This is a genomic window from Chryseobacterium mulctrae, assembly GCF_006175945.1.
GTDB classification, from domain to species: Bacteria; Bacteroidota; Bacteroidia; order Flavobacteriales; family Weeksellaceae; genus Chryseobacterium; species Chryseobacterium mulctrae.
This window is the reverse complement of record NZ_VAJL01000001.1, coordinates 3,042,672-3,100,342: the sequence shown is the minus strand read 5'-3', so window position 1 is coordinate 3,100,342 and position 57,671 is coordinate 3,042,672. Positions and strand designations below refer to the sequence as shown.

Annotated in this window: 51 protein-coding genes, 1 tRNA gene and 1 pseudogene (1 of these 53 only partly in view); 33 read left to right on the top strand and 20 right to left on the bottom strand. The window is 32.7% G+C overall.

From position 1 onward, the window contains the following. The 4 genes from FDY99_RS14265 to FDY99_RS14250 all read left to right on the top strand — a co-directional run. Positions 1-162, top strand: the 3' portion of a protein-coding gene (locus FDY99_RS14265) for a NifU family protein (protein ID WP_139422380.1). It extends 717 nt beyond the left edge of the window; 162 of the gene's 879 nt are visible here — the last part of the coding sequence; its start codon lies off the left edge, out of view; its stop codon occupies positions 160-162. A gap of 70 nt (positions 163-232) precedes the next feature. Then, positions 233-1,255 carry a ferrochelatase gene (gene hemH, locus FDY99_RS14260; protein WP_074230098.1) on the top strand — a complete coding sequence of 341 codons (1,023 nt, stop codon included), beginning with the start codon at positions 233-235 and terminating at the stop codon, positions 1,253-1,255. Positions 1,256-1,468: 213 nt separating this feature from the next. Continuing rightward, a complete protein-coding gene (locus tag FDY99_RS14255) occupies positions 1,469-1,699 on the top strand; it encodes a hypothetical protein (RefSeq protein ID WP_139422376.1) in 231 nt (76 codons plus the stop codon). Next, positions 1,699-1,965, top strand: a complete 267-nt coding sequence (locus tag FDY99_RS14250) for a hypothetical protein (RefSeq protein ID WP_139422375.1) — start codon at positions 1,699-1,701, stop codon at positions 1,963-1,965. Before FDY99_RS14255 ends, FDY99_RS14250 begins: the two co-directional genes overlap by 1 nt. A 171-nt stretch (positions 1,966-2,136) precedes the next feature. Here FDY99_RS14250 and FDY99_RS14245 read toward each other — a convergent pair whose 3' ends face one another. Further along, entirely contained in the window at positions 2,137-3,348 is a 1,212-nt protein-coding gene (locus FDY99_RS14245; protein ID WP_139422373.1) for a type IX secretion system plug protein, read from the bottom strand. A gap of 61 nt (positions 3,349-3,409) precedes the next feature. Here FDY99_RS14245 and FDY99_RS14240 point away from each other — a divergent pair, with 61 nt between their 5' ends. From FDY99_RS14240 to FDY99_RS14230, 3 genes are all read left to right on the top strand, one after another. Next, positions 3,410-4,048 carry an MBL fold metallo-hydrolase gene (locus FDY99_RS14240; protein ID WP_139422371.1) on the top strand — a complete coding sequence of 213 codons (639 nt, stop codon included), beginning with the start codon at positions 3,410-3,412 and terminating at the stop codon, positions 4,046-4,048. 1 nt (position 4,049) lies between these two features. Next, positions 4,050-4,496: a hypothetical protein gene (locus tag FDY99_RS14235; protein ID WP_139422369.1), complete on the top strand. Its 447-nt coding sequence runs from the start codon at positions 4,050-4,052 to the stop codon at positions 4,494-4,496. A 79-nt stretch (positions 4,497-4,575) separates the two neighbouring features. Next, complete coding sequence (locus FDY99_RS14230) at positions 4,576-4,884, top strand: hypothetical protein (protein WP_139422367.1); 309 nt, start codon at positions 4,576-4,578, stop codon at positions 4,882-4,884. An 89-nt stretch (positions 4,885-4,973) separates the two neighbouring features. Here the strand turns inward: FDY99_RS14230 and FDY99_RS14225 are convergent, their stop codons facing one another. The 3 genes from FDY99_RS14225 to FDY99_RS14215 all read right to left on the bottom strand — a co-directional run bounded on the left by FDY99_RS14225 (position 4,974) and on the right by FDY99_RS14215 (position 10,312). Then, a complete protein-coding gene (locus FDY99_RS14225; RefSeq protein ID WP_139422365.1) occupies positions 4,974-7,412 on the bottom strand; it encodes a TonB-dependent receptor in 2,439 nt (812 codons plus the stop codon). Positions 7,413-7,601: 189 nt separating this feature from the next. Then, positions 7,602-9,080, bottom strand: a complete 1,479-nt coding sequence (locus FDY99_RS14220) for a trehalase family glycosidase (RefSeq protein WP_139422363.1) — start codon at positions 9,078-9,080, stop codon at positions 7,602-7,604. Between the two features lie 2 nt (positions 9,081-9,082). Then, the gene (locus FDY99_RS14215) at positions 9,083-10,312 is read right to left on the bottom strand and encodes an MFS transporter (protein WP_139422361.1); all 1,230 of its coding nucleotides are present in this window, start codon (positions 10,310-10,312) and stop codon (positions 9,083-9,085) included. Between the two features lie 122 nt (positions 10,313-10,434). Between FDY99_RS14215 and FDY99_RS14210 the strand changes: the two genes are divergently transcribed. Then, on the top strand, positions 10,435-11,337 hold the full coding sequence (locus tag FDY99_RS14210; RefSeq protein WP_139422359.1) for an AraC family transcriptional regulator: 903 nt from the start codon (positions 10,435-10,437) through the stop codon (positions 11,335-11,337). Between the two features lie 1,286 nt (positions 11,338-12,623). On the opposite strand, the gene FDY99_RS14205 is transcribed toward FDY99_RS14210, so the two are convergent. Further along, positions 12,624-13,178 carry a thioredoxin family protein gene (locus tag FDY99_RS14205; protein WP_074230108.1) on the bottom strand — a complete coding sequence of 185 codons (555 nt, stop codon included), beginning with the start codon at positions 13,176-13,178 and terminating at the stop codon, positions 12,624-12,626. 299 nt (positions 13,179-13,477) lie between these two features. Between FDY99_RS14205 and FDY99_RS14200 the strand changes: the two genes are divergently transcribed. The 4 genes from FDY99_RS14200 (at position 13,478) to FDY99_RS14185 (ending at position 20,713) form a co-directional block, all read left to right on the top strand. Then, positions 13,478-14,074 carry a TetR/AcrR family transcriptional regulator gene (locus tag FDY99_RS14200; RefSeq protein ID WP_074230109.1) on the top strand — a complete coding sequence of 199 codons (597 nt, stop codon included), beginning with the start codon at positions 13,478-13,480 and terminating at the stop codon, positions 14,072-14,074. Between the two features lie 346 nt (positions 14,075-14,420). Then, complete coding sequence (locus tag FDY99_RS14195) at positions 14,421-15,581, top strand: efflux RND transporter periplasmic adaptor subunit (RefSeq protein WP_139422358.1); 1,161 nt, start codon at positions 14,421-14,423, stop codon at positions 15,579-15,581. Positions 15,582-15,831: 250 nt separating this feature from the next. After that, the gene (locus tag FDY99_RS14190; RefSeq protein ID WP_139422356.1) at positions 15,832-19,014 is read left to right on the top strand and encodes an efflux RND transporter permease subunit; all 3,183 of its coding nucleotides are present in this window, start codon (positions 15,832-15,834) and stop codon (positions 19,012-19,014) included. 286 nt (positions 19,015-19,300) lie between these two features. After that, positions 19,301-20,713, top strand: coding sequence for an efflux transporter outer membrane subunit (locus FDY99_RS14185; protein WP_139422354.1), 1,413 nt, complete (start codon positions 19,301-19,303; stop codon positions 20,711-20,713). Between the two features lie 467 nt (positions 20,714-21,180). On the opposite strand, the gene miaA is transcribed toward FDY99_RS14185, so the two are convergent. Continuing rightward, on the bottom strand, positions 21,181-22,101 hold the full coding sequence (gene miaA / locus FDY99_RS14180) for a tRNA (adenosine(37)-N6)-dimethylallyltransferase MiaA (protein ID WP_139422352.1): 921 nt from the start codon (positions 22,099-22,101) through the stop codon (positions 21,181-21,183). A gap of 192 nt (positions 22,102-22,293) precedes the next feature. On the opposite strand from miaA, the gene FDY99_RS14175 reads away from it, so the two are divergent. From FDY99_RS14175 to FDY99_RS14160, 4 genes are all read left to right on the top strand, one after another. Next, complete coding sequence (locus FDY99_RS14175; protein WP_074230114.1) at positions 22,294-23,151, top strand: YicC family protein; 858 nt, start codon at positions 22,294-22,296, stop codon at positions 23,149-23,151. A 74-nt stretch (positions 23,152-23,225) separates the two neighbouring features. After that, on the top strand, positions 23,226-23,798 hold the full coding sequence (gene gmk / locus FDY99_RS14170; protein ID WP_139422350.1) for a guanylate kinase: 573 nt from the start codon (positions 23,226-23,228) through the stop codon (positions 23,796-23,798). A gap of 99 nt (positions 23,799-23,897) precedes the next feature. Beyond that, positions 23,898-24,917 carry a quinolinate synthase NadA gene (gene nadA / locus FDY99_RS14165; protein ID WP_074230116.1) on the top strand — a complete coding sequence of 340 codons (1,020 nt, stop codon included), beginning with the start codon at positions 23,898-23,900 and terminating at the stop codon, positions 24,915-24,917. 89 nt (positions 24,918-25,006) lie between these two features. Next, positions 25,007-25,885, top strand: coding sequence for an IS982 family transposase (locus tag FDY99_RS14160; protein WP_063969482.1), 879 nt, complete (start codon positions 25,007-25,009; stop codon positions 25,883-25,885). A gap of 56 nt (positions 25,886-25,941) precedes the next feature. Here the strand turns inward: FDY99_RS14160 and FDY99_RS14155 are convergent, their stop codons facing one another. Beyond that, entirely contained in the window at positions 25,942-26,133 is a 192-nt protein-coding gene (locus FDY99_RS14155; RefSeq protein WP_139422348.1) for a bacteriocin-like protein, read from the bottom strand. A gap of 54 nt (positions 26,134-26,187) precedes the next feature. On the opposite strand from FDY99_RS14155, the gene folB reads away from it, so the two are divergent. The 5 genes and pseudogenes from folB (at position 26,188) to FDY99_RS14130 (ending at position 28,613) form a co-directional block, all read left to right on the top strand. Next, entirely contained in the window at positions 26,188-26,574 is a 387-nt protein-coding gene (gene folB, locus FDY99_RS14150; RefSeq protein ID WP_139423825.1) for a dihydroneopterin aldolase, read from the top strand. Between the two features lie 26 nt (positions 26,575-26,600). After that, the gene (locus FDY99_RS14145; protein ID WP_139422346.1) at positions 26,601-27,962 is read left to right on the top strand and encodes a DUF4403 family protein; all 1,362 of its coding nucleotides are present in this window, start codon (positions 26,601-26,603) and stop codon (positions 27,960-27,962) included. A gap of 21 nt (positions 27,963-27,983) precedes the next feature. After that, a complete protein-coding gene (locus tag FDY99_RS14140; RefSeq protein WP_139422344.1) occupies positions 27,984-28,232 on the top strand; it encodes a hypothetical protein in 249 nt (82 codons plus the stop codon). Between the two features lie 18 nt (positions 28,233-28,250). Beyond that, positions 28,251-28,493: pseudogene (locus tag FDY99_RS14135) on the top strand (RDD family protein); the annotation flags it as partial. 49 nt (positions 28,494-28,542) lie between these two features. Then, positions 28,543-28,613: transfer RNA gene (locus FDY99_RS14130), tRNA-Cys, on the top strand. Positions 28,614-28,764: 151 nt separating this feature from the next. Here the strand turns inward: FDY99_RS14130 and FDY99_RS14125 are convergent. The 7 genes from FDY99_RS14125 to FDY99_RS14095 all read right to left on the bottom strand — a co-directional run bounded on the left by FDY99_RS14125 (position 28,765) and on the right by FDY99_RS14095 (position 34,113). Next, positions 28,765-29,337 (bottom strand): hypothetical protein, encoded by a 573-nt coding sequence (locus FDY99_RS14125; protein WP_139422340.1) that lies wholly within the window; start codon positions 29,335-29,337, stop codon positions 28,765-28,767. 49 nt (positions 29,338-29,386) lie between these two features. Next, positions 29,387-30,682 carry a hypothetical protein gene (locus FDY99_RS14120; RefSeq protein WP_139422338.1) on the bottom strand — a complete coding sequence of 432 codons (1,296 nt, stop codon included), beginning with the start codon at positions 30,680-30,682 and terminating at the stop codon, positions 29,387-29,389. A gap of 120 nt (positions 30,683-30,802) precedes the next feature. Further along, positions 30,803-31,243, bottom strand: coding sequence for a hypothetical protein (locus FDY99_RS14115; protein WP_139422336.1), 441 nt, complete (start codon positions 31,241-31,243; stop codon positions 30,803-30,805). Positions 31,244-31,245: 2 nt separating this feature from the next. Further along, positions 31,246-31,530 (bottom strand): helix-turn-helix domain-containing protein, encoded by a 285-nt coding sequence (locus FDY99_RS14110; RefSeq protein WP_139422334.1) that lies wholly within the window; start codon positions 31,528-31,530, stop codon positions 31,246-31,248. A gap of 108 nt (positions 31,531-31,638) precedes the next feature. Further along, a complete protein-coding gene (locus FDY99_RS14105; protein WP_139422332.1) occupies positions 31,639-32,328 on the bottom strand; it encodes a hypothetical protein in 690 nt (229 codons plus the stop codon). Positions 32,329-32,330: 2 nt separating this feature from the next. Continuing rightward, entirely contained in the window at positions 32,331-32,804 is a 474-nt protein-coding gene (locus FDY99_RS14100) for a hypothetical protein (protein ID WP_139422330.1), read from the bottom strand. A 4-nt stretch (positions 32,805-32,808) separates the two neighbouring features. Continuing rightward, positions 32,809-34,113: a tyrosine-type recombinase/integrase gene (locus tag FDY99_RS14095; protein WP_139422328.1), complete on the bottom strand. Its 1,305-nt coding sequence runs from the start codon at positions 34,111-34,113 to the stop codon at positions 32,809-32,811. A gap of 261 nt (positions 34,114-34,374) precedes the next feature. Between FDY99_RS14095 and FDY99_RS14090 the strand changes: the two genes are divergently transcribed. The 11 genes from FDY99_RS14090 (at position 34,375) to FDY99_RS14040 (ending at position 46,220) form a co-directional block, all read left to right on the top strand. Further along, positions 34,375-34,947: a Crp/Fnr family transcriptional regulator gene (locus FDY99_RS14090; protein WP_139422326.1), complete on the top strand. Its 573-nt coding sequence runs from the start codon at positions 34,375-34,377 to the stop codon at positions 34,945-34,947. A gap of 74 nt (positions 34,948-35,021) precedes the next feature. Next, the gene (locus FDY99_RS14085; protein WP_139422325.1) at positions 35,022-35,828 is read left to right on the top strand and encodes an alpha/beta hydrolase; all 807 of its coding nucleotides are present in this window, start codon (positions 35,022-35,024) and stop codon (positions 35,826-35,828) included. Next, positions 35,828-36,706 carry a DMT family transporter gene (locus FDY99_RS14080; protein ID WP_139422323.1) on the top strand — a complete coding sequence of 293 codons (879 nt, stop codon included), beginning with the start codon at positions 35,828-35,830 and terminating at the stop codon, positions 36,704-36,706. Before FDY99_RS14085 ends, FDY99_RS14080 begins: the two co-directional genes overlap by 1 nt. 119 nt (positions 36,707-36,825) lie before the next feature. Further along, the gene (locus FDY99_RS14075; protein ID WP_139422321.1) at positions 36,826-37,362 is read left to right on the top strand and encodes a glycine zipper domain-containing protein; all 537 of its coding nucleotides are present in this window, start codon (positions 36,826-36,828) and stop codon (positions 37,360-37,362) included. Positions 37,363-37,415: 53 nt separating this feature from the next. Further along, a complete protein-coding gene (locus tag FDY99_RS14070; protein ID WP_394344542.1) occupies positions 37,416-39,056 on the top strand; it encodes an LIC_10190 family membrane protein in 1,641 nt (546 codons plus the stop codon). A 42-nt stretch (positions 39,057-39,098) separates the two neighbouring features. Next, positions 39,099-40,169 carry a chorismate synthase gene (aroC, locus tag FDY99_RS14065; RefSeq protein WP_139422317.1) on the top strand — a complete coding sequence of 357 codons (1,071 nt, stop codon included), beginning with the start codon at positions 39,099-39,101 and terminating at the stop codon, positions 40,167-40,169. An 18-nt stretch (positions 40,170-40,187) separates the two neighbouring features. Then, the gene (locus FDY99_RS14060) at positions 40,188-40,751 is read left to right on the top strand and encodes a thioredoxin family protein (protein WP_139422315.1); all 564 of its coding nucleotides are present in this window, start codon (positions 40,188-40,190) and stop codon (positions 40,749-40,751) included. Between the two features lie 10 nt (positions 40,752-40,761). Further along, positions 40,762-41,301, top strand: a complete 540-nt coding sequence (locus FDY99_RS14055) for a TlpA family protein disulfide reductase (RefSeq protein ID WP_139422313.1) — start codon at positions 40,762-40,764, stop codon at positions 41,299-41,301. Positions 41,302-41,383: 82 nt separating this feature from the next. Further along, positions 41,384-41,725: a YkvA family protein gene (locus FDY99_RS14050; protein WP_074230126.1), complete on the top strand. Its 342-nt coding sequence runs from the start codon at positions 41,384-41,386 to the stop codon at positions 41,723-41,725. A 168-nt stretch (positions 41,726-41,893) separates the two neighbouring features. After that, the gene (gene pyrF, locus FDY99_RS14045; protein ID WP_139422311.1) at positions 41,894-43,252 is read left to right on the top strand and encodes an orotidine-5'-phosphate decarboxylase; all 1,359 of its coding nucleotides are present in this window, start codon (positions 41,894-41,896) and stop codon (positions 43,250-43,252) included. Between the two features lie 148 nt (positions 43,253-43,400). Then, on the top strand, positions 43,401-46,220 hold the full coding sequence (locus FDY99_RS14040) for a gluzincin family metallopeptidase (RefSeq protein WP_228448800.1): 2,820 nt from the start codon (positions 43,401-43,403) through the stop codon (positions 46,218-46,220). A 53-nt stretch (positions 46,221-46,273) separates the two neighbouring features. Here FDY99_RS14040 and FDY99_RS14035 read toward each other — a convergent pair whose 3' ends face one another. Both FDY99_RS14035 and FDY99_RS14030 read right to left on the bottom strand, forming a co-directional pair. After that, the gene (locus tag FDY99_RS14035) at positions 46,274-47,137 is read right to left on the bottom strand and encodes a lamin tail domain-containing protein (protein ID WP_139422309.1); all 864 of its coding nucleotides are present in this window, start codon (positions 47,135-47,137) and stop codon (positions 46,274-46,276) included. 166 nt (positions 47,138-47,303) lie between these two features. Then, positions 47,304-48,092: a carbohydrate binding domain-containing protein gene (locus FDY99_RS14030; protein ID WP_139422307.1), complete on the bottom strand. Its 789-nt coding sequence runs from the start codon at positions 48,090-48,092 to the stop codon at positions 47,304-47,306. A gap of 186 nt (positions 48,093-48,278) precedes the next feature. Between FDY99_RS14030 and FDY99_RS14025 the strand changes: the two genes are divergently transcribed. Further along, positions 48,279-51,506 carry a hypothetical protein gene (locus tag FDY99_RS14025; protein ID WP_228448799.1) on the top strand — a complete coding sequence of 1,076 codons (3,228 nt, stop codon included), beginning with the start codon at positions 48,279-48,281 and terminating at the stop codon, positions 51,504-51,506. A 286-nt stretch (positions 51,507-51,792) separates the two neighbouring features. On the opposite strand, the gene FDY99_RS14020 is transcribed toward FDY99_RS14025, so the two are convergent. The 4 genes from FDY99_RS14020 to FDY99_RS14005 all read right to left on the bottom strand — a co-directional run bounded on the left by FDY99_RS14020 (position 51,793) and on the right by FDY99_RS14005 (position 57,388). Next, the gene (locus FDY99_RS14020) at positions 51,793-53,538 is read right to left on the bottom strand and encodes a DUF2357 domain-containing protein (RefSeq protein WP_139422305.1); all 1,746 of its coding nucleotides are present in this window, start codon (positions 53,536-53,538) and stop codon (positions 51,793-51,795) included. After that, positions 53,525-55,966 (bottom strand): AAA family ATPase, encoded by a 2,442-nt coding sequence (locus FDY99_RS14015; RefSeq protein ID WP_139422303.1) that lies wholly within the window; start codon positions 55,964-55,966, stop codon positions 53,525-53,527. The genes FDY99_RS14020 and FDY99_RS14015 overlap by 14 nt, the downstream gene beginning before the upstream one ends. Positions 55,967-56,352: 386 nt before the next feature. Beyond that, positions 56,353-56,670: a DUF6922 domain-containing protein gene (locus FDY99_RS14010; RefSeq protein WP_139422301.1), complete on the bottom strand. Its 318-nt coding sequence runs from the start codon at positions 56,668-56,670 to the stop codon at positions 56,353-56,355. A gap of 37 nt (positions 56,671-56,707) precedes the next feature. After that, positions 56,708-57,388 (bottom strand): nucleotidyl transferase AbiEii/AbiGii toxin family protein, encoded by a 681-nt coding sequence (locus tag FDY99_RS14005; RefSeq protein ID WP_139422299.1) that lies wholly within the window; start codon positions 57,386-57,388, stop codon positions 56,708-56,710. Between the last annotated feature and the right edge of the window lie 283 nt (positions 57,389-57,671).

Sequence of the window (57,671 nt, the reverse complement as noted above, 5' to 3'; positions counted from 1 at the left end):
TTGATGGAATACGACGCTGCAAACAAAACGGCAAAGATGTTGCTACAAGGTGCTTGTTCAGGATGCCCAAGTTCAACCGCAACATTAAAAGGAGGAATTGAAAATATTTTAAAACAATTCGTTCCTGAGTTAGTTGAACACGTAGAAGCTGTAAACGGATAAAAATATTAGTAATGAGTAATGTGCAATCAGCAATGCATTACTCATTACCAATTACTCATTACTTATATTTATGAAAGGAATATTATTAGTCAATCTCGGCTCACCAAGATCAACGTCTGTACCCGATGTAAGAGAATATCTTGATGAGTTTTTGATGGACGAAAAGGTAATTGATTACCGATGGTTTTTCCGTGCGCTTTTGGTGCAGGGAATTATTTTAAATACAAGGCCCGCAAAATCTGCAGAAGCCTACAAAACGGTTTGGACAGATGAAGGTTCTCCATTGATTGTGATCACTCAGAGAATTCAGAAAAAACTTCAAAAGCTGGTTGATGTTCCGGTAGAAATCGGGATGCGATATGCACAACCGAGTATTGAAGCAGGAATTCAAAAGTTGGTTGACCAAGGAGTTTCGGAAATTGTCCTTTTCCCTTTGTATCCGCAATATGCGATGAGTACAACAGAAACGGTGATTGAAAAAGCCGAGGAAGTAAGAAAAAAGAAATTCCCGGGAATTAAGATCAATTACATTCAGCCTTTTTACAACAGAGAGATCTACATCGACTGTCTTGCAGAAAGCATCAGAGAAAAACTTCCTGAAAATTTCGACGCATTACAGTTTTCTTATCACGGTGTTCCGGAAAGACATATTTATAAAACAGATCCTACAAACACGTGTAATCTGAATGATTGTTGCTCCAGAGAAAACAATCCGAGTCATCAGTTTTGTTATCGCCATCAATGTTTTGATGTGACCAATTCTGTGATTAAAAAATTAGGTTTACCGAAAGAAAAAGTGATGGTTACCTTCCAATCCCGATTAGGAAAGGACAAATGGATGGAACCTTATACTGATGAAACTTTAGAAACTATTGGTAAAAAAGGAATTAAAAACCTTGCCATTGTTTGTCCGGCTTTCGTTTCTGATTGTCTCGAAACTTTAGAAGAAATTTCTGTAGAAGGAAAACATCAGTTTGAACACGGTGGTGGTGAAAATTTCCATTACATCCCTTGTCTGAACGATGAAGACCGATGGATCGATGTGGTAAAAATACTCTGTGAAGAAAAACTGAATGAGTTTTATTTAGTTTAAAACTTATTTAAAAAAATATATTAAAGACATTTGAGAGATCAGATGTCTTTTTTTATTTATTTTCAACAATACCCCCTAAAAAAACAATCAAAATAAAATAAAAATATATTTCTTGAGAAATAATTTAAATTTTAACAGGGGTTAATTTTGTATTTTGATATTTTTTCATACTTTTACCCTATCAAAAGATAGGGGTTACTTAAAATTTTTACAATGATGAACACAAGTTTAGAAATATTAAAAAAGAAGATTGAAAATTTCACTCCGGAACTTGCAGAAGCATTCATTAAGATCGTCGATAATTTAGATACAACTGTAAAATCTAATGTTTCACAATTTCAGTTGGATGAAGTCTCTAGCAGAATTGAATTTCATGCAGAAAACCCAGCAACGAAACTTGATTTTTTTGAGAACATTTCTGAATTAGAAAAAATCTGCGCGTAATGAAAGTTTTGCTATCATCGATTGCAAAAAATGACATTAGAATGCTGATGCGGGTTTTCAATGCTGAGGAACAGAACAAAGACAAAGATTTCCTGAATGATCTAAAAGAATCGATCAATATGATTTTGAGTGATCATCAAAAATTAGATATAAAAAACAGAGAACTTCAGGTTTATAAAACGGAAAATTTCCCTGTACAGATTTATTATTTATTTGAAGACAACGACAGTCTTTTTATAACGGCAGTTTTTAAGGAAAGCAATTAAGAATTCCTTTAGTATAGAACTTTTTTGACATTATTATATAGTTTAATTTTTCTGTTGATGTCTTCTCTTAAGGCATTAAACACTTTTAACAGAACCTTCCAAATGTGCAAGTTTGGAAGGTTTTGTATTTTAAATTATAATCTAAATTTCAGAAAGTAAATACATACAATATTATCTTACCGGCGTTCTGAATTCTCCATATCCAGCCAAACCATCATAATTTCTACCGAAAGGTTTGTAATATAAAAATGCCTGATAAAGATTTTCCGTCTGCCAGAAATTACCATTGATCTCCCCTAAATTTAAAGAACCATTTGCTTCTTTCGTTGCTAAAATATAATTGTAAAAACCTTGCTTCATATACACTTTAGCAACATATTTTTTTGCCGCTTCATCATAATGCATTTGGAATTCTTTGGTTGCTTTAAAATCATTAAATCCACCTACAACATACAATTCTTTATCTATCGGATCAGAATCTATCGAAAAATGCACCCATGCATAATCAGCTTCACGAGTCGCATCTCTTTCTAATCCCAAATCATTTCTTCGGTAATACCAAGCTCCGTTTACATCCGGTTGATATTGATAATTTAAAGGATACGCCCAAACCGGATGAAGATACGTTTGGTTAACTCCGTCAACAATTCCAGTTTCACGCACCATATCAGCTGCAAGTTTCATGTTTTTATTATCAAAATAATAAAACTCGTTATTTCCAGGAAAAGCAAGACCCAACTGTTGAAAAAGTAATTGATTTCCCATCGTTGCGCTTGGTTTCTGATTCGTAATCTTCATATTCGGGTTGTTATTCTGCATCACCGTAAGTGTCATTGAATTTACATTCGAAGTAAGATCTCCGGCTTTTGAAACAGCCTGTACTTCTACCCTTTGGTTGATATTTGGATTTTTCGCGTCTGCAATTCTAGAAATATTCAATGCTAAATTCACATTCTCTTCCACAATCGAAAATCTTCTTTTGAAAAGCGGTTGATCAACCGAGCTTTTGTAAACAATCAATTCAAAATTTCCTGAAATTTTTGGTTGCATTTTCTCATTCGGAAACTTTAAAGTATAATGAGTATAAGCCTGAAGCGTATTAAAAGAATACTGAAACTGATCCAGCAAAGCGTTCATCGAACCATTGGCAATTTCACTAAAAAAAAGATTGTCATCTTCCCAGTTTCTGTCGAAATGTTTGATGGTATAACGATACAATTCACTTGAATTGGTTAAATCGTCAAAACTCAACACCAATTGCTGATTCATCGTGATAACCGGCGTTTCGTCATTGGTCTGAGGATTAAACAACTGAATACTTTGAATGTTCTGCCCGAAAGCCAGCGAACCTAAACTGAGTAAAAATATCTGCAACGTTTTCATTATGACGAAGATAACGAATCTCTAAAGAATATTGTATTTTTGATAAAAAAATATTCAGAATATGTTTCAAATACAGGCCTTCGTGTTCAATTTTGCAAGTGAAAATACTTACGTTCTTTTTAATGAAAATAAAAATGCCTGGATTATAGATCCGGGAAATATAAACGAGCAGGAAACCAAAGCTATCGAAAGTTTCATTACAGAAAATGAATTGAAGATTGAGAAAATCATATTGACTCACGCACATATTGATCATGTTTTAGGTTTACAATGGGCTTTTGATACGTTTAAAATTCCGGTAACGATGCATCAGGAAGATCAGGAAGTTTTAGATATGCTTCAGGCAAGCGGAGCGAGGTTTGGCTTTCAGATTCCTGCAGTAAAAGTTGATACCGAATACATCAATGAAGGTGATGAACTGGATTTTGATGGAGAAAAATTTAAAATCTATCATGTTCCGGGACATTCTCCGGGAAGTGTGGTTTATCATAATGAAACTCAAAAATTTATGATCTCCGGTGATGTTTTGTTTGAAGGAAGCATCGGAAGAACAGATCTGTACAAAGGAAATTATGATCAATTAATCGATGGAATTAAAACTAAACTTTTTGTTTTGGATGATGAAACGCAGGTCTTTTCAGGACATGGAAATCCCACAACGATCGGTTTTGAGAAACAGTATAATCCGTTTTTGAGATAAAATGACACCAAAAAAAATATATTACTTACTTTTTCTCTTTGTTTTTTTCATAACAAGAGTAAATGCGCAATTTGTAGGATATTACAAAATGGATGATGAAGGTTTAGACATACCAACTTATTCGTTATTTATATTACCCGACAACAAATTTTATTTTTTCAAATATGGCAGCTGGAAAACTGGAAAATGGAATGAAATTGATAAGGAAAATATAGAATTAATTGAGATTAAATCTGAAATTCCTCCTATTGAGGTTTATGGAAAACCTGATGAAAATAAAAAGGAAACAACTACCATCAACCTATTTGGTTATTTAAACGGACCTCTTAAAACTTATGCTTTCATAAACTTTTCAAAAGATACTATTTCTCCGAAAAAATTTCAACCCGTTTTTAACGTTGATGAAAAATTGAGAGAAAACAGTTATGTAATTACCAAAAAAAAATGAAGGTTATAATTGGCTTACATTTAGTATTCCTGCCAACAAAAATAAAGTAAAATATGAAATCAGTTATCCTTTAGATGCAGTGAGTTATGCATTTCCAGTTGATAAAAAGTATAATTACTATTACATCATAGAAAATATAGATTCTGTTCTACAACCTGTAACCTTAACACTTACAAAACAAAATAATGCCTATTATATTGGTGTTGATAGATATATAAAACAAAAAGAATTGACGGCAGCTGAAACATTGAAAAAAATTGAAGATGCCAAAATATCGGTCGAGAATGAAAGTTACAAGAAGAATTTCGGAACCAAAATCCCCTACAAATCTGTAGAAAAAACCTTTATAAGTGAAACTTCAATTCTTGATTCACCAAGTGGAAAATAGATAATCACAAGATTTTTTTTAACAGATTAAAAAAAAATAAAACCGCCAGAAACTCTCTGACGGTTTTATTTTTATATGAAGAAACTAATTTAAAAGTCTAACGTAATTGAAGCTCTTACAGCTGCACCCATAATTGGTCTTGCCATAATTGTTCCGTCACCAGATGGAGATCCTGCTCTTGGATCACCTTCTGTAATTCCGATGGTGTTGAAGATATTCGTTCCATCAACCGCAAATCTGATTTTTCCCAATTGATAAGAAGTTCCTGCTCCCACTTCTGAAAATGATGGTAATGTCTGCGCGTTTTTCTCATCCTGGAAACGTTTTCCGTAATAATTTACACTTGCATACGCTCTCCATTGCTTTGTGATATTCACAGCCGGAGCAATATTAAAGTAAAACTTAGGCATTCTTCTTACCGTATTATCATCATAATTAAATGTCGTTCCGTCTGCATTGTTTCCTACAAAATCTTTGTATTTCGGATTTTGAATGGTTCCGTTGAAAGTTACTTCCAATAAATTATTAAACAATCTCGCATAACCTTCTAATTCCACCCCAAAATTGGTGGTGTTGGCAAATTTATTTTCTGAAGTTCCATCAGAGAAAACATCGGTAAACGATAGATTTTTCAACGTAGAATAGAACGGAATCACCGCAATATCAAACGTTCTTGAGTAATATTTATATCCAACTTCCAGCTGATTGGTCGTTACTGGTTTTATCGCTGAAAGATTCGTCATATTATTGTAATACGCTTCTTCATTCGGAGACCTGAAACCATTAGAAAAACGAGCATAGACTGCGTTTTCTGAATTAATTTTATAATTTAAAGCCGTTGTAAAAGAAACTCTGTTGACATCATAATTCCAATAGGTGAATTTATTTCCCAAAACTGACATGTTATCATCTGCAGTGGTCGTTAAGAAACTGTGCGTTCCGTCTGTCGTTAAACCTGAATTATTTAAATTTCCTGAAGTGGTGTTTACGCCATAACCTTTGTAGAAATCACGACTGTAACGAATTCCTCCGTTGAAACTTAATTGATCTGTGATATTGTAATCTAAGTTCGCATATAGATCATTCAAACTTCCCTGAACCTGAGAATCCCTCAACAGGAAAGACATTTCTGTAACTCCATTGTATGTTTTAGAATAACCTGTACTGTTCGGTGTAAGTGAAGTATCAACTAAATTTAACAACTCCGGATTATCTGAAGCAGTTGCTAAAATATTGCTCCAGTTCCAATTTTGATGAGATTTCCAGTTAGATTTATAGAAACCCGCCGTTACATTTCCTTTATCAAATTTATAGCTGAACTGTAAGTCGTTTACAAAATTATTCATCTGTTTATCAATCGCCCAAAAACCTAATTTCTGAACAAAAGCCGGATTCATAACCGCACCAGAACTTACGGAAGAATATTGGAAATTATTACCTGCAATTCCATAACTTCTTGCAAAATCTGCAGCTGAAGTTGGTCCTCCGGAAGGGAAAATTCCGGTATAATTCATATTGATATTGGTGTATCTTGTTTTATTTAAAACAGAGAAATTCCCACCCAAATCATATTTAAATTCAGCTCCCAAAACATCAACTTTCGGATGAATTCCGTCTTCTAAATTTCTGCTGAAAAATCCTCCACCCGCTTGTGGAATATTTAACTGACTGATATTTCTATAGCTGTACGTTCCATAATTAGCATCAAAACCAGCAAATTCTTTCAGATCATTTCCATTTTGCACCAAAGGAATCGGAAGATAGAAAGTATTTCTGTCGTCTAATTTTTTGTAATACACTTTTGCATATCCTTTGTCGAAAACATATTTCAGATTCATTCTTATTTGTCCGCCCTGATTAGCTTTAAAACCAGTTTTTCTGATTCCGTCATCTGTTCTGTAAAAACCTCCTACATTAAAAAACAATTTATCCTGCACCAAAGCTCCGCCAACATTCACATCAGTACGCATCAATCCGTAAGTACTGGTTTCCAGTTTTGCCGTTCCTTTGAAATCATTTCCGCCTTCTTTGGTAATAAAATTGATCAAACCTCCGGGAGAATTGGTCGCAAAAATAGATCCTGAACCTCCTCTTAAAGCTTCCAATCTGCTTACAGAATTATCTACACGGAAAAAATTATCAGCATTCGCAAACTGTAAGGCTCCATCTTCAAAAACCGGAAGACCATCTTCCTGAACCTGCACAAATTCATAAGCTCCAGCTGAAGGAATTCCTCTTGCAAAAAGGTTATTTCCTACTTCACCACCCGAAGTTTCAACCGCAAAACCGGGAACTCTTTGCAACAAAGCTGCTGCGCTGATCGGGTTTTGTTTCTGAATTTCCTTTGCACTGAACGTAGAAATTGCAGTACTGGATTCTATTTTCTTTTTAGGATTTGAATTTCCCGTGATTACCACCTGATCAATAGATGCAGTTCTTGTAGAATCCTGTGGAGTTTCCTGAGCATACGTATTATTGAAATAAAGCGTAGCAATTCCGGCAAGCAAAAAAATTGATTTGTTTTTCATAGCCAAATTGTTTTTTATATAGTTTGTTTTTAATTTTGTTTTAGTTTTTTTTTAAAACATTAAGGAGATTTAAGATTTTAAGTTGAATTAAGGAAAACATCAAAGATGTTTCATAAGCGCTTAATTATTCAACAAAGTCAAATCTCTTAATTGCTCTTATCGAAATTCATCATCTTAATTCATTAATGTTTAATTCCGTTTTAATTTAAGATAAACACCATTCGTCCATCCGAAGCCGTCCTGATTGGGATATTCTCCTCCACCTGCAACAGTTTCTATATCTAAAGCATTGTATTTTTCCATCAATTTCCCAGTATTCCTGTAAACTCTTTCAACATTTGAAGACCAATTGCTTTTAATTTTTTCAGCCAAATCATCAAACCCATAATTTTTCATCGATTTAAAACCCAACCATTGATAAGGCGCCCAAGCATTTGGGAAATCCCATTGCTGACCAGAATTTTTGGTCGTAGTAACCAATCCACCTTGATAAAGAAATTTTTCTTCAATATTTTTAGCAACCGATCTTGCTTGATTTTCAGTCGCTAAACCAAGAAATAAAGGATAAAGCGCTGCAATATGTTCAGACGAAGTTTTTGTATTTTTTTTCGTGTGATAATCTTTATACGTTCCGGAGTTTTCATCCCAGAAATATTTATCGATCATCTGTTTTCTGCCTGTCGCTCTTTCTGAATAATACTTTTCTTTTTCAGATAAATTTTGAAGCGATGAAGATTTTGCTAAAGTGTTTTCCAAATGCCATAAAAGACTGTTTAGATCAACCTGAGAAAGATCTAAAGTTTCAATTGTCTGAATTTTATCTCCGTCTGCAAACCATCTGCTTGAAAAATCCCAACCCGATTCACAGGCGCTTCTTATGTTTCTGTAAAATTCTTCATTTGCATTTTCACTATCTTCAATATCAATTAAATAACTTTCGGGACGCGGTTCATTTGCTTCATCGAAATACCTGTTTAAAATATCTCCATCAACTGTTTTCACCACTCTTTTTATATTTGAACCGTTATCCAGATCTTTTTCACCATTCATCCAAAAAGCATATTCCTTCTCTAAAGTATCGTAATATTTGATGTAAATATTTTCATCTTTCGTTGTTTCAAAAAGCAAATCGAGCATCAACGAAAAATAAGGCGGTTGAGAACGACTTAAAAAATGAGTTCTGCTTGCATTTGGTACAAAACCGACAGTCTGAATTAAATAAGAACAATTTTCAATGATATTTTCCATCATTTCTATTCTTCCAGAAGTTTGCAAACCCAACATAATGAAATAGCTGTCCCAATAGAAAAATTCGTTGAAACGACCTCCCGGAACAACATAAGGCTTTGGAAGTTTTAACAAAGTTCCTTTTTCTTCATAAGCTGTTCTGGTCAATTCGTCCCAAAGTTTTTCGATATGCTCATCAATCGGTAATTGTGTTTCTCTTGTAATTGAAATTTTAGTTCCCAAAAAATCGAAATTAGAAAGTATAAATTGTTTTAAATCAAAACCTTCTGCATTTTTTTCATTTTCATATTTAGAATTAATTTCAGAAACAGAAAATAATGGAACCGCATCTGTCATTGTTTTTTGGTCTTCAAAAATCTGAGACCTTTGAACCTCATCAAAAAGCGTCTGAATTTCGTTGATGTATAGTGAATTATTCATCTTTATTTTTTAGGATTTATTTTTAATTTATTCATGATAATTGCAGAAACAATCAATAGCGAAAGTGGAATTAATGAAAGATAAAACGCCTGTTGTCCACTGAATTCCTGAAATACAAAACCGGTTATGATAGAACCTACCGTACCTCCGATCGCAGAGAAAACGACAATTAAACCAGCCATTGCGCTGTGCAAATATTTTGGGATCGATGCTAAGATCACAGAATTGATACTCGGATAAATTGGAGCCAACAACCCGCCCATTAATGGAAATAAATACACGACGAGCGGAGCATTGAACCAATTGGTATTTGTATTAATATGAATGTTATGAGTTAATGGTAAGACCAAAAGAATGCTTATTGCAAAGCCAACAACACAGAAAGAAACCACATAGATCCAGCTGAATTTCTTAGAGAAAAAGCCCGATAAAAATCGTCCTAATGCAAAAGCTCCTGCTAAAACTGCTCCTGCCTGAATAGACATCGAAGTCGGAACTTTTAAAATTTCTTTATAAAAAGTGGGAGTCCAGGTCTGGAAACTTTGCTCCACCAAAACAAAAAGGAAAGCGCACAGCAAAAAGAACAATACTTTTTTGTAACTGAATAAACTGATGCTGTTTCTTAAATCTCCAAGCAAATCGGTTTTCTCACTTTTCGCATCACTTTCATTGAGCTTAGTAAAAAATAAAAACAAAAATGACAAGGTAGAAACTCCACCCAAAACCCAATAAACATTAAGCCAATGCGTAGATTTGGGATTATGATCGTCGATAAAAAGGCTGAATAAAACATTTCCCGCTAAAACTCCAATCATGAAAAATCCTTCCAGATATCCCATAAAACTTGAATGTTCTTTATCTGTATTGGTTACCAGTCCGATTGAAGTAAAAACTGAAATTTTGATCAATGCGAAAGAAATCCCAACAATGGTAAACAATAATTTGAAAAACCAGAAATCATTGGCAAAAGGCATCACAAAACATATACAGCTCACCAAAAACAATGCGATCAACATTGATTTTTTAATTCCTATTTTTGGTAAAAATGATGCTAAAATAAATGAGCAAATTGCAATCGGTAAATCTTTAAAACCCTCTAAAACACTAGCCGAAGATTTTGTAATTCCGAAATTTTGCTGCATCTGTAAAATAACCGTTCCTACCGAATTCAAAAGAATGGCAAAAACGAAATAGTTTAAAAACAGAACCGCCTTGATGTTGAAATTTTTCATTAATTAATTTCTTGGTGGCTAAGATAGAAGCATTCCGGTTAACGTTAATTTAACACGGTAAATGAATATTTGAACTGTATTAATATAATTCTTATTTTAGACAACAAAATAAGGTTAATTAAATGAAAGTTACTTTTGAACGAGTGATTCCCAATGAAAAGAGTTCTTTCCGCACGATTCATAATAACTCTCCTATTTCAGAATTTAAATGGGAATATCATTATCATCCCGAAATTGAGCTTGTCTGCGTACTTTCCGGGAGCGGAACACGCCACGTCGGTTACCATAAAAGTAATTATACCAATGGCGATTTGGTTTTGATTGGTTCAAATATTCCACATTCCGGATTTGGTTTAAATTCGATCGATCCACATGAAGAAATTGTACTCCAGTTCAAACAGGAAATTTTGCAGTTTCCAGAACAGGAAGTTGAAGCAAGATCGATCAAAGACTTACTGGAGCTTTCTAAATATGGTATAAAATTTCACCGAAAAATCAAAAAAACAATGATTCCAAAACTGAGATTGATGCTGGAATCTGAAGGCTACAAAAGATATTTACTGTTGCTTGAAATCCTTTTTGAACTTTCACAATCTAAAGATTATGAGCTTTTGAATAACGAAATTATGCCTTACACCATCATTTCAAAAAACAAAACGAGGCTGGAAAATATTTTCACTTTTGTAGAACACAATTACGACAAAGAAATCAATATTGAAGATGTTGCTAAATTGGCCAATCTTACACTTCCGGCATTCTGTAATTTCTTTAAAAAGGCAACTCAGATCACCTTTACGGAGTTTGTGAATAGATACCGTATCAACAAAGCATGTTTATTAATGGCGCAGGACAAAAGTATTTCTGAGTGCAGCTACAGTTGTGGTTTTAACAATGTTACTTATTTCAATAGAATGTTTAAAAAATATACAGAAAAAACACCTTCAGAGTTTATGAAAAATTTTTCACACAATAAAGTGAATGTAGATTTGAAGGTTGAAGAAACTAAAATAAAAATTGGATTTTAAATTGTGGATAACTCTGTGGATAAAATTGTGGATAACTTTCCGCTATTACAAGTTATTGATTTTAAATAACATAATTTTAAAAATCGCTAAGATGATATTTTCCTCATTGTTGATAACCTATAAAGATATCAACAATTTTCCACAAGATCTATTTCTATTAAATACAAGATGCAGCGACGATAGAGAATTAATTATAGATTCATAGCAATATTATTCAATCTTACACCTCCTCTTTTCTATTATTTCTTTTTAAACCCCACTAAAGAATTTGTATCCCGGTATTGCATATTTTTTTATTGATGACAAACAAAAAAAACACATCCAATAAAGTTAGAGCCTTAATTTTAATCGTCTTATCTATTTTAATAAAACATAAAAATATATTCAAAAGACATCTTGAGAATTTATTTTAATAAAAATTAAATATGATTTTAAAATTCAAAAAACTTAAAATAAAATTAGTTTTTAAATTGGGGATAATGATGTGGATAAAATTGGGGATAACTTCCAAATATTACAAAATATCCATCTAGAAGCTATATAGAAGGCTATTTTTAAAAATAACAAGATTCTATATTGTTAGTAACTTATGAAGATATTAATAATACTTATCTAAAAACAACCTCCATTTATGGAAAGTAGAATTACAATAAAGAAATCAATAATGAAGTTATCAACCAATTGATCAATCCTACAACTTCCTACATTTTTCAGAAGCATTTCAAGTCAAATTTACATAGCCAATAAGCCGACAATAAAAAAATATATTAGTGCTGACAAAGGATAAAAGTATATCAAGATCACTAATACAAATCTATCTTTCAAATACTTAATAATTTTAATAATACGCAAAAGTAAATTTAAAAAGGCGTCTTATGAACTGAGGAATAATATATCATGTAATAATTCTAAAATTAAAAACAAATTTTAATCGCATTTATCAACAATAAATTGTGGATAAGCCTGTGGATAACTTTGTGGATAACATTTAACATAATCAACAACAGACTACTTATCAATTAGATAAAATTAAATTCCTCAATTGAAATTAGAAAAAAATAATCAATTCTAATTTTTATTAAATTTTATAAATTAAAGATTTTCAATAAGTTGATAAAAAAGAAAATTTTCACACTAAGATAGTTGTGGAAACTATGTGGATAAAATTGTGGATAACTCTAAAACAGTCTGATTATCAATAACAATATATGAAAAAAAGCTATCCCAAAAAGGACAGCTTATATATTATTTGCAAGAAAAATTAACCTGCAACAATTAACTTACAATTATTTCCATTTAATATTGCAACCCATGCTCGGTCTCTGAATTTCTTCCTGAGGCTCACCGATTAAAAGATTTTCAAAAGCAATAATTAAATCTTCTCCAGTCACTTCTTTATGATTTCCAGGTCTTGAATCATCCATCTGACCTCTGTAAATAAGGTCTAATTTATCATCAAAGAAGAAAAAATCTGGTGTGCAAGCTGCATCGTACGCTTTTGCAATTGCCTGACTTTCGTCATATAAATAAGGAAAGTCAAATTTTCTTTCGATTTGAAACTCAATCATTTTTTCCGGAGAATCCGCAGGATATTTTTCTACGTTATTAGAATTGATCGCGATAAATTCAATTCCTGCCTCATTATAATCTTCATAAAGTTCGGTTAGCTTATCAATAATGTGCAGTACAAACGGACAGTGATTGCACATAAAAATCACCAATGTACCTTTTTCACCTTTCAAATCATCTAATGACTGAACTTCATTGCTTTTTGAAGGATTCGGAAGTTCAAAAAACGGAGCTTTTGTACCTAATGCCAACATATTTGAGGGAGTATTCATATCTTTTTTATTTATCCACAAAGATAAAGATTTCTTTTCTTATCTAATAAGGAAGACCGAAGATGGATGATGAAAGTTTAAGCAGTTTTTTTGAAAAAAATCAATCAATCGAGTTAGACTATGTAATCTATCTATTTTTACAATAATATTAAAACTTTATCTTCCAGCTCCCATTCTTTCAGCATTCAGTAAATGATAATAGTTCACCAAATCTTCCATTAAAAATTAAATTTAAAAATTTGTTTGGAAGATGTATTTAAAAGTTTGTAGTTTTGCTAACACTGTTAGTATATAAAATCATGGGTTTACATGAACGTCGTCAAAGAGAAAAAGAATCTATCCGTGCAAATATTTTGCAGGCAGCATTCACTTTGGCTAAAACTGACGGTTGGGCATCGCTTTCTATTCGTAAAATAGCTGATGCGATTGAGTACAGCGCTCCTGTTGTTTATGATCATTTCGAAAACAAAGAAGCGATTTTATATGAAATTTCTATCAACGGATTTCATTGCCTTCAAATAGAATTATTAAAAGCTCAGAAAAAACACGAAAGTCCAGAAGATCAGTTGACAGCAATTGTAGATGCTTATTGGAATTTTGCCTTTAAGAATAAAGAATATTACCAATTGATGTTCGGTTTGGGAATGCAGTGTAGCGGAAAAGGTTTAATGAAAGAAGAATTTTCGTCTTTTCAGGATATGATTTTCGACTGTACTTATGAAATTATCAAGAAAAAAGGATCAAATGAAGACAGTGCTTGTCACTCTTCTCATGCTTTGTTTTCTGCAGTTCACGGATTGATTTCGATTATGATGATGAGAAATGATGATATTCCTTCAACAATGAATAAAACGACTTTAGACGAAACAGTTTCGGCTTTTATTAAATCTTTGTAAATTTTTTTTGAACTAAAAATTAACACTGTTAGGAAAAGTAACACAAAACAATTAACATAATTTAAATTAAAAATAAAAGACTTTAAAAATGAAATACGATTTTTTCACATTATTTCTTGCCATTTTTTTTCCTTCTCATTAACACTGTTAAGAAAAATAACACCAAAAACCAATCAAACCAAAACTTAACTTCAAAATTGTAATCATGGAAATGACAATCTAAACCACCAGTTAAAATCAGGTTATTTTTTTGACTTCTCAATTAACACTGTTAGAAAATATAACATGATTTAAAATAAAAACAACATTACTTAAATTAACACTTTATTAAAAAATAAAACTTAAAATGAAAACAACTGCAAAAGCAAAATTAATCGTACTTATATCGAGTATCATTCTTTTACAAAATTGCACAAAAGCAGCAGAAGGCACCAATGCCGCTCCACCCGCTCCAGAATTGCCAGTTTATACTGTTACTACATCTCCAGCAACAATATATCAGGAATTTCCAACTGCATTAGAAGGAAAAAATAATGTGGAAATAAGATCTCAGGTTGATGGATATTTAGATAAAATTTATGTAGAAGAAGGTGCTTATGTAAGAGCCGGACAAGCTTTATTTAAAATAGATTCAAGAGCTTACGGAGAGCAGATGAATATGGCCAATGCTAACTTACAGGTTGCTAATGCCAATATTCAGAAAGCAAAAGTTGAGGTTGACAGACTGGAGCCTCTTGTATCTGCAAAAGTAGTTTCTGAAGTACAGTTGAGAACAGCAAAAGCAAATTACGCCGCAGCCGTTGCAGCAGCTTCACAAGCAAAAGCTTCAGTTGGCGGAGCAAAGATCAATGTAGGATTTACAACGATTACAGCTCCTGTAAGCGGTTACATTGGAAGAATTCCTTATAAAAAAGGAAGTTTAATTTCAAGAACAGATGCCAATCCGTTGACTTTATTATCAGATATCAGCGAAATTTATGCGTATTTCTCTTTAAGCGAACTTGATTTTATTGGTTTTCAGAAAAAATATCCGGGAGCAACTTTAAACGAAAAACTTAAAAATATGCCGATGGTAGATTTGGTGATTGCCGACAACACTACATATCCTGAAAAAGGTAAAATGAGCATTGTTGACGGACAGTTTGATAAAACCACAGGTGCAATCAGTGTTCGTGCCGTTTTTCCAAATGCAAACGGAGCATTGAGAACAGGAAACACAGGCCGAGTTCGTATGCCTCAATTATTCGCCAATACGCTTGTTATTCCACAAGAATCAACTTTCGAAATACAGGATAAAACCTATGTTTATATTGTTGGAAAGGATAAAAAAGTAACCGGCAAGCCTATAACAATTTCTGGAAAAACAGACAGTTATTACTTTATTTCCGAAGGACTTGCAGCAGGTGAAAAAATTGTTTACACAGGAATTGGCGCATTGAAAGATGGTGTTACCATTCAGCCAAAAAACATTTCTTCCGACAGTCTTTTGAAAGCAAGACCATTGTAAAAACCGTTTAAATTTTAACCACAAGAGTCACAAAAGATTTTTTTCTGTCTGAAAAAGTAGAATGCTAAAATTTTAAAGTTCACAAAAACGAAGATCTAAGATTTTCAAAACTAATGTGTTCTTTTTAAAAGCAATAATTAAAACTTAATGTGACTAATGTGTTTAAAAACTATTGTGTTTTTTGACTTCGTCGAATCTTCGATTTGTGGTAAGAACATAGTTTAAACAACATTAAAAAAATAAACTTCTTATGTTAAAAAAATTCATAGATAGACCGGTACTTTCTACGGTTATCTCCATTATACTTTTGCTATTGGGAGCGATGTCGGTTTTCAACCTTCCGATTACTCTGTTTCCCGATATAGCACCACCGAGTGTTCAGGTGACGGCATTTTATCCGGGAGCGAATGCAGAAGTTGTTGCCCGTTCCGTTGCAGTTCCTATTGAGGAAGCGGTAAACGGTGTTGAGAACATGACGTATATGACCTCAAATTCAAGTAACGACGGATCAATGACTTTGAGCGTATTTTTCAAGCAAGGTTCAGATCCAGATAACGCAGCGGTAAATGTTCAAAACCGTGTTTCAAAAGCCATGAGCCAGCTTCCACAGGAGGTTGTACAGGCGGGAATTTCTACTCAGAAAGTTCAAAACAGTATGATTATGTTTATGGGACTTTCGAGTAATGACCCGAAACAATATGACGAACTTTTCTTACAAAATTATTTGAAAATCAATGTGATTCCACAAATACAACGTATTCCGGGAGTTGCTCAGGCTCAGGTCTTCGGAACAAGAGATTATTCGATGAGACTTTGGTTGAAACCAGACAGATTGGCCGTCAATAATCTTTCTCCGCAGGAAGTTTTAGCAGCAGTAAAAGATCATAATCTTGAAGCTGCTCCAGGACGTTTGGGACAAGGAAGCAAGGAAACTTACGAATATATCTTAAAATATAAAGGTAAATTAAATAAAAACGAAGACTACGAAAATATTGCCATCAAATCGAATAGTGACGGTTCATTTTTAAGATTAAAAGATGTTGCAAGAGTAGAATTTGGTTCATATACTTACACGGCAGCGAATAGAGTTGATGGAAAACCGGTTGCAGGTTTTGCTATTCTTCAAACTGCTGGTTCAAATGCCAACGAAATTTTAACGGATATTGAAAAGCAGGTTGAACAGATGAAACCTTCGCTTCCAAAAGGAGTTGAGCCAATTATCATGTACAATTCTAAAGACTTTTTGGATGCATCAATTCATCAGGTTGTAGAAACTTTAATTATCGCATTCATTTTGGTATTTATTGTAGTATATATTTTCCTTCAGGATTTCAGATCTACATTAATTCCTGCGATCGCTGTTCCAGTAGCAATTGTCGGTACGTTTTTTTTCCTTCAATTATTTGGTTTCAGCATCAATATGTTGACATTATTCGCATTAGTTCTGGCCATTGGTATTGTTGTGGATGATGCGATCGTCGTCGTAGAAGCCGTCCATTCTAAAATGGAACAGACAGGAATGCAGGTTGAGCAAGCCACAACTCATTCGATGAGCGAAATTTCCGGAGCGATTATTTCTATTACACTGGTGATGTGTGCCGTATTTATTCCGGTTGGTTTTATGCAGGGTCCTGCAGGAGTTTTCTACAGACAGTTTGCTTTTACTTTGGTGATTGCGATTATGATTTCAGCAATTAATGCATTGACTTTAAGTCCGGCTTTATGTGCTTTATTGTTAAATGATCCTCAAGGAGAACATGGTGAACACGGTCAGAAAAAAGGTTTTGGAGCGAAGTTTTTCAACGCTTTCAACAAAAGCTTCAACAACATGACCCGAAAATACATTTACAGCCTTAAGTTTTTAATTAAAAATAAATGGGTTGCGGTTACAGGTTTAGCAGCAATTACGGCAGCGAGTATTTTCTTGATCAATAAAGCACCAACAGGATTTATTCCTACAGAAGATCAGGGATTTGTTTTGTATGCTGTGAATACTCCTCCTGGAAGTTCATTAGACAGAACACACAGAGCAACTGAGCAGATTGATAAAATCATCAATGGTGAAAAAGCAAAAAATCACCTTTGGGTAGCCGATGGAATGAACTTCATCAGTAATGCCAATGCTTCTCCTTATTCTGCAGGTTTTATTAAATTGAAAGATTACGAAGACCGTGGCGAAATGAAAGATCCCGATCAGATTGCAGCGGCTTTAACCGGAAAAGTAGCACAGGTAAAAGATGCAAACGCATTCTTCTTCAACTTCCCTACCGTACAAGGTTTTGGTAACGTTTCAGGTTTTGAATTTATGTTACAAGACAAGACCAATGGCTCTTTTGAACAATTGGGAGTCAATACTCAGGTTTTCATTGGAGAATTGATGAAACGTCCGGAAATTGCTTTTGCCTTTACAACTTACGCAGCCGGAAATCCTCAATACACAATTGATGTTGATACCGATAAAGCCAATCAGTTGGGAGTTTCTATTACAGAATTGATGCAGACAATGCAGATTTATTATGGAAGTAGTTTCGTTTCAGATTTCAACAGATTTGGAAAATATTACAGAGTAATGGCTCAAGCTGATATTCCTTACAGAACCGATGCTAATTCTATGGAAGGAATTTATGTTAAAAATAAATCGGGCGAAATGGTTCCTGTAAAAACTTTGGTCACTTTAAAAAGAACCTTCGGACCAGAAACGGTTTCAAGAAACAACCTATTCAACGCCGTAACCATCAACGGAACTCCAAAACCTGGTTACAGTACAGGAGACGCCATTAAAGCCGTGGAAGAAGTTGCTCAAAAATCGCTTCCAAGAGGATATGGTTACGAATGGACCGGAATTACCCGTGAAGAGATCAAAACCGGTGGACAAACTGCTTTTGTATTTATGCTAAGTATTTTGTTTGTGTATTTCTTATTGGCAGCTCAGTACGAAAGTTACATCCTTCCGTTTGCCGTTATTTTAACCATTCCTACAGGGATTTTCGGAGTATTTGCATTCACAGGATTAGCTGGAATTGACAATAACATTTACGTTCAGGTCGGATTGATCATGCTCGTCGGATTGTTAGCGAAAAATGCGATTTTGATTGTAGAATTTGCCGTTCAGCGAAGAAAAGCAGGAAAAACTTTAATTGAATCAGCACTTCAGGCTTCAAGATTACGTTTAAGACCCATTTTGATGACTTCATTTGCTTTCATTATCGGTATGCTTCCGTTGGTTTGGACTCAAGGTGCTGCAGCAAAAGGAAATCATTCAATCGGAATCAGTACTGTTGGTGGAATGTTTACAGGAGTTGTCTTCGGAATTTTCATCATTCCGGTGATGTATGTCATCTTCCAATATTTACATGAAAAAATGCCGAGCAGAAAACAAAAAAGACTTCAAAAACAAAAATTGGAGGAAGAACTTTTGGCAACAGCACATTAATAAAAAAAATGATCAACAAAACTTTGAGAAATAAAAATCGTATAAAATTTTTCTTCAAATTTAATTTTAAAGATTTTCTAAACCATTAAGGTTTTTATTAAGAAATTAAGAATATTAAGATGAGCTTCACTTGAAGCACAGTCTTAAAAAATCCATTGATTTTTCTTAACCCAACTTAACTTCTTAAATATCCTCAATGGTTCAAAACAAGCAAAATATTATCTCCTACTAAAGACAACTTTGCTTATCACTCAAAGTTTTGTGATCAATTTAAATATATAGACTTATGAAAAGAGTAAAAAATATAATCATCGCTTTTGGGATTGCATTAGGTGCAGTTTCTTGTGTGCCAAAATTGGCATATCAGGAAACGAAACCCGAACTTCCCGAAACATTCAAATATACCGCAACCGCAGACACTGCAAGCGTCGCAAACTTAGAATGGAAACAATTTTTCAACGATCCCATTTTACAGGATTTAATTGAGAAAGGAATTAAAAACAATTACGATCTACAAATTGCTTTAAAACAGGTCGCTTCTTCACAGGAAAAACTGAAACAGGCAAAATATCTTCAATATCCTGATGTAGGTTTCGGAGTTTCAGCACAAATTTCAAAACCTTCAAAAAACAGCATGAACGGACAAAGCTTAAATTTATTTTTAGGGCAAAGTCATGTTGAAGATTATAATGCAGCATTCAATTTATCTTGGGAAGCAGACATTTGGGGTAAAATTAAAAACCAGCAGGAAGTTTCAAAAATGCAATATTTGCAGACTTATGAAGCAACAAAAGCAATTCAAACACAAGTTGTTGCTGCGATTGCTCAAGGATATTACAATTTATTGATGCTCGATAAACAATTGCAGATTGCAAAATCAAACTTAGATTTAAGCACCAATACCCTTTCTCTTACAGAAAAATTGTGGCAAAGCGGTGATACGACTTCTTTGGGAGTTCAGCAGGCAACCGCTCAAAAGCAATCTACAGAACTTTTGATTACTCAATTGGAACAAAATATTGCGATTCAGGAAAATGCTTTGAGTATTTTGGTCGGTGAAAACCCGAATAAAGTCAACAGAACCATTGAAATGTCCGACACTTCTTTACCACAAGATATTTCAGCGGGACTTCCTGCAGCAATGGTGAGTCGTCGTCCTGATGTTCGTCAGCAGGAATTGGTTTTATTGGAATCAAATTCTTTGGTAGGAATTGCGCAGGCAAATATGTATCCTGCACTGAAAATTACCGCAAACGGCGGAGTAAACTCATTTAAAATTGATAACTGGTTTCAGATTCCGGCATCTTTGTTCGGTTCTGTTTTAGGTGGATTGACTCAGCCTATTTTCCAAAAAAGACAATTGAAAACAGATTTGAATGTTGCTAAAATTCAGAGAGAGAAAAACGTTTTGGCATTCCGTCAATCGGTTTTGAATGCTGTAGGTGAGGTTTCTGATGCTTTGGTCTCTAATGAAAGTTTAAAAGTTCAGGAACAAAAAGCAACCGAACAGGTAACAACACTGAAAAATGGAGTTAAAAGTGCTGAAATGCTTTACAAAGGCGGAATGGCAAATTACTTAGAAGTGATTACAGCTCAGGGAAATTCTTTACAGGCTGAACTGAATCTTGCGTCGGTAAAAAGACAGAGATTAAGCAGCATTGTAGATCTGTACCGTGCTTTAGGTGGCGGTTGGAAGTAGTAAATTTAATTATATTGTTAATGAAATGCGGTCTCTCGGGATCGCATTTTTTGTTTTAAATTAAACATTTATAAACAGTCGCATCATCATTCAGAACGGAACAAAGTTGAGTGAAGAATCTATAAAATATTTGCAGAGATTCTTCCTTCGTTAGAATGACAAAAGATTCAGCAAAAAAACACTTACAAAGTTTGTCATTCTGAGCGAAACGCAGTGTAGCGTGGAATCTAAGCTATTTTTCTAGGTTTTAAAAAAAATTCTTTGTTGAGATTCCTTCAGAATGACAAAGTATACGCTGATTTTTTTTAACGCAAAGTTTTATTTACAAGATGTGTAATTTTTAAGTAGCAAAGATTGGCTACAAAGTCGCTGATAAAAGTAGCTTCCTCAGAATCAATAAAATTGATTCCATTCTTTGCTCCTTAAAAATATTCAGAATAAAAATAAATCTTTGCGTTAAAAAGAAATTACTTTTGAGTTTGCTCATTAATATATTCGATCAAATCTTCAAAATCCTCCTGAGAATATCCCAATTGCAAATAATGAATATCATCCGCTTTTCGATACCAAGTCAGTTGGCGTTTTGCATATCTTCTGCTGTTTTTTTTAATTTCAGAAACCGCAAATTCCAGATCCCATTCTTCATCAAAATATTTAAATAATTCAGAATATCCAACTGTATTCAAAGCCGTCAAATGTTTGAATTTTTCTAAACCTTTTGCTTCATCCAGCAAACCTTTCTCCATCATGATATCCACTCTCCTATTGATCCTGTCATACAGTTCCTCCCTGGGAGCTTCAATTCCGATTCGAATGACATTGAAATCTCTTGAATCTTGCGAAACAGCAATCAATTCAGAATATTTTTTATCTGTTTGCCAAATCACATCAATGGCGCGTAAAAGCCTTCTATGATTGTGAAAATCCACAACCGAAAAATATTCAGGATCGAGTTCTTTCAACATTTCCTGAAGCTTTTCTATTCCTTCGTTATCTAAAATTTCCTGTAGTTTAGCTTGATTCTCCTCATTAGCTTCAGGTAAATCATTCAAGCCTTCAATCACCGCTTTTTCATACATCATACTTCCGCCAACCAAAATGACAGTATCATATTTTTCAAAAAGTTCATTGAGTTTTTTTAAAGCATCTTCCTCGTATTGCCCGATCGAATAATATTCCTCAACCGAAAGATTTCCAATAAAATGATGAGGTGCTTCCGCCAATTCTTCTGCAGATGGAGAAGCCGTTCCGATGATCATTTCCTTAAAAAACTGGCGCGAATCGCAAGAAACAATTTCTGTACTGAAATGTTTTGCTAAATCAATGGCCAATCTTGTTTTTCCAATTCCGGTAGGTCCTACAACAGAAATCAAATTTTTATTTTTCACTTTGCTAATTTACAAAAATTGATTTTCTATTCTTCTGAATTTGCTGGAAGATGGAAGTCTGAAGCTGGAAGTTTATGATTGGGTATAATTTATTCGCAACAATCTTCCCACTTCCTACATCCAACTTCCAGCCAACCGACTTTAGTTAAACTATAGACTTAAATGTTTATCTTTGTACGACAATAAAAAACTATGATTTTATCAATGACCGGCTTCGGTAGAGCCGAAAGTGTTTTTGAAGGAAAAAAAATTTCAATCGATATTAAATCACTGAACAGCAAGAGCTTTGATTTAAATATCAAAATTCCTTTACGTTACAAAGAAAAAGAATTTGAAGTAAGAAAAATTCTCAACGATAGAATCATCCGTGGAAAGGTAGATTGCTACATTAATATTGAGAATCTTGAAGAAACCAATGATGTGAAAATCAACAGAGGTTTAATAGATTCTTACATGAATGAGCTTAAAAATATCGCTTCAGACGGACCTGATTTTGAATATCTTAAAATGGCAGTAAGACTTCCGGATGCGATTACTTCAAGACCCGACGAATTAACTGAAGGTGAATGGGAAGCTTTAGCTAAAATCGTTAATAATGCGGTTGATAAATTCCAGGAATTCAGAAAAACAGAAGGAAAAATTCTTCACGAAGAACTAGAAAGAAATATCAAAAATATAGATAAGTACCTCTCAGAAGTTATTCCTTACGAAGAAGTAAGAATTAATTCTGTGAAAGAACGTTACATGAAAACTCTAAAAGAATTTGAAAATGTTGACGAAACTCGTTTTTATCAGGAAATGGCTTATTTCACAGAAAAATTAGATATTTCTGAAGAAAAAGTAAGACTTTCTCAGCATTTGAAATATTATTCTGAAGTAATGGAAAATGAAGATTTTAATGGAAAAAAACTTGGTTTTATTTCACAGGAAATTGGGAGAGAAATCAATACTTTAGGTTCAAAAGCCAATCACGCTGAAATTCAGAAATTGGTGGTAATGATGAAGGATGATTTGGAAAAAATTAAAGAGCAAACGTTAAACGTATTATAATTAGTTGATAGTTTTTTGTTGATGGTTGTTGGATTTTTTCTACTATCAACTAAAACCTATCAACCAACAACTATATGAATAAAGTTATCATATTTTCAGCACCATCGGGAAGCGGGAAAACGACATTAGTAAAACATTCTCTGGAAGCAATTCCTGAATTGGAATTTTCTATATCGTGTACAACAAGACAGCCGAGAGGAAGTGAAATTCACGCTGTTGATTATCATTTTATTTCGCCTGAAGAATTCAGACAAAGAATTTCTGAAGATGCTTTTGTAGAATTTGAGGAAGTTTATACCGATAAATATTACGGAACTTTAAAATCTGAGGTTGAAAAGATCTGGAATCAGGGAAAAGTTGTTATTTTTGATGTAGACGTAAAAGGCGGAATTTCATTAAAAAAATATTTTGGAGAAAAAGCATTATCCATTTTCATAGAACCACCTTCGATTGCCGAATTGGAACGAAGATTGATCTCAAGAAACACTGATGATGCCGAAACCATAAAAACCCGCGTAGAAAAAGCTGAAGAAGAGCTTACCTATGCGATAGAATTTGACAAAATCGTTATCAATAGCGATTTGAGTGAAGCAAAAATAGAAATAGAAAGTTTAATAAAAAGTTTTATAGGAGAAACTAGAAGTTAGAGATTAGAAGTTAGTAAAAAACACCCGTAAATTTGGGCTAAAAACTAACTTCTAATTTCTAAAATCTAACTTCTATAAAAGAAAAACATTGAGGCTGAAATGAGCACCGAAACATTAGAAAAAGCTAAATCTACCCTTCCTGTAAAAGGATTTTTAGATTTGAAAGATATTGACATTCCTCAAGGAGAAGACTTGGTAAAAGCGATTCTTCAACTGAAAGAAGAAAAAAATGCCGTTATTCTGGCGCATTATTATCAACCAGGAGAAATTCAGGATATTGCTGATTTCTTAGGAGATTCTCTTCAATTGGCAAGACAGGCAAAAGATACAGATGCTGATATGATTGTATTCTGCGGAGTGCATTTCATGGCTGAAGCTGCAAAAATTCTGAATCCAACAAAAAAAGTTGTCCTTCCTGATACAATGGCAGGTTGTTCTTTGGCAGACGGTTGTTCAGGTGAAGGTTTGAGAAAAATGCGTGAGCAGCATCCAAACGCTTTGATCGCAACTTACATCAACTGTAACGCTGAAACAAAAGCAGAAAGTGACATCATTGTAACCAGCTCAAATGCTGAAACTGTGATTGAAGCATTACCAACTGACCGACCAATTATTTTCGCTCCGGATAAAAATTTAGGGAGATATTTATCTAAAAAAACCGGTCGCGATATGATTCTTTGGGACGGAAGTTGCATCGTGCACGAAGCATTTTCTATGGAAAGAATTGCACAGCAGTTGGCAGATAACCCGGATGCAAAAATGATCGCACACCCTGAAAGTGAAGAAGCTGTTTTAAAACTGGCTCACTTCATAGGTTCTACTTCTGCTCTTTTGAATTTTGTTGAAAAAGACGATTGTCAGAAGTTTATCATTGCGACCGAAGAAGGAATTCTTCACGAGATGAGAAAACGTGCCCCACACAAAGAATTGATCCCTGCTTTGGTTTTTGACGAAAGCTGTAACTGTTCGGAATGCTTTTATATGAAGCGAAATACAATGGAAAAATTGTATTTGTGTATGAAATATGAGCTTCCTGAAATCTTAATTGAAGAAGAACTTCGACTGAAAGCTTTGAAACCGATTGAAGCAATGCTAGATCTTTCGAAAAGTATTAAATAACCTGTTGTGCATTTAGGAATTAAACAATAAAAGATTGTTCATTTGGTTCAAAAACCGTATATTTATTTGACTACCAATCATTTAAATACATGAACAATCTTATTCAAAACTACAAAATTATTTTAGAAGAATTGATAAATACTTGCAGTCATATTAAGACTAAACCTCAGATCAGAGTTCCAAAACTTTCTGATTTAGAACTTGTAGCTTTAAATATTACAGCAGAATATATGTCGATAAACTCTGAATTACAACTGTTTAGATACATTTCAAAAACAGAATTAGAACAAAAAATAGAAAGAAGCGTTTATAACAGAAGAAAGCGAAAATTGTTTTTCTACTTAGAAGAAATACGCAGAGTTTTGAGTGCAAAGTTTTCTGATTTTACAAACGTTTTTATTGTTGATTCAACACCATTGGAGATATGTAAAATAAGTAGGGCAAATCGCAGTGGAATTTGTTCCACAGAAAATATTCGTCCGGAATTTGGATATTGTGCTGCACAAAAAACACGATATTTCGGCTATAAATTACATGCTGTCTGCGACAAAAACGGTGTTTTTCATTCCTTCGATTTTTCTCCGGCAAACGTTCATGACATAAATTATCTGAAGGATATAAAAGAAAACTTCAAAAACTGTTTACTGATAGGCGACAGAGGATATATTAGCGAAAAATTAAGGGTTGATCTGTTCAATTACTCAAACATTAAACTTTCTGTTCCAATGAGAAAAAATCAACATGAATTTGTATCGTTTTCGAAAGTAAAATCTAAAATTAGAAAACGGATTGAAACAGCTATATCACAACTGAGCGGACAATTTTTACTACACATCAATTTAGCAAAAACTTTTGAAGGGTTGGCAACCAGAATTACCTCTAAAATCACTTCTTTTACAATGATACAATATCTTAATTTCTTTATATTTAAAAGAAGTTTAAACAAAATAAAAATTAATTTATCCTAAATGCACAACAGGTTTAAATAATAAAAAAGCACTGTCTTCACAGTGCTTTCTTTTTTTTAACGAGGAAAACAGTCTGCGTGTACTAAAACTTTAGACTTACAACATTCTGGTAAAGCATGAAACGCTTCGCATGAACTTGGAAAACCAGGACCGGGTCCGTATGGTCCGGGAGGACAATTTGCGTTGCAAACTGCACCACCATTAATAGCTTTCAATTCTCCTCTGTTTAATTTTTTTAGATTTTTCATATTTATTTGATTTGTTTAGTTATTAAATATAATACTTTTGTTTATATATATAAAATCATGAGTAAAATCTTTTTAGAAGATGTAAAAATTTACGCTTACCACGGCGTTCTTCCCGAAGAAAATATTATCGGAACTTATTATATTTTAAATGCAGAAATTCATACAGATTTGTGGGATGCTGCAGAATCTGACGATTTGAATGATACGATCAGTTACGCAGATATTAATGAGATCATTCATGACGAGATGAAGATTCAGTCTAAATTGTTGGAGCACGTTGCGGGAAGAATCATTACTAAAATGAACGAAAAATTCAGTCAGATTTCTTACATCAAATTAAGAATTACCAAAACAAGTCCGCCAATGAAAGGTGAAATGAAAGGTGCAAGTATTGAGCTTGAAAAAAGTTTTTTATTAGGCGGAATTACAGAAAATGAGTAATTTTCAATTTTAAAAATCAAAACACAGTGAAGGTATTTAAAATATTATTTCTATTGTTTTCTATCAGTATTTTTGGACAAAACAATACTTCAGGTGATGCTATTTACAATTTTCCGAAAATAAAATCGAGCATTACAATGCCGGTAACTATTCCGTTATCGGAAATCAGTAATATGATTAATGCTTCGGTAAAAGATATGATCTTTCAGGATGATTCTTATACCGATAACGACAATGATCAGTTTAAAGTAAAAGTCTGGAAAACCCGACCAATACGATTAGTTGGAGATGCCAATCAAAATATTGCGATTGAAGTTCCTTTAAAAATCTGGGCAGAAAAAGGCATAGGAACTTTAGGAGTTTACACCTATCAAGAGACCACTTTTGAAACCGTAATGTATTTTAAAACAGCTTTAAGTTTTAAAAATAACTGGACGGTAAGCACTTTTACACAACCAATGGGTTTTAAATGGGTGAAAAAACCTGTTTTAGATTTTGGAAAAATTAAAATCCCAATTACTTCTTTGGTTGAAAAAAGCCTGAAAGAACAGCAATACAAATTCTCTAAAACCATTGATCAGCAAATGGCTGCTCAGCTCAATTTTCAGCAGTATGCAGTTTTAGCGTGGAACGCTTTTTCTCAACCTTTCAATATTTCAGAGGAATACAATACTTGGTTGAAAATAACTCCTATCAACGTTAATATAACTCCGCTTAAATTTTACGGAAATCAAATTGACACCAATATCGGTATCGATATTTTTTCAGAAACGTATACCGGAACAAAACCAGAATCTTCTCAACCTGTAAAAGCGGTGATGAATTTTAATTTTATTCCGCTTTTGGCCGATCAGTTTGTATTGCAGACCACTGCGAATATTCCTTTCTCTGAAGCTACTGGTATCGCAAAAAAAACATTTTTAAATAAAGAGTTCGATGTCAGAAATTCTAAAGTTAAAATTACGGATATCAAAGTGTATGGAGAAGCCAACCGTATTATGATAGAAGCCGATACAGAAGGTTATGTGAATGGAACGTCTTTTATTTCAGGGATTCCTGTTTATGATGAAACTAAGAAAAAGATAGTGCTTTCAGACACAAAATTTAAGCTTAAAACATCTAACATTCTTCAAAAATTGGCAACTTCTCTTTTCAAAGGAAAAATTGTAAAGATGATTGAAGATGAATACGGAATTCCCACAAGTGAACTTGAAACATCATCAAAGAAAAGCATCGAGGAAGCATTTAATAAAGAATATTACAAAGGATTAAAAATGAGCGGTAAAGTTTTTAATTTGAAACCTCATCAAATTCTTTTAAATGACTCCGGAATTACAGCTGTAATTGATACGAATGCAAATTTGAGATTTACCTTAAAAGGATTTTAAACTAAAAAAACTAACATAACTATGAGAAAATATTTACAGATTATCGACAGACACAGAGCAACAAAGGGGATGAGATTCGCTAATATTTTAGTTGACAGAATTGCATTTAATTTCATTTTTTTCGCCTTAGGACTTTTAGGGGGTATTCTTGATGGAATGTTTGGAATGTATTATTTCACCAAATTCTTTGATCAATTAGCCGAATTGGGAAGAGTTGCCGATATTATCATTACTAGTATTATATTTTTCTTTTATATTTTTTTAATTTAATATTTTACCAAAGGAAGAAGTCTCGGAAAATACATTACCGGAACAAAAGTGATCATGACAGATGGGAATGAACCTACTTTGAGTGATTATTTTATGAGAAACATTATACGATTGGTTCCTTTTGATGCATTATCTTTTTTTGGAGAAAACGGATGGCACGACAGCTGGAGCGACACCAGGGTCATCAACATTAAAAATTATCAGGCTGAAAGACAGACCAAGAACGAAATTGACAACATCGGATTAAAAGAAATTGCGTAAAAAATTTGGAGAACATTATAATTTTCCTATATTTGCACCACCTAAAAATGGTGCTTTGGCCGAGCGGCTAGGCAGTGGTCTGCAACACCATCTACAGCGGTTCGAATCCGCTAGGCACCTCACAACAAAACCCTAATTCATTCACTAGTAATGTTTTAGGGTTTTTCGTTTTTTAAGTGTGACAACATTTGTGTCAACATTATTGCAAATCAGTAGTTTTGTCGATTAATCTGCTCTTAAAAATACACAATTTGACCGTGGAAAAATCGCTTTATTGGTTCTGGTTAAAACTATTGATTATTAACTTTGGTTTAGGTGTAAACTCATCAAGATCGAATATTTCTCTAAAGTTATCCGTTTCAAAAAAAGACATAATATCCGATACTAAAACCTCTACTTTCTTTGCCTTTAAATATATAGCATACATTTCAGGCGTCCTAATAGTTATTGTATTGCGATCATAAACACTTTTAAAATAACTATCATTCAAAACAATTTTTTTATCATTAAAATTTATCATTGAAGTTATTGTGTAGTTTCCTACAATTCTGTTTGTTGATAACTGCAATTTTTTGACATCTTGCATTACTTTATGAATCATATCTTGTCTCATATATTCCGGAAGTGCAGAAAAATAATTTTGAAAAAAATCCACTGGTTTAAATTTATTATAAAAAATATCTTTAATATCACTTGCAGAAAATTCTAATTTGTGGAATATTTCAATTTCTTTAATCTCTTCATTCCAGGTGTCTAATAAAGTTTGCATCGTCTTAATTTCCTGCAATTCCCCTGTTTTATCATGTGATAAAACAACCGTTATAAATTCTTTTGAATCTTTCATTGATTTCTTATTTAAATTGTTATTTAATTTTCGTTTTATATTTCAAATTTTATAGTATGAATCGCAATTGCAAATCATTATAGTTCCTATTTTCAAATCTTTTGCGATTATGTTTAGGATTGTTTTGAGCATTTCTGATATTATGAGCCAGATAATAGAATTGCGTCTCTTTATCAGCACCTCTTTTATCTTCGGTCAAATATTTTTCAACTAATAAATCATATACTTCAGGTTTATTTTTTACGATGTATCTAAGTCCGGTTACACATAAATATTTACTCCCTTTTCGTTGCATTGAAATATCTAATCCGGTAATTATGCAAATATTTTTACGCATATCGCTATCGCTCCGTCGCCTTTCTACCTTATCATTTTTAACGCTGATATTTTGTTGAACCGGTGCAGATTCCAAGTTTATCAGTGTAGAAGGCATTTGTTCAAAAACATCTTTTTCCCTATTTATAGTGGTTTTCTGTGTGGAATTTGCACTACTTTGTAAATTGAAAAGTTTATCAATAATCTGCAGTTTTATAAGGTTGTGCAGATTACTATTTCTTTGCAACATATTGTAATATTTTCTCTTGATCAAACCAAAAGTATTACGATGTTTTTCAGTGATCAAATCATTCCAAAAATCAACATTATTTGCACTTTGAATAAATTGTACCTCTTCAGGTTTCAGATTGCTAAAACTCGGCATTTGGTTGACTAGCAGAATACTTTCCCATTCATCTAACAATGTTTGATTGAGTGTTTTGTAAATGTCTAGTTTTGTCAAGTCGATAGCGTTCCAGATTCCATATTTTTTAATATTCTTTGCCTGTTTGCTCTTCACTTCAAAACGGAAAGTATTTTCATTAATCTCATACTGCGGAAAATCTGCAAACTGTAAACCTTTGGCGTACGCCTTTATCTGTTTGTAACTGGTTGCATTTGTCTTTTTGAAGTACGCGAAAACTTCTGTTTTAAAATGTGTTTTCTTGTAAAATAAAAGTCCATTGATGAGGTTTTTAATATCTATTTTTGGAATGATATTCAAACCAAATTCTATATTAACGACTTTAAAGGCGTTCATTTCGTTCGGCTCTATTCCAAGATATGTAAGAATGTCAATAACTGTTTTAATGCAGTTTTCAGGCGTGAAATCATTACCATTATGCAGATAATTATTAAAATGGTAATGCGGACTTGTATTCAGTTCCAAATGTCGATATCCAATTACATTACCATTCTCCACTGCCTTACGAAAATCCAAACTCAGTTTAATTCCGAAATCTTTATGCCGTAAAGAATGATAATTATTTGTTTTTGGTCTGCAGACGACAAAATCAGAATGTTGGAGCATCCTTTTAATTATTGTCTGATTATAGGTTAAAAACTTCGTATTATCCAGCATTATTTTTCTATCTTTGACATATTGTAATGGTTGCCACTATTGCATATTTTGAACACAAAGGGAACGGTTTTAATCGTTCCCTTTTTTGTCGATATGGCTTTGCATTACATTTATTATTTTTCTTACTATTCGGGTGCGGTCTGTGGCGTTAAATGGGTAGAACTGCGGACAAATGCGGATGTAAATTTTTTCTCCATCTTCGGGAACAAACGCAACAAACAAAGATTTTTTATCTTTTACTTTCAAATCCGCATAATAAAATCCTGGTACTCCAGCTGGTCGCAATCCCGTAATGGTGCATTTGCTCCAATTGGATGTATCTCGGATTTTAAAAAGGGTTTCTGCTCCTGTTGTAGAATTGTAACCGTTATTTTTTTCGGTTCTTACCATGTCGGAAAATGCTATCTTTTCATATTTAGATAACTTGTATTGTCTGAATGATTTTTTAACCTCATCGAGTTTGTAAATCATTCCGTAATGGTCGGGTGCGTAAGTGGTTGCCGTTTTCATAATTAACTCAATTTGTTTTGGTTAATAATCTGCTCTACTTCATTACGTTTGAAGTATACACGGTTTCCCATTCCGTAACTCGGAATAGTTTTATCCTTTCTCCAACGGTGCAACGTGGATAGGTCGATTTTTAAAAGTTTGCAGACTTCGGAACGTGTAAGATATTCCGTTGGTACTTTGGGCTGGAATTGTACGGATAATTTTTCCGTAAGTTCGGGAATTAAAGTATTTTTTAATTCTGCGATGAGGTCGGTCGGATTTGTTCCGATAAATTGGATTGTACTCATTTGCAATAATTTTTGTTTGTTAATTATTACTGCAAATATCTTTTTATAAAAAAATAAGGGAGTGCAAAAACACTCCCATTTAACTCCCATTGTTTATTGAATGGTGTTTTATTTCATGTCATCTAATAACTGCTTCATACTTTCTAGATGTTGGTAAGAAGTATATTTATCAGTTTGATAAGATGGGTTTTTAGAATTAATATTTAATCTATTTTTATAAACAAACTCGGTTTTATCTGCATCCAACAAAAGTGCTACTATTTCATTTTGTTTGTCATCAGTTAAGTTTTGCATAATAGGCAAGTCAAATATTCCTAACTCCTGTAATAGTGCAAGTTTTTTAGGGTTTGACAATGTTTTTATTTTTTGCAGTTCTTTTTTAGTGTGAGTTATTTGTAATTTTAAAATCTCGTTTAGAATAAACCTGTAGATATCATCAGTCACTAAACGTATTCCAAATGCAATTTCAAATATTTTATATCTAACAAAGCTCCCAAATAAATTTTCCTCCTTAATCTTTTGGTTTGATTTTTGAAAATCGACAATCTCAAAACCAAAATTCGTAAAAATATAATCATCGAACTCTTTATCATTAAAATATTTTTCTAGTGATTCTATTAATATTTCTTCATTGTGCGTAATTACACTCATTTGAGAGTGAATGTCGAAATAAATTTCTGATAATGAGTCTAAATAAGTAAGAAAATCCAATTTGGGATCATTTTTTTTTAGATCCATAAAATCTATTAAATATTCTCTCTCAAGTTTATCTAAATTAAAGTATATTGGAACTTTCATATTTAATTCTCAGATTGCAGTATCATCATTTTTGCTCTAAGTTTTGACAAACCATTTTTATTAATTCCTTTTTCTTGTATTTGTCTTTTAATATATGACTTTTTCAACGCATTAAACTTCCTGTGAAAAGTAGATCTTACGGAAATAAAAATTTCCATAAATTCGTTTTCGCTAATACTTCCTATTTCATATAAAAGTTTGGCGTCCGGAATAATGGAAGATATTTCAATAATTGCATTTATCTGATACTTACTTATATATCCCTCTCGAATTTCTTTTAAGGCAATAGTTTCCGTATCAAAAAAGTTTCTAACATCTTCACGATTAATCAAATTATATTTACAGGGATAGAAATTAATTTGAATGCAAGACAGCTCAATATGCAGTGCAAATGTCTCATAACATCCATTAAATTTTATTACATCAATATTCCCTGTCCCACTTAATGATATTGTTTCTTTAGATTTGTTATTCATGATGTTAATATTTACAATTAAGATATTTTTTGTTAGATAACTCTTTAAATGTTTTAGCCGTCTGCATTGCCCAATCGTCCGCAGTTTTACCAATATAATTGAGAAACATAGATTCTGTTTTATGTCCTGTAATGCTCATCAGCTGAGGTGTGGTAAACATTTTATTTCCGTAAAAATTTGTACTGAAAGACCGTCTGCATGCATGAGAACTTACAAGATTAAATTTTTCGGTTTCTACAATTTCATTTTTCTTCTTTTCTTCGTTGTAGACTTTTCCTTTTATCATTTCGTTGATTCCTGCCAGTTCACAAACTTTTTTAATGTGACGGTTAAACAGTACAGCGTTTGAATCAAAGTTATTTGCGAATATTGGCGGAAAATCTCCATTGTATTTATGTAATATCGTTTCTACCTCATCGTGTAAAGGGATAACGACTTTTTCGCCTGTCTTTTGCTGTTTAATTTCTAAAAATCTAAATGAATTGCCATCGCTGTCTGTTTTGGTGTAAATCATTCGTTTGGTCATTCTTAATAAATCGGATGCTCTTTGACCTAAATAACAGCCTAAAACCAACCAATCTTTTGCAATACTCCAATCTGTATTGATGGTTTGAATATCTTTAATTCTTTCAATTTCATGAAACGATAAAAACACTTTGTACTCTGTATTGGTTGTGCCTGTGCTGAATCCCCGGATCTGATAATGTATTTTTTTTCCGTTCTGTTCTGCATCAAAGATTACGGTCTTTAGATTTTTGATAAATCTTACAGCCGTGGTTTCCATAAGGTCGCAATCTGCAATCAGGTAATTTTTAAAATCTATCAACGTTTTTGCTCCAATATCCTGAATTAAAAAGATTTTCTTTTTCTTTTTTTGGTATTGCGAAAAACGGTCTTTTAGATTATTGTACTTTCTTAAAGTGCAAACGGTGTAGGATGCTGTATCTCTTTTAAAATCTGTAAAGTTCTGCAGATAATTAAGAAATACAGAATCATCTAATTTCACCTCAATACGATTGAAAAACGAATCTATTTTTTCTTTCAACCAATTATTATCTAAAATTACTCCATTTGCAAAATCGGAATTATATTCGTTTAGAATGTTGTTTGATAATTCTCGCAATTGTTTAGCTAGATTTTTGTTTCCGGGATTATTCTGTTTGGGGAATTTTGTATCTGTACTCCAATCAATAGAATTTATAATTAATTCTGTTGATGTTCTTAGCCTTATGTCTCTTGAAACAGATAATTGTACTTGTATTTTTGAATTTACGGACTTTGTGCGTAAAAAATAACTAACAGTTGCCATACTTAAAATTTGAACAACTCAAAAATAGTGATTTTTTAATTGTGTGACAACATTTGTGACAACATTATTAAAATATTATGCAATTAAATAAAATTAAAAACAATTAAAAATAGTTAATTTACAAGTATTTACAATGATTTTGTTGTTTTTTTATAGAGTAAGAAAAACCGTTATTCGGGTACGCTAGGCACCTATAAGCTTTCCTTTTCAGGAAAGCTTTTTTTATTTTAATTTTTGATATCTAAATTAATATCAATCATAATGAAAGAACTCATCAATCATATCAACACTTATTATCAATTGTCTCCTACAACCATTGAAGCTTTACAACAAATTTTCACTGTAAAAACATTCAAAAAGAATGAGATTATTTTAAGCGCTGGAGACGTGGCAAGATATTATTACTTTGTACAATCTGGCTTGTTGGGATATTATACTATTGGTGAAAATGGTAATATCATTTATAAATTATTTTTCGAGGAAAACAGTTTTTGCGCTTCGACTTCTTCTATTATCCAGGAAAGCGCAAGTGAATTTTCTATTGTCGCGCTTGAAGATTCGGAAGTGATTGTTTATTCTGCAAATACATTCAGAAAGTTGATTGCAGAGCATCACGATTTGGCATTATTCCAAATTGCTTATCTGGAAAAGAATTGGGTAGTAAAAAAAGAACCATTGGAAATCAACCTTAAATCGGAAACGGCAAAACTGCAGTATAAAGAATTATATTCTAATAAAAAACTTTTCAATCGCTTGAAACAGCATCAAATTGCTTCATATCTCGGAATCACACCCACCCAGTTGAGCCGAATTCGTAAAGAATTAAATTTTTAGTTTTATCAACATATGTAAATGCTTTTTATCTTTTTACAGGCGAATTTTGCTTTATAATTTTTAAATCAATTAAGATGAAAACAACATTCATAATTATTCTCCCGTTTATTTCGCTGCCTTTTTCTGCGCAAAAAATCATTTCTGAAAAGATTTACAGCCCAAAAATGAAAAAAGACATCGAAACAGTTATCATTACTCCTGAAATCAGAAAAGGAAAACTCTACAAAACAGTTTACATTCTTCATGGTTACAGTGGAAATCCTAACAGAACTTACAAACAGGATATTCCTGATTTAATTAAAAAATCAGAACAGTTTCAGAACATTTACGTTTTACCTGACGGAAATTTCAACAGTTGGTATGTTGACAGCCCAATTAATAACAAATCGCAATATTCAACATTTATTGGAAAAGAATTGGTCGATTATGTTGATTCTCATTATCCAACAATCAAAGACCGGAAAAGTCGTGGAATTTTAGGCTGGAGCATGGGCGGATTCGGAGCCGTAAATGTTGGACTAAAATATAATCAAACCTTTTCGGTTGTTGGAAGCGTTTGTGGAGCTTTAGATTTGACTTACTTCGGAGAGAATTACAAAAATTATCAGGTTGAAGATGTTCTTGGTGTGTTTGAAAAACTGCCGTCTGAATACTTAGTCAATAACAGAGCAGATAAAATGAAAAATGCCGACCAATATTACATTTTCGACTGCGGAACTGAAGATGAGCAAATGATTGAAATGAATCGAAATCTCCACAAACTCTTGACCAATAAAAGAATTGAGCACTTCTATACTGAATCTTTAGGAAAGCACGACACTGAATATTGGAGTAAAGCTTTATCAAATCAATTGGCACTTTTCGAAAATTATTTTCAGTAATGAAAGACCTTAAATCAATTATATACGTTGCTGTCGGGGCTTGTAGTTACGGCGTTTTGGCAACCATCGTGAAATATGCAAACGATTTGGGAATAAAAACCAGCGCTCTTACTTTTCTTCAGTTTTTTGTTGGATTTTTAGTTTTGGTTTTATTAAATCGTTTCAAAAAGAATACTGAGAAAACAGAGAAAATAAAAAACTCATCAAAAATTAAATTGATAATATGGGGAACTGCTTTAGGATTGACGACAACCTTATATTATCTTTCAATACAGTACATGTCGGTTTCATTAGGAATTATTTTGTTGATGCAGTCGGCTTGGATTAGCTTAATTATTGAAATTTTTATCACAAAAAAAAAGCCTTCATTCCATAAAATTATCAGCGTTGTAATTGCTTTAACAGGAACATTATTGGCAACCAATATTTTCAATCAAAATGTAATTATCGATTTTAGAGGAATTTTATTAGGGGTTGGAGCAGGCCTATCTTACAGTATTGCTATTTTTGCTTCCAGCAATATTGAATCTAAAGTTCCAAGCTCTATAAGAAGTCAGTATCTTGTATTTGGAGGATTGATTTTAATTGTATTATTTTGGAACGTTGATATTATTAAAGACATCAAACTTAGTTCTTTACCGTGGGGAATTTTGATTGCCATTTTCGGAACCATTCTCCCACCGCTTTTGTTCACAAGAGGAATTCCAAAAACCGGAATTGCATTAGCAAATATTATTGCAAGCTTAGAAATTCCTGTTTCTATTCTCTCAGCAATTATTATTCTGAATGAATCCGTTGCCACGATTCAATGGATTGGTGTTTTAATTATTTTAATTGCTGTGGTAAGTATTAAAAAAGTAAATTCAAATGTATCTTAAAGCTAGTGTTCATAGTCAATTGCGATTTTTAACATTTTCTTAACTAAACCTTGGCTTCATAATTGAAATTATCATCACATAGACTTTAAAAGTTTTAATAAAATAGAAAAATTTGAGTTATGAAAAATATAGTTTTAGCAGGTGTAATCTCAATATTTACATTGACCGCCTGTAAGAAGGATGATAATAAAGTGGCCGAAAAAACTTTAGAACAGCAGAAATTAGAATTTCAGGCAAGACAGCTTGATATAGAAAAGCAAAAGCTGGCTATTGAAAGAGAAAGATTTGCTTACGAAGCACAAAAAAGAACCGACAGTATAGCTGAAGTTGAAAAAGCTAAAACAGCTGCTGCATCAAAACCTCAGGTAATAAAAGAAACCAAAACAATATACAGAGATGCGCCATCTTCTTCTAACAACGGAAGTCAGGCAAGCAATTCTTCATCTCAAGGTACTACAGCAGCTAAGAAAAAAGGAATAAGTGAAGCTGCAAAAGGTACTGCAATTGGTGTTGTGAGTGGCGCTGCTTTGGGAGCTATTGTCAATAAGAAAAACCGTGGTGGTGGTGCCGTTGTTGGTGGTATCATCGGGGGTGCAACAGGATATACTTTAGGTAGATCACAGGATAGAAAAAGTGGTCGGGTACAGCCTAAATAATTAAATATTTTCAAAAACATGAAAGATTGCTTATTTTTAAGCAATCTTTTTTTATGCTCCTGATTGTATGCTCTTCAATTTTTCTCATAACAACCTTAATGGGTTGGGGAAAACTGATGGAAAATATTTTTGGGAAAAGCTTAAATGGAATTTCAGGGAAAATTTTAACGGGAATTTTCTCTGTTGGATTAATTTTCACAGTGGCATCATTTTTTATCCCACTGAATTTATATATTGAAATTCCTACAATTTTCATCGGACTCTTCTACTTTTTTAAAGACAAACTTTATCTGGAGTATTTACAGTTATCAAAAAAAATCTCAGTCATTTTAGGAATTTTAGCAACTGTCATTTTATTTTCAGCTTCTTTTTATCCTTTTATTTTAGATCATTTCGGTTATTATGTTCCTACCATAAAATGGCTTACAGAATACGGTTTGGTTAAAGGAATTTCTAATCTTGATTTGATTTTGGGACAAATGTCGGTTTGGCATATTTTCCAAGCAGGATTCAGTAATTTCTCAGATCCTTTTTTAAGGCTTAATGCCGTTTTACTTATTATTTACGGAATTTATATTTTCGAAAATAAAAGCTGGATTCAACTGATTTTTATTCCGGTTTTCCTGATTTTTTCACAATCTCCAAGTCCGGATTTGCCCGCAATTTTATTTTCTTTAATTATTCTGAATGAAATTTTATCCGGAAACAAAAACCTGGCTTTCTTATTTGCATTTTCTGTTTTTACATTTGCAATAAAACCAACCGTTATTTGGCTCCCAATTTTCATTCTGCTCTCTATTTTTGTTTCCGGATTTCAGTATAATAAACTTATTTTAGGCTCACTTGTTTTTCTTTTATTCATCGTAAAAAATATCTGGATATTTGGGTATCCAGTTTTCCCTTTAAAAGTTTTCGATTTGGGAATTTCATGGAAACCCAATCATGAATTATTAAAAGCATCATCAGAATTTGCGATTGTAAAAACTTTTGACGAGCAATATTCTTATGCAGAAATTTTAAAATTCTCATGGTTTGATTACATTAAAAACTGGCTTTTCCTAAATGGAATTAAATCGGTAATCAACATTTCCTTTGTAATAAGTTTAATCGGATTTAATATATTTTCCATTATTAAAAGAAATAAAATCACCAGTTTAATTTGTATTTCTATATTGATAAAAAGTCTTTTAATTTTATCTTTTTCCGCGCAATACCGATTCTTTATTGATGTATTTTTCGTTATATTTTTTATAGTTTTTTTCAACAGTTTAAATAAGAAAAATGCGCTCTTCATTTCTTCGGGTTTAGCTCTCATTTTTATTGGTCTTTTTTCATCTCCAAAAATCGTTCAGCAGTTTATTCCAAGTTTTAAGCTGGGTAGAAATTTGACTCCGTTTGAAAAAACACAACTTTTAAAACCTTCCGATTATGAATACAATCAGTATAATTCTTTCAAAATAGGAGGTCTTAAGTTTAATGTTTCAAAAAAATATACTTTTAGTTTTGACACTCCCACTCCTGCAATTTCAGAAAGCTATGTTTTAGATTATCAGAAATTAGGGATATTTCCGCAACATATTGATAAAAACAATCTAAAAAAAGGATTCATCTGGAAAAAACTGAATCCCGAAGAAAAAAAAGAGCTCGACAAAACAATTGAATTCATCAAAAAGAGTTATCTACAAACCGATTAGTAAAGACTTTATTATCTGAATAAAAAACGGTAATTTTGTACTATGTTCAATACTTTAGGTAATCTTCTCAGCCTAACCACGTTTGGCGAGAGTCACGGCGCTGCTTATGGCGGAATCATCAATAATTTTCCGGCAGGTCTGGAAGTCGATTTTGAAAAAATTCAATATGAGTTGGATCGTAGAAAACCAGGTCAGTCAGCAATCGTTACCCAACGAAAAGAAAGCGACACTGTAAAATTTCTTTCCGGAATTTTCGAAGGAAAAACTACCGGAACTCCTATTGGTTTTATGATTGAAAACGAAAATCAGAAGTCAAAAGACTATGACCATATTGCGAATTCTTATCGTCCGAGTCATGCAGATTTCACTTACGATCAAAAATTTGGCATCAGAGATTATCGCGGCGGCGGAAAATCTTCTGCAAGAGAAACCATCAATTGGGTGGTTGCCGGAGCTTTAGCAAAACAACTTTTAAAGGATATTGAAATTAACGCTTACGTTTCTTCTGTAGGTGAAATTTTCTGTGTAAAACCTTATCAGGATTTAGATTTTTCTAAAACTGAAAGCAATGAAGTACGTTGTCCCGATGCTGAAACTGCAGAAAAAATGATTTCAAAAATTAAAGAGATCAAAAAAGAAGGCAATACAATTGGCGGAACCATTACCTGTGTGATCAAGAATGTTCCTGTAGGAATCGGCGAACCTGTTTTTTCTAAACTTCAGGCTGAATTGGCAAAAGCAATGCTTAACATTAATGCCTGCAAAGGTTTTGAATATGGAAGCGGATTTTGTGGTGCAAAAATGACAGGAAGCGAACATAATGATCAGTTTAACACCGATTTTTCTACAAAATCAAATCTTTCAGGCGGAATTCAGGGCGGAATTTCTAACGGAATGGATATTTATTTCCGGGTAGCTTTTAAACCTGTTGCCACTATTTTAAGACCGCAGGAAAGTGTTGATAAAGACGGAAATGCTGTGACTGTGGAAGGAAAAGGAAGACACGATCCTTGTGTTGTTCCAAGAGCAGTTCCCGTTGTAGAAAGTTTAGCCGCATTTGTTTTAGCTGATTTATTTCTGATCAACAAAACACGAAACACTAATCAATTTTAAATTTAATTTTTAGTAATCATGAAAAATTACTGGGATAAAGCCATATCTTTTGAAGAATATCTTCAGATTGCCAACCAAAGACTTGAAAATCCTCCGACTCCGCAAGATGCCGAATATAAAATGTATTACGAGCTTGGAATTCAGAGAATGGATCGAACGCTTAAAAAATTTGTCATCGATGAAGAGCAAATCAACGAGCTGAAATCTAAAAATTTCAACGGGAAAATTTTAATTATTTCTGAAGCTTGGTGTGGTGATGCAAGCGCTACGGTTCCTGCTTTGGCAAAGTTTTTTGAAGGACATAATGAAGTGAAAATCTTCTTAAGAGACAGCGATAAAAGTCTAATCAATCAGTTCTTAACGAATGGTACAGAATCTATTCCGAAAGTGATTATTTTAGATGAAGACTTCAATGTAAAAAATTCTTGGGGACCTCGTCCGCAATTCGGGCACGAATTATTATTAAAATTTAAAGCTGATCCTGAAGCATATCCAAGAGAGAGTTTTTACAACGATCTGCAGGTATATTATTCAAGAAACAGAGGTAAAGATGCCATTCAGGAAATTTTAGAATTACTATAAAATAAATACTATGAAAAAACTGGCTATTTACGTTGTTGTTATCGTAGTTTTAGGTGTTATTTTTTTAGTTCCCGGAATAAGAAATTATCTTAAAGATCAATTTTTCCCGATCGCTACTATAGAAAATGCAGTACACATCAGTGAAGAAGATTATGATGTAGATTTGCAAGGAATCAATGTTCCAAGTACCAATCTGAAAAACTTTAAAAACAAACCTGTTTTTCTGAATTTTTGGGGAACTTGGTGTCCTCCGTGTAGAAAAGAATGGCCTTCAATTCAAAGATTGTACGACAGAAGAAAAGAAAATGTAGATTTTGTTTTAATTGCAATGAAAGACGAGGAAGCAACCGTAAGAAAATTTTTGAAAGAAAATAATTACACCGTTCCTGTATATATTGCGCAAAGCCCAATCTCTGAAAAGATCCTTCCGAAAGCTTTCCCTACAACCTTTCTTTTAGACAAAAACGGGAGAATTTTAATCAAGGAAGATGCCGCAACTGATTGGGATGCAGAATCTATCCACCAGTTTATTGATAATATTATTAAGTAAACTTTAACTAAAATTTAGATTGAGTTGGTACAAATTTTGCGAATTTTACAGAGTTGAAAATCATTTTAAAACAAACACAAACATGAAATATTCAAAACTCAATCTTGCAAAAGAAGCAATTGCCCATAAAGGCTTCTTAAAAAAAATTCCGGACATGTTCAGAATGGTGAATATGTGGAGAAAAGGTAATTATCCTGTAAAGTCGATGGATCTTATTTTACCATTGGTAGGTCTTCTTTACGTCATCTCTCCTATTGATATCATTCCCGACTTCATTATTGTTGCGGGAGTTCTGGATGATTTGGCAGTTTTATCTTTAGCCATTCCAAAATTAATAAGGGAAGTTGATAAATTTCTTCTTTGGGAAGCTGAACAGAAATACAGTACAAACGGGGCAAAAATAATTGACGCAGAAATCGTTTAAATAATTAACAACATCCTTTCGGGGATGTTTTTTTATGAAGAATGAAATGTAAATTCACTTCATTCTCTATTTTTTTAAGTTTAATTCTTCACTTGTGAAGCAAAATTCACGATTGACAATTGACTTTAACATCAAATCCTTAAATTTGCAAAATCTAATAAAAAATTAATGGAAAGTAAGAAAGAATTCTTTTTGGAATGTTACAAACTGGGCATCATCAAATTTGGAAGATTTACATTAAAAAGCGGTATAGAAAGTCCGTTTTATGTAGATTTAAGACCTTTAGCATCAGATCCTAAAATCTTAAAAAACCTCGCCAATTATTTACTGGAAATGCTTCCGTTAGATAATTTTGATCTGATTTGCGGAGTTCCTTATGCTGCACTTCCAATGGCTACAGCAATGTCTTTGGAAAGCTATATTCCATTAATTATTAAAAGAAAAGAAGCCAAAGAATACGGAACTAAAAAAATGATTGAAGGAATTTACCAGAAAGGACAAAACTGTCTTTTGGTAGAAGATGTGATCACTTCCGGAAAATCTTTGGTAGAAACTATCGCTGAAGTTGAGCAGGAAGATCTGAAAGTTGCCGACATTGTTGTTGTTTTAGACAGAGAACAAGGTGGCAAACAGCTTTTGGAAAGCAAAGGTTTCAGAGTTCACACTTTATTTAACATCTCTGAAGTTTGTACTATTCTACAGGAAGAAGGTGAATTGAGCGATGAGGAAGTAAAAAGAATTCAGGATTTTTTAAAAGGAAATCATATTCAGTTTGAAGAAAAGAAAAGACTTTCTTATCAGGAAAAATTTGAAAATGCACAGCATTCTGTTTCAAAAAAATTATTGGAAACTGCTTTAGCAAAAGAATCTAACTTAATTGCTTCAGCTGATGTAACAACCACTCAGGAATTATTGGAACTTGCTGAAAAACTGGGCCCAAATATTATTGCCTTAAAAACGCATATCGATATTATTTCAGATTTCGATTATCAAAATACAATCGTTCCTTTGAAAGAACTGGCTTCAAAGCACAACTTCTTATTAATGGAAGACAGAAAATTTGCCGACATCGGAAACACACAGGAATTACAGTTCACAAGCGGAGTTTTCAAAATTACAGACTGGGCAGATTTTGTAACATCTCAGGTAATTGGTGGTTTCGAATCTTTAGACTGCTTCAAAAATGTAGGTGTTGTTGCGATTATCGGAATGTCTTCAAAAGGAACTTTAACGACGAACAGCTACAGAGAAGAAGCTTTAAAAGTGGCTTTATCTCATCCTAATGTAATTGGTGGAGTGTCTCAGAATGCACTTCCTGAAGAGATTTTACTGTTTACTCCAGGTGTAAATTTAGCAGACTCAGGTGACGGAAAAGGTCAACAATACAATACTCCGGAACATGTTTTCAAAACGCTTCACACTGACTTCATTATCGTAGGAAGAGGAATTTACAAATCGGAAGATCCTGCAGAAGCTTCTGTTACTTATAAAAATGAAGGCTGGAAAGCTTATCTCGCTTCATTATAAAATAAATAATTTACGATTTGCTCTCATTCATTTGGGAGCAAATTTTATTTTAAAGAACTCCCAAAATATTTATTTTTTAATAAATCTTAACTTAAAATCATAAAGAATTATATCTAAAATAAGCTATATTTGATGCTTTATCAGGACATTGAAAAAGTTTAGTATTGGTCTTTTTTTGATTTGGGGGGTTGTACAGGTTTCTGCACAAAAAGATAGCATTTCCATTCACGCAAAATTATCACAGGACAGAAAAACGCTTGTGGTTAATCAGGAAATTGTATATCATAACCATTCCGACAAGGCGCTGAACAGCATCAAACTTCTCAACTGGATAGCGGCATACAACAAAAGAGGCACTTCTCTAGTTTACAGAAAACTGGAAGACAGGAACAACAGTCTTCACTTTGCAAAACAGGAAGAACTTGGAATAGTTTTAGAATTAAATATAAAAAATTCGGGAAACCAACCTGTTCCGGTAAAAACTATTTCTGACGAGAATTTATTTCTTTCTTTGAATGAAAATTTAGAACCCGGAAAAAGTGTTAAGTTGCAATTGCAGTATAAAATGCAGCTTCCTGATAAAAAATTTACCGGTTACGGGACTTCTGAACAAGACATTGCTTTAAAATATTTCTTTATTGTTCCTGATCATTTTGATGCTGATAATATTTCTAAAAGAGATTATCACGATATCGAAGAATCCGTTAATTTCAACACCTTTTGGTCGGTTGATTTAGATGCTCCTTCAAATTCTTTTATTCAAAGTAATCTTCAGCAGATTCAGCCTAATTTATTTAAAGGATATTTAGATTCAGATCCTGAATTTATTATTTCTAAAAATACTTTTCCCACGATAAAAATCGATACAGAAGATATTAAAACCGAAATAAAATTTGGATACAATATCAGTAAGCAGGAAATTCAGAATCTTGAATTTTACCTTCCTTTGCAATTGAAATTCATCAAAGATAAAATCGGATTTATCCCGGAACAGCTTTTTATTTCGGAAAAATTCAGGGCAAAAGAGGACTTTTTCGGGAATAATGATATTAAATTTTGGAAATTCAGGTTTAAATTGTTTTCGGATGCTGAAAATACCGATTTAGATTATTTCGGAATTATCTCAAAAAAAATTCTTGATGAAAGTATTATCACCGATAAACAGGAAAACCACTGGTTCAAAAATGGTTTAAAATCATATCTCGAAATTCAGTATCTGAAAAAATTCTACGGAGATACAAAACTTCTCGGAAACCTTCCTGAGAATAGTATTTTAGGAGTTAAACCTTTAAAATTATTCCATGCTTCTAGGGTAAAATTACTGGATCGATATGGTTTGGCTTATCAATACATCATGTCGCAGAATCTCGATCAGAAAATTGATGAACCTTTTGCTGTTTTGAGTAATTTTAATGATATGGCGATCAGCAGTTTTGAAACGGGAAGCCTTTTCAGTTATTCTGCCGATAAAATGGGTGAAGAAAAATTTAATCTTCTACTGAAAAATTACATCGCCGAAAATACAGATAAACAGGTTTATCCTGAAGATTTTTTAGATCAATTGGCAAAAGAAGAATCTTCGACATCTTATTTAAAAGGATTTTTGAAACAAAAAAACAGAGTTAATTTCAGGCTTAAAAATTTCAGAGTAAATAACGATTCTCTTAATATTAAAATCGTAAAAAATACAGACGAGGCAATTCCTGTAAGGCTGGAAACTCAAACCAAGAGCGGAGAAAAAACTTCTTACTGGATTGAAACTGCTGAAAATGAAAGGCTGAAAACAGTTAATCTTCCGTCGGAAGATATTTATAAAATTACATTAAATAACGATTACATATTTCCGGAAGCGAATTACCGCGATAATTTTCTTTATACCAAAGGATTATTTTCGAATGCCAAAAAAATTAAATTTAAACTCATTAAAGATATTCCAAATCCTGAGTTTAATGAAATATATCTGAACCCGAGAATACGATTCACCAATACCTATGACAAATTTCTGATTGGTATCAATTTTAAAAACCAATCACTTTTTGATCAGAAATTTTTATATTCATTAACTCCGTCATTCAGTACAGGAACGGGTAAAATGACTGGTTCAGGAGCAGTCTCCTACTCTTTTTTGCCCGCTGAAAGTGTGATTCAGAGATTGACTTTTGGAGTTTCAGGATCATATTTTCATTATGATTATGATTTAGCCTATCAGAAAAACTCATTGTATTCGAATATCAGTTTCAGAAAAAATCCGAGAAGTACGGTAAGCCGTGGTTTAGGAATTTCTTATACTTATTTTGAACGCGATCTGAGTGCAAAAATGATTGCCAATCGTGATTACGACAAGTATAATCTTTGGACGGTTGGTTATGGTTACACCGATAATCAGATGATTCATGAGAAAAGTTTCAGCTTGAGTACACAGGGAATGGAAGATTATAACAAGATTACGGCAGAAGGATTTTACAGATGGGAATTTGCACCAAGGCAAAAGCTTAGCTTAAGACTTTTCGCAGGATATTTTGTAAGAAATGAAACCCGAAACAATACTTTTAATTACGGAATTTCAAGAGTTTCAGATTATTCTTTTTCATACAATCTTTTAGGACAAAGTGCATCGAGCGGAATTTTATCACAACAGTTTATTTTAGCTGATGGTGGCTTTAAATCTTTTCTACCGGGAACGGTGAATCAGTGGATTACTTCTTTCAATGTAGATTCAAGTGTCTGGAAAATTTTCCATGTATACGCAGATGCAGGTTTATATAAAAACAAAAATAATCCGACACAGTTTATTTGGGACAGCGGTGTGAAAGTTCGTTTAATCCCGGATTTTCTTGAAATATATCTTCCAGTGCAATCTTCTTTAGGATTTGAACCAGGTTTTAAAGATTACGGAAAAAGAATACGATATACTTTGATTTTAAATCTGAGCACCATTATTAATGCTGCGAGAAGAGGTTGGTACTAACACAAAAAGAGCTGTCTGATGACAACTCTTTTTATTAAAAATTTTCCAAAAATCTAATCTTTCAAAATCTTCTGAGAAACCGGTTGATTATCTACAAATCCTGTTACGATATAATTACCTTTTTGTAATTCAGCAACATTTAAAGAAACACCATTTTTTACAGAAGCTGTTTTTACCAACTGTCCAGATAATGTGTAAACCTTAATATCTTTCACCTCGGCAGCGAAAATAATCTCATCATTTTTAACCAATGAGTTTTTAATAAACATTGATTTTTTGGAAAGATCAGTTAAATCATTGACCGCTAAAGTTCCGGATGTTGCCTGTGGCGTAGGTAAACTTATTGTAAAATCTACGTTGTTGTTATTGGTATCTCCAGTTGTTCTGGTAATGGAATTTAAAATAGTCGGCGACGGAGCTGCTCCTATACCTTCATATTGGTTAGCCAAACCATACCCTACAAAATCTAAAACATTTGCAGCAGTTGGTCCTGTAACTGCTGTGGCATTACTTGCCAAAGCAACCTTTCCTGAAGTAAGCGCAAGACCAACACCTACCCCAACACTTGGTGAACCGTCTAAATTCAAGAGAACCGTTATGATAAGATTGGGATTCAATAAATTAATGAGCCCTCCTAATCCATCAGAACCTTGCTGAATTAAGTACGTTTGTCCCGGAGTTAAAGTGATATTGGGTAAATTGTTGTACTGGGTAAAAGCTCCTGAGGAAGACGCATATTGAATAGTTGCACCATTTAGGGAAGCTGTAGAGGAACCTATGTTTTTCAATTCTATGAAGTCATTGGTAATGGCAGCTCCTAAAAGCCCGCCACCGGTATAGACTTCATTGATTACAATCTGAGCATTGGAGAATGCTACTATCGAAACAAGTCCGATAAGAGTAAATACTTTTTTCATAATGTGATATTTTGATTGATTCGTAATAATTTATGCAAAATTAATACCATATCAATAATCATATACCACATATTTTGAGTTATTAAAAAAAACTCACTATATAGAACACAAAAAAACCGCCTCAAAGAAGCGGTTTATATGATTAATTTGATTATTAAAAATCTGATTAGTCTTTCAAAATTTTCTGAGAAACAGCTTGGTTGTTTACAGTTCCTGTAACGATATAGTTACCTTCAGCTAATTCAGCAATATTTAAAGTTCCGTTAGCTTTTACAGAAGCTGTTTTTACTAACTGACCTGTTAATGTATACACTTTTACGTCTTTTGCATCTGCTCCGAAAGTAATTTCGTCATTCTTAACGAAAGTGTTTTTAATCATTCTGTATTTTGAAGGTAATACTTCTCCTACTGCTAATGTACCGGTTGTTACAGAAAAATCATCAAAAGCAACAACTGTAGCATTGTTATAAGCACGTACTTGCAATTTCAATGAAACAACATTTGCAGGAGCAACAACAGTTACAGAATGTTGAGTCCAAGCAGTACTTGATGTTAAATAACCATTATTTGGTCCTCTAAGTGGATCGGAAGCTGTAGCAGAATTTTGATAAATTGCTCCACCTGCAGAATCTAAGTAATTTGCCCAGATTCTTGCATCTGTATCATCTCCACTAGCTTTATACCAAAAAGATATTGTGTAAGTAGCCCCTGGAGTTACATTTATATTTTGCTCAAACCCTGTAGTAGCAGTTGGCATATCATATTGCACAGAATTAACCCCTCCGTGTGGAGCTGTAGTAGTAACAGTAGGTAAATAATAAGCCGCACCAGAACCAGGATTAGTTGCCGTCCAACCAGTAGTACCATTTTCAAAACCAGGATTTGTAATTAAGTTTTGTGCATTTGCAAAAGCTGCAACTGCAACAACTCCTAAAATTGTAAAGATCTTTTTCATAACTTAATTTTTTAATTATTAATAATTTACGTAGCAAAATTACGGCATTTTTTCCATTTGGGACAATATTTAGGTTAATTTTCTGTTAATAATGCCAAAACCCGAACTGTTCATATTTTTTAGTTATTTTTACCACTTATTTTAGGAGACTTGCGAAATTCTATTCTGATATTCGTTCTTTTTTTCATGGGCTTATTGCTGAATAATGCTCAAATATTCTCATGGAAAAATCCCAATATCCCCAAAGATTCCATCTCTTCTAAGAATGACAGTATTTTAGCTAAAAAAAAGGACAGCATTCTCGCTTTTAAATTCGGACAGGATATCTTCGCAAAAGACACCATGGATTTTGTGAAAACCAGCAACAGAATTATTGTAGACGAAGCGGTACTCGCAAAAAACGATTCTAAAAGATTTTTAGGCGAATTAAATTCAAAAGGTTCTATTATCCGGGGAATTACTTTTGGTAACAATCAAGGACAGTCTGTTCAAAGCTCGATGGATCTTCAAATTTCCGGCAGACTTTCAAAAGATGTTACGGTATTAGCGAGTATTTCAGATCACAATCTACCGATTCAGGCAGATGGTTATACGCAGACCTTAGAAGAATTCGACAAGATTTATATGCAGCTTAATATTAAGGATAAATCTATTCTTAGAGCCGGACATTTAGATTTGGTTGATTCTAAAAATTATTTCGCCAAATATCAGCGTCGAAGCATGGGTCTTCAGTTTCAGACACAATTTGGAACCGATAATAAAACTTTCGTTGATATTTCAGCGGGTGTGGCACGAAGCGAATTTCACAGAATCCGTTTTCAGGGGATAGAAGGTAATCAGGGACCTTACCGTTTAACAGGGAAAAATGGCGAACAATTTATTACACTGATTTCAGGTTCCGAACAGGTTTTCATCGACGGTATTTTGATGAAGCGTGGGGAAAACCAGGATTATATCATTAATTACAATACAGGGGAAGTTACTTTCACCAGTTTCAGACCGATTTTCCAGCAGAATTTCATTACCATTTCTTTTAATTATGCCAACAGAAATTATTCCCGATATTTATTTACCGGAAAAGTTGAGCATCAAAGAGAAAAATTAAAATTAGGCTTAAACTGGTTTATGGAGAATGATAATAAAAATGCTCCATTGGCTTTAAATTTATCGAAAGAAGACGAACAGATTTTAGCAGACGCCGGAAATGATTTAAACTTAATGTATGCGCCTTCCGGTGTTGTTGCAGAATACGATGTCAACAAAATTCTTTACAGTCTCGTTCTGAATCCTAACGGAAATTATTATCAGTTTTCTACAGATGCCGCGCAAACTTTATATCAGGTTTCGTTCACCTATTTTGGAGCTAACTTGGGAGATTACAAATTAACACAAACCACCAATAACGGAAGGGTTTTTGAATATGTCGGTCCTAATTTGGGAGATTACCGTGCAGTAAGAAAACTTCCGTCCCCGCAAAAAGCTCAGGTGTATACTTTCAACTCTGAATATTTGCTGAAAGATGGTAAAATCGGAGCCGATATTTCGATGAGTAATTACGACATCAACTTATTTTCTTCAAAAGATTCTGATCAAAATTTGGGATATGCTGCAAGAATTTTTGGGAATAAAACATTTACTAAAAACAGCTGGAAAGGAACACCAAGCTTTGAATATCAATACATCGATAAGCAATTCCATATTTTAGACCGTATCAACGATGTAGAATTTTCACGTGACTTCAACTTAGCTCAGGAATTTAACCGATTAACACAAAACCGTTTTATTTTCAGCTTTCTAAATAAGTGGAATAATAAATCGACCTTAAATTACCGTATCAACTATCTTGATGAGCAGGATTCTTATAAAGGAACGAAAAACGACCTTGACTTGAACTGGATCAAAGGAAAATTCAATACAAAAGGTAACTTATCTTACCTTAACACCAATGCCACCCTTCAAGACACAAAATTCATCCGTGGAGGAGCCGGAACCGAGTACACCGGTAAAAAAGGAAGTTGGGCAGTTGGAGGAAGTATGGAACACAATGAAAAGAAATACAACGACACTCAATTGATGGATGTCACGAGTTTCAGCTGGAGAGAGCTTTTCGTTCAGAAAAAAATCGGAGACAGCACAAGAACGAAGCTTTTAGCCAAAATGTACATGCGAGAAAATGACTCGGTACGTGACAACAGTCTTCAGAATACGAACAGGATTTTAGGTTTCATGGCAGAAAGCCAAATCATTAAAACTGAAAAAACAACTTTAAATGCGTTGCTTCATTACAGAAAATTCTTCTATAAAGATGACATTGTAGATGTAAATCAGAATAAAGATTTTGTGGTTGGGAATATTTTGTACAACCAACAATTATTCAAAAACGGAATGCGACTTCAGGCATTTTACGAATTAGGAAACGGACAGGAAGCACAAAGAGAGTTTCAATACATCAAAGTGACAGACGGGCAAGGAATTTATAAGTGGACCGATTACAACGGCGACGGAATACAGCAGCTCGACGAATTTGAAATTGCAGAATACTCCGATTTGGCACAATACATAAGAATTTACACCAATTCGGTGCGTTATATTCCTTCCAATAAAAACAAACTACAGTTGGCTTTATTTGTCAATCCATCGGTTGTTTTCAATTCGGAAAATAAATTTTTAAAACGCTGGAATTTCAACATCTCATTAAACTCTCAGAATTCATTCTATAAAAAAGATAAAGTTTTGGTTTTAAATCCTTTTGAAAAAGGCGAAAATCAGATTCTTAAAAATCAGAATATTTTGATGTCGGCACAGTTCAACCCTACCGAAAAATCAGGCTGGAACGGAAATTACCGTTTTATACAGAACGACAATCTTATTAATGCAAACTTCAGTAACGAAGAGCGAAATCAAACTTCCCATTTTGTGAATATCGGATATTGGTTTAATAAAGAATTCAGAGTCGATTGGGAAAACTCCGTTCACGATTTAAAAAATTCATCACAATTATTTGCAACAAGAGATTACAGGCTGAATAATTTTGAGACAAAGCCAAAAGCCACTTATAAATTCACAGACGCTATTCAGGCAGAATTCTCATCGGCTTACCGTGAAAAACAGAGAAAAGACGGCGAAGAATTACTGAAAGCATTCGATATCACAGGAACGATTCAGTGGGAACGCAAAAAAACATCAATCAGAGGAAACTTCTCATTCATCAACAACGATTTTACAGGAAATAGCTTCAGTATTGTAGGAAACCAAATGCTTGATGGTTTAAAGCCTGGAAAAAACCAGGTTTGGAGTGTTTTTATTCAGCAGGCGATCAATTCTTTCTTACAACTGAATTTAAACTATGAAGGGCGAAATTCCGGTGAAAGAACCATCCACATCGGAAGTATGCAGGTAAAAGCCAGTTTTTAGGAGCTTTTTCCAGCTCTCCACTCTATCTTTTTTCCCCAGCTAATTCCTCACAACAAAAAAGGATGCCGTTGCGATCTGGGCTATTTTTCAAGAAATTCAGATTAGTAAATCCCTTTAACAAACTTACAAAACCTTGATGACCAAAAACAAAAAAGCCTTGAAAATCGAGTGATTAACAAGGCTTTTTGTAGTCAAAGATGAACAGATTTCGAAACATTTTTATGATGACATACAAATTTTATCAACCATTCCTTTATAGTTTTCAAGTATTTTCAAAATGCGATATTCAATAATTTTTTATTTCGAGAACCCTTTCAATGGTTGATAGTAAATAAGATTCAGTATTTGTAAAATTGATACCAATGCTCCCGATAAATGGATAAATTGTTTTTGAACCAAAAATTCCATATTCATTTTTATGATAAAAATTTCTGCTATATTCAGTGCTCGGGAACAAAACTAATAAGCCCAAAATATTAAAATTTCGACCATCAGTTGAGCCTATACCATGTAGATACTTTAAAGCCAAATCTGGATAATCATAAGTTTCTATATTTTTTGATTTCTTGTATTTAGAATCCAAGATTATAAAAGTATTATCCTCAAATTCAAATATAAAATCAGGCTTTAATTGGTTTCGAATATTTTTTATTGTTGTTAGTGAATCTGGTAAATGTTGATAGTAAAAATTCACTTTTCTTTGTCCATTTGAAAGAGTCATTCTATCAAATATTTCACCAGCGTCATTATATTTTATAACTGGCATATAACCCAATTGCATAAAAGTGTCAATAATTTGATAGTAACAAGCACGTTCAAATAATTCATCTAATCTACTTATTCCTTTAAAATATTTGTTGGTATTAGTATAGTTTGCCCCTTTATAAAGTAACCACGTCATTAAATGATTATAGACGTAATAGTAGTGTTCTTTAGACTCAATTTTGTTAATGTTAGAAAAATTTACATCGGTTTTACTAACAGGAATCTCCTTAACAATTACTTCCTTGATTATCGCTAGTTTAAAAGCTAATTCTTTTATAAGCTTTAGCTTTCTTCTATACGAATAAGCCATTACCATATCTTCAAATCTTTCAGAGTCGGTTGAGGTACTTTCAGAAGAAAAAATATTTTTCAATTCAACTAAAAAAAACGATATTTCATTAATAAACCCGTTAACTAATTGGTTCTCTGGATTATCTGTCGTTTCTATAATGTGTGACGTTAAAATATCAGTAGGAAAAAATGTCCTTTTATTAATTAATAGTTTGTTGGGATCATATGAATTTGTTGCAGTTAAAACTTCCAAATTTGTCAATAGCCATAAAATAGAATCTTCGGAAACAGCATTGTAACCATTATATGTCTCAATTAAATAATTGTTTTCTAAAGTAGTTATTTTGTCAATTTGAAAATATAGCAAATATTTATTTCGAAATTCATTAATGAAATTGTCGCAGAAAATCAATAGCCAATCTAATCTATCTTCATCACTAAAATTATTAGCTTGCTGTTTTAATAAAGAAAATTTTGCCCAAATGGAACTTCCTTTACTTTCAACATAAGAAACTAACGATTCGAATTCAAAATCATCAATTTTTGAAGAAACTACATTTAATTTAATTGTAGAAATCTGCTCGTAATTATCTTTTGAAACTAATACGATATCACATATTCCAATAGGATAATTTATAAATAATTTATAAAATAAGATATTCTGAATAAAATTTGGAATTGAAAATCTTGCCTTATATAGATCAAAGACTTTATCAAAATCCTGATTTTTAAAATAATTTCTTACAGAATCTTCTTTAACAGTATAGAAGTACTGTCCATCAATAATTTTTACAACAGTTATTTCTACCGGAATATCTGTTATTAATAAACAATGATTTTCTAGTTCAACATTTGATTGCACAATGAATGTAAAATAATCAACTTCATTAATTATCTCATTCATTTCAATGCGAACTGTATTCTCCCTTACATTTTTATAACATAAGATTTCATAATCCATTTTAATAGTAGACATATTTAAAATGCTTCAAATCTTTTCCTCGTTCTAAAATTTTCCCCAACAAAACTGATGACTTGGTCATACCTTTATCTTCAAGGATACTTTTTAACTCTTTCAATGATTGTTCAAAATACTCACCCCTTCCATTTACTAGCGGCATAATATGCTGAGAGACTGCAAAATCTAAGGCAGTATAAGAATTCCCTTCTAAAACCCCTGTAGCAACTTTACAATATTTTTTGATCAAAATCTCTTTACGAGGACTAATAATAATGCCGCTATTATTTGATTCAATTTTTTCTTTTATTTGTTGAAAAAGTTTTTTAATCAACTCCTCATCTGATTTCCATTTTTGTGTCTCAGGAAACAATTTTTGTACATCATTGAAGTCAAATACATGATCATTTTTTATGTCAGAAATTGCGTTTTCAATTACTGATAGTGGTTTATCAATTTGAATAATTGATGCTCTGTCAATTAAACGATTTGATAATGATTCTGTAGTGTGATCATGATTTATTGTAGCAATAAACCTAAACCCCTCTCCAAAAGTAATTTCTTCTTGTTCATGAGTTTTTATTTTTTTTGCATAATCTCCATCAGCTAATTTTATAAAATCAGACCAATAATGTTCCATAGGACTTAAGTTGGCTTCGTCCAATAAAACAATATAAGGCGAATTTAAATTTTTATTAGATTTCATCAAAGCCAGTCTTAACCCTGTTTTTGAGTCTTGATATTTACCTGTAAGTGGATTGTAAAAACCCAACAAATCTCTAGATGAAGTCCATCCCTTCGCACAATTAACCTCTAAATATCCAAAGCCTTCATTTAAACCATATGCTGTTGATAATTTATTTACTAATGATGTTTTTCCAACACCTGGTGCTCCGGCGAGTATTGTGATAAAAGAATGGTTAATAGTTATTATTAAGTTTGCGACATCATTAAAAGATAAATCTCTATTTAGATTTTTTAATCTTTTTTGGATTTCAAATATATAAGATCTTGCAGTAGTTATTTCTTCTGGTAGCTTACTTAAAACCACAGATTCAATGCTTTCTGAATTATCATTATTAGTATGATTAATATTTATTCCATTGAGCAAATCTGTATACATTTTAGCATCTGCTAGTTTGGCTGTATGTACAGAAACGTCACTATCAAAACTTTGTTTTATATGTCTTATTGAATCTTGAATTTTTCTCTCTGTATCCTCTAACTTTTTGATTTCTTCATCAAAAATTTCTTTTTTAATTTCTAACTTCCTCAAATCATCTTTCAGCAATTCAAAATTTTCTCTATTTTCAATGATTTCTTCGAGATTCTGAAGTTTTTCAGGATGATTTAATACAGATGCAATATTGGGATAGCTATTTTTATCTATTCCTTCAATATCCTTCTTTTCTATTTCTTGTAATTCAATTTCAAGTCGTCTTTTATCATCTTTTAGCTTTATTATTTCCTCACTCTTAATTATATCATTGTCTTCAAGGGTTTTTAACTTCTTTTCAATATTTTCTATCTGTGTATTTCCAGTTATATCCTCTACAAATCCTTTATCATAAAGTTTATTTACTAAGCTTTGAATAATTTTACTTTCCTCTTCAAGTTTATCAATAAAAAATAAATACTTCTGCCATTTTAGTTGATCTAAACTCGAACTAAATAACTTATCTATATCCCCAATTTCGTCAAGAAAATCGAAAATTCTTAAACCCTTGTTATTTAGTTTATTTAACACCCAAGAATGTAAAATTTGTATCGGAGTATATTCAATTTTTTCTCCCAAATTCTCAATAATGACATTAGTGAAATCTTTGATGTAGCTATTTCCATCAAAATCTGTAAGTATATTTCCAGATGATAGATGCTTGTTTAGCTTAAAAATAACAGATCCGTCATATTCAATGTATGCATCCAAAAAATCTCGGTACATTGATGTATCATAATCTTTATTTTTAAATGTTGCAGCTTTTAAATCAAAATTATCTCTTTCAAATGGACCATATATATTATTCTCTTCTTCAACTATTAGAAAAAACACATCGCTATTTATACCTTCATCGGATATAAGTCTTTGTTTTTCAATATTAAAATGATTATTGTAAATTGGAATATATTGAATTGGGGTAACAGCAGAAAAATAATTACTGATACCCATATTGTAGTTTATTCTTTTCTGAGAAGCATTATAATCATTTATTCTCTCCGCAAACATATTATCGTCGTTAATGAAAAATCCATTATCGATAACTATGAGTTCTGTATCAATGTCTCTATCGAGTAAATCAAAGTCACTAATAAATATATAACCGTTATTCGGATAATCATCTTTCGATACAGGTTTGTGATGATCCGATTCATTGATTTCAAACACCGGTTGTATGAAGCCATTTCTACTAGAATTGAAACGCTTAATTTTTTTGGCTAATAATTTCATTTAAATTTAATATATAAATACAAATATATAGTAATTAGTGACAATCATATTCAAATATTGCCTATGTTAATAAGGTTATTTAGATATACCTTATTAACTCGAATATAAGAAAATGAATAATTGACATTTCTATTTGTGACTTAAATATATACCAATAATAACTGGAAAATTTGAGTTATAATAGTAAAAAGCGTCTAAATAAAATATTAAAATGCAAGAAGTCCGCTAAAAAGCGGACACCTTACATTTTTTTTCAAAAAGAAAAAGAAGCTAATTTCCCCCGAGTAGTGCATCACGAAAATTAGCACCTTTCAATTTTTTATTATGAGAAATTATTTTCTCAAGAATATTATTGATGCTAAGTTCCTGAAGTAAACTTCGAAAAACTATATCCAATGATAAGGCTTATCCTTTCTATTTAGATAGCAGTGCATCTCCTCTTTTTTAAGTTCGGGGAAAAACTCTATAGCTTTATCAATTGCATAATTTGGCAGGAAATGGATTTCGTCACGAATTGCTTTGACTACTTTTTCGTAAGTATAAAATTTTACAATTCTATCAATGTCGTATTGATTACCACGTTCAACAATACGGGCAATAATTGACTTATAGGCTTTATCTAGATCCATCGCATCTAAATCAAAATCCCAAAAAAATGAAGGATCAATATCAAAGCATGGTCTTTTTTTATTTCCTGTTTTCATAGTATAAATATACTGAATAATAGTGATATATAAAAGTTTAACACTTGAATCCACGTCCCTTTTGTTTATTATTTTGCTCTTTGATTTCAGTAAATTTAAGTAATGGGTTATGAACTGCTTTTTTTAGTCTCTCTTCTATCTTTTGCCAGGTTATATCTTTACCTTTTATCATCTTGACTTGCACATTCCTATCAATACTGTCGTGATGTAGTAAACTTAAGGCAGCAAGTGAGGGATTTCCTCCATACTTTTTTTGATAAAAATCAAGATAAGTCTTAAGAGAATTGTGTTCCAATAGAAAATGCATATCAACGAAATCTTTTATTCTGCTTCCATCTTGAAATATAGCGTGAAGTTTCATGGCGCCTATATTCTCAAGGGATGCCAACCTAATGCCTTCTTTTGTTATTATTGTAGGCAATTGCCATTGATACTGATGGGCAAGGATATCGACCTTGATTTCAGATATTTTCAAAAGCAATGTATTTTCAAACTTATTTTTAACTTCTACAGGATAGTTATTCGAGAGATAGTTTAGGATACACTTCTCATTAAACGGTTTAGTTGTAAACAGATCAATATCAATACTTAAACGATGACCAAGCATTAGACTGAGTGCAGTACCACCTACCAAGGTAAAATCCTTTAGTCTTTCCTCTTTCATCAGTTTTTGAAGAATTTCCCACATTTCCTTACTGACAGTTTCTTTATGTACCATATTGTCATTTTTCAGAAAATTAATTCTGAAAATGAGGTATGACTTTACAATGGCGTTGCAAGGAACTATTTGTCTTCTATTATCAATGAAAGTCTAGATTATCAGCCTTTTATTGATGGATATATTAATAAATGGAATTACAATTTTTGTCTGTTGGTAGTTAGTACCTGCATACTGATACAGCCAACTTAAATTTTAGCATAGTTTTTTTCTTCCTAAAATTCTATTTTAAGAATGGATTTATTGTCTGTTAAATGTGTGCGATTTTACAACTATGCGGAAA

Excerpts from the sequence above, each read along its gene's own strand:
- hemH (WP_074230098.1), top strand. The coding sequence starts at position 233 with ATGAAAGGAATATTATTAGTCAATCTCGGCTCACCAAGATCAACGTCT.
- FDY99_RS14255 (WP_139422376.1), top strand. The coding sequence starts at position 1,469 with ATGATGAACACAAGTTTAGAAATATTAAAAAAGAAGATTGAAAATTTC.
- FDY99_RS14250 (WP_139422375.1), top strand. The coding sequence starts at position 1,699 with ATGAAAGTTTTGCTATCATCGATTGCAAAAAATGACATTAGAATGCTG.
- FDY99_RS14245 (WP_139422373.1), bottom strand. The coding sequence starts at position 3,348 with ATGAAAACGTTGCAGATATTTTTACTCAGTTTAGGTTCGCTGGCTTTC.
- FDY99_RS14240 (WP_139422371.1), top strand. The coding sequence starts at position 3,410 with ATGTTTCAAATACAGGCCTTCGTGTTCAATTTTGCAAGTGAAAATACT.
- FDY99_RS14235 (WP_139422369.1), top strand. The coding sequence starts at position 4,050 with ATGACACCAAAAAAAATATATTACTTACTTTTTCTCTTTGTTTTTTTC.
- FDY99_RS14225 (WP_139422365.1), bottom strand. The coding sequence starts at position 7,412 with ATGAAAAACAAATCAATTTTTTTGCTTGCCGGAATTGCTACGCTTTAT.
- FDY99_RS14220 (WP_139422363.1), bottom strand. The coding sequence starts at position 9,080 with ATGAATAATTCACTATACATCAACGAAATTCAGACGCTTTTTGATGAG.
- FDY99_RS14215 (WP_139422361.1), bottom strand. The coding sequence starts at position 10,312 with ATGAAAAATTTCAACATCAAGGCGGTTCTGTTTTTAAACTATTTCGTT.
- FDY99_RS14210 (WP_139422359.1), top strand. The coding sequence starts at position 10,435 with ATGAAAGTTACTTTTGAACGAGTGATTCCCAATGAAAAGAGTTCTTTC.
- FDY99_RS14205 (WP_074230108.1), bottom strand. The coding sequence starts at position 13,178 with ATGAATACTCCCTCAAATATGTTGGCATTAGGTACAAAAGCTCCGTTT.
- FDY99_RS14200 (WP_074230109.1), top strand. The coding sequence starts at position 13,478 with ATGGGTTTACATGAACGTCGTCAAAGAGAAAAAGAATCTATCCGTGCA.
- FDY99_RS14195 (WP_139422358.1), top strand. The coding sequence starts at position 14,421 with ATGAAAACAACTGCAAAAGCAAAATTAATCGTACTTATATCGAGTATC.
- FDY99_RS14190 (WP_139422356.1), top strand. The coding sequence starts at position 15,832 with ATGTTAAAAAAATTCATAGATAGACCGGTACTTTCTACGGTTATCTCC.
- FDY99_RS14185 (WP_139422354.1), top strand. The coding sequence starts at position 19,301 with ATGAAAAGAGTAAAAAATATAATCATCGCTTTTGGGATTGCATTAGGT.
- FDY99_RS14175 (WP_074230114.1), top strand. The coding sequence starts at position 22,294 with ATGATTTTATCAATGACCGGCTTCGGTAGAGCCGAAAGTGTTTTTGAA.
- gmk (WP_139422350.1), top strand. The coding sequence starts at position 23,226 with ATGAATAAAGTTATCATATTTTCAGCACCATCGGGAAGCGGGAAAACG.
- nadA (WP_074230116.1), top strand. The coding sequence starts at position 23,898 with ATGAGCACCGAAACATTAGAAAAAGCTAAATCTACCCTTCCTGTAAAA.
- FDY99_RS14160 (WP_063969482.1), top strand. The coding sequence starts at position 25,007 with ATGAACAATCTTATTCAAAACTACAAAATTATTTTAGAAGAATTGATA.
- FDY99_RS14155 (WP_139422348.1), bottom strand. The coding sequence starts at position 26,133 with ATGAAAAATCTAAAAAAATTAAACAGAGGAGAATTGAAAGCTATTAAT.
- FDY99_RS14140 (WP_139422344.1), top strand. The coding sequence starts at position 27,984 with ATGAGAAAATATTTACAGATTATCGACAGACACAGAGCAACAAAGGGG.
- FDY99_RS14125 (WP_139422340.1), bottom strand. The coding sequence starts at position 29,337 with ATGAAAGATTCAAAAGAATTTATAACGGTTGTTTTATCACATGATAAA.
- FDY99_RS14120 (WP_139422338.1), bottom strand. The coding sequence starts at position 30,682 with ATGCTCCAACATTCTGATTTTGTCGTCTGCAGACCAAAAACAAATAAT.
- FDY99_RS14115 (WP_139422336.1), bottom strand. The coding sequence starts at position 31,243 with ATGAAAACGGCAACCACTTACGCACCCGACCATTACGGAATGATTTAC.
- FDY99_RS14110 (WP_139422334.1), bottom strand. The coding sequence starts at position 31,530 with ATGAGTACAATCCAATTTATCGGAACAAATCCGACCGACCTCATCGCA.
- FDY99_RS14105 (WP_139422332.1), bottom strand. The coding sequence starts at position 32,328 with ATGAAAGTTCCAATATACTTTAATTTAGATAAACTTGAGAGAGAATAT.
- FDY99_RS14100 (WP_139422330.1), bottom strand. The coding sequence starts at position 32,804 with ATGAATAACAAATCTAAAGAAACAATATCATTAAGTGGGACAGGGAAT.
- FDY99_RS14095 (WP_139422328.1), bottom strand. The coding sequence starts at position 34,113 with ATGGCAACTGTTAGTTATTTTTTACGCACAAAGTCCGTAAATTCAAAA.
- FDY99_RS14090 (WP_139422326.1), top strand. The coding sequence starts at position 34,375 with ATGAAAGAACTCATCAATCATATCAACACTTATTATCAATTGTCTCCT.
- FDY99_RS14085 (WP_139422325.1), top strand. The coding sequence starts at position 35,022 with ATGAAAACAACATTCATAATTATTCTCCCGTTTATTTCGCTGCCTTTT.
- FDY99_RS14080 (WP_139422323.1), top strand. The coding sequence starts at position 35,828 with ATGAAAGACCTTAAATCAATTATATACGTTGCTGTCGGGGCTTGTAGT.
- FDY99_RS14075 (WP_139422321.1), top strand. The coding sequence starts at position 36,826 with ATGAAAAATATAGTTTTAGCAGGTGTAATCTCAATATTTACATTGACC.
- FDY99_RS14070 (WP_394344542.1), top strand. The coding sequence starts at position 37,416 with ATGCTCCTGATTGTATGCTCTTCAATTTTTCTCATAACAACCTTAATG.
- aroC (WP_139422317.1), top strand. The coding sequence starts at position 39,099 with ATGTTCAATACTTTAGGTAATCTTCTCAGCCTAACCACGTTTGGCGAG.
- FDY99_RS14060 (WP_139422315.1), top strand. The coding sequence starts at position 40,188 with ATGAAAAATTACTGGGATAAAGCCATATCTTTTGAAGAATATCTTCAG.
- FDY99_RS14055 (WP_139422313.1), top strand. The coding sequence starts at position 40,762 with ATGAAAAAACTGGCTATTTACGTTGTTGTTATCGTAGTTTTAGGTGTT.
- FDY99_RS14050 (WP_074230126.1), top strand. The coding sequence starts at position 41,384 with ATGAAATATTCAAAACTCAATCTTGCAAAAGAAGCAATTGCCCATAAA.
- pyrF (WP_139422311.1), top strand. The coding sequence starts at position 41,894 with ATGGAAAGTAAGAAAGAATTCTTTTTGGAATGTTACAAACTGGGCATC.
- FDY99_RS14035 (WP_139422309.1), bottom strand. The coding sequence starts at position 47,137 with ATGAAAAAAGTATTTACTCTTATCGGACTTGTTTCGATAGTAGCATTC.
- FDY99_RS14030 (WP_139422307.1), bottom strand. The coding sequence starts at position 48,092 with ATGAAAAAGATCTTTACAATTTTAGGAGTTGTTGCAGTTGCAGCTTTT.
- FDY99_RS14025 (WP_228448799.1), top strand. The coding sequence starts at position 48,279 with ATGGGCTTATTGCTGAATAATGCTCAAATATTCTCATGGAAAAATCCC.
- FDY99_RS14020 (WP_139422305.1), bottom strand. The coding sequence starts at position 53,538 with ATGTCTACTATTAAAATGGATTATGAAATCTTATGTTATAAAAATGTA.
- FDY99_RS14015 (WP_139422303.1), bottom strand. The coding sequence starts at position 55,966 with ATGAAATTATTAGCCAAAAAAATTAAGCGTTTCAATTCTAGTAGAAAT.
- FDY99_RS14010 (WP_139422301.1), bottom strand. The coding sequence starts at position 56,670 with ATGAAAACAGGAAATAAAAAAAGACCATGCTTTGATATTGATCCTTCA.
- FDY99_RS14005 (WP_139422299.1), bottom strand. The coding sequence starts at position 57,388 with ATGGTACATAAAGAAACTGTCAGTAAGGAAATGTGGGAAATTCTTCAA.